The sequence below is a fragment of the Methylotenera sp. genome (assembly GCF_029945705.1).
Classification (GTDB): Bacteria; Pseudomonadota; Gammaproteobacteria; order Burkholderiales; family Methylophilaceae; genus Methylotenera.
On sequence record NZ_JAQSDC010000009.1, the window covers coordinates 1 to 47,236 of the forward strand.

The 47,236-nt window shown below is 43.2% G+C and carries 32 protein-coding genes and 2 tRNA genes; 11 read left to right on the forward strand and 23 right to left on the reverse strand.

Annotated elements, in window-relative coordinates:
- Positions 1-160: 160 nt before the first annotated feature.
- The 5 genes from PSU78_RS03185 to apbC all read left to right on the forward strand — a co-directional run bounded on the left by PSU78_RS03185 (position 161) and on the right by apbC (position 4,538).
- A tRNA-Pro gene (locus PSU78_RS03185) sits at positions 161-237 on the forward strand.
- A 22-nt stretch (positions 238-259) separates the two neighbouring features.
- The gene (locus PSU78_RS03190) at positions 260-1,501 is read left to right on the forward strand and encodes an RtcB family protein (protein WP_300384153.1); all 1,242 of its coding nucleotides are present in this window, start codon (positions 260-262) and stop codon (positions 1,499-1,501) included.
- A 132-nt stretch (positions 1,502-1,633) separates the two neighbouring features.
- Positions 1,634-1,712, forward strand: a tRNA-Val gene (locus PSU78_RS03195).
- Between the two features lie 406 nt (positions 1,713-2,118).
- Complete coding sequence (locus PSU78_RS03200) at positions 2,119-3,279, forward strand: slipin family protein (protein ID WP_300384156.1); 1,161 nt, start codon at positions 2,119-2,121, stop codon at positions 3,277-3,279.
- A 170-nt stretch (positions 3,280-3,449) separates the two neighbouring features.
- Positions 3,450-4,538 (forward strand): iron-sulfur cluster carrier protein ApbC, encoded by a 1,089-nt coding sequence (apbC, locus tag PSU78_RS03205; RefSeq protein WP_300384159.1) that lies wholly within the window; start codon positions 3,450-3,452, stop codon positions 4,536-4,538.
- 51 nt (positions 4,539-4,589) lie between these two features.
- Here the strand turns inward: apbC and PSU78_RS03210 are convergent, their stop codons facing one another.
- From PSU78_RS03210 to PSU78_RS03235, 6 genes are all read right to left on the reverse strand, one after another.
- On the reverse strand, positions 4,590-5,012 hold the full coding sequence (locus PSU78_RS03210; RefSeq protein ID WP_300384162.1) for a group II truncated hemoglobin: 423 nt from the start codon (positions 5,010-5,012) through the stop codon (positions 4,590-4,592).
- A gap of 15 nt (positions 5,013-5,027) precedes the next feature.
- Positions 5,028-6,227 carry a formate-dependent phosphoribosylglycinamide formyltransferase gene (purT, locus tag PSU78_RS03215; RefSeq protein ID WP_300384165.1) on the reverse strand — a complete coding sequence of 400 codons (1,200 nt, stop codon included), beginning with the start codon at positions 6,225-6,227 and terminating at the stop codon, positions 5,028-5,030.
- 147 nt (positions 6,228-6,374) lie between these two features.
- Entirely contained in the window at positions 6,375-7,823 is a 1,449-nt protein-coding gene (locus PSU78_RS03220) for a sigma-54 dependent transcriptional regulator (protein ID WP_300384168.1), read from the reverse strand.
- A gap of 14 nt (positions 7,824-7,837) precedes the next feature.
- Entirely contained in the window at positions 7,838-10,183 is a 2,346-nt protein-coding gene (locus PSU78_RS03225; RefSeq protein WP_300384170.1) for a TonB-dependent receptor, read from the reverse strand.
- Between the two features lie 203 nt (positions 10,184-10,386).
- A complete protein-coding gene (locus tag PSU78_RS03230; protein WP_300384173.1) occupies positions 10,387-12,894 on the reverse strand; it encodes an FtsX-like permease family protein in 2,508 nt (835 codons plus the stop codon).
- Positions 12,891-13,616, reverse strand: a complete 726-nt coding sequence (locus PSU78_RS03235) for an ABC transporter ATP-binding protein (RefSeq protein WP_300384176.1) — start codon at positions 13,614-13,616, stop codon at positions 12,891-12,893. The genes PSU78_RS03230 and PSU78_RS03235 overlap by 4 nt, the downstream gene beginning before the upstream one ends.
- 65 nt (positions 13,617-13,681) lie before the next feature.
- Between PSU78_RS03235 and PSU78_RS03240 the strand changes: the two genes are divergently transcribed.
- Positions 13,682-14,323 (forward strand): arylesterase, encoded by a 642-nt coding sequence (locus PSU78_RS03240; protein WP_300384179.1) that lies wholly within the window; start codon positions 13,682-13,684, stop codon positions 14,321-14,323.
- A 15-nt stretch (positions 14,324-14,338) separates the two neighbouring features.
- On the opposite strand, the gene tilS is transcribed toward PSU78_RS03240, so the two are convergent.
- The 8 genes from tilS to PSU78_RS03280 form a co-directional block, all read right to left on the reverse strand.
- Entirely contained in the window at positions 14,339-15,709 is a 1,371-nt protein-coding gene (gene tilS / locus PSU78_RS03245; protein ID WP_300384182.1) for a tRNA lysidine(34) synthetase TilS, read from the reverse strand.
- On the reverse strand, positions 15,678-16,649 hold the full coding sequence (locus PSU78_RS03250) for an acetyl-CoA carboxylase carboxyltransferase subunit alpha (protein ID WP_300384185.1): 972 nt from the start codon (positions 16,647-16,649) through the stop codon (positions 15,678-15,680). Before PSU78_RS03250 ends, tilS begins: the two co-directional genes overlap by 32 nt.
- A 30-nt stretch (positions 16,650-16,679) precedes the next feature.
- On the reverse strand, positions 16,680-20,189 hold the full coding sequence (gene dnaE, locus PSU78_RS03255; RefSeq protein WP_300384187.1) for a DNA polymerase III subunit alpha: 3,510 nt from the start codon (positions 20,187-20,189) through the stop codon (positions 16,680-16,682).
- A gap of 112 nt (positions 20,190-20,301) precedes the next feature.
- Positions 20,302-25,422 carry an Hpt domain-containing protein gene (locus PSU78_RS03260; protein WP_300384190.1) on the reverse strand — a complete coding sequence of 1,707 codons (5,121 nt, stop codon included), beginning with the start codon at positions 25,420-25,422 and terminating at the stop codon, positions 20,302-20,304.
- A gap of 107 nt (positions 25,423-25,529) precedes the next feature.
- Positions 25,530-27,290: a methyl-accepting chemotaxis protein gene (locus PSU78_RS03265; protein ID WP_300384193.1), complete on the reverse strand. Its 1,761-nt coding sequence runs from the start codon at positions 27,288-27,290 to the stop codon at positions 25,530-25,532.
- Positions 27,291-27,365: 75 nt separating this feature from the next.
- Complete coding sequence (locus tag PSU78_RS03270; RefSeq protein WP_300384196.1) at positions 27,366-27,899, reverse strand: chemotaxis protein CheW; 534 nt, start codon at positions 27,897-27,899, stop codon at positions 27,366-27,368.
- A 33-nt stretch (positions 27,900-27,932) separates the two neighbouring features.
- Entirely contained in the window at positions 27,933-28,298 is a 366-nt protein-coding gene (locus tag PSU78_RS03275; RefSeq protein WP_300384199.1) for a response regulator, read from the reverse strand.
- A gap of 2 nt (positions 28,299-28,300) precedes the next feature.
- Positions 28,301-28,681, reverse strand: coding sequence for a response regulator (locus PSU78_RS03280; protein WP_300384241.1), 381 nt, complete (start codon positions 28,679-28,681; stop codon positions 28,301-28,303).
- Between the two features lie 395 nt (positions 28,682-29,076).
- Between PSU78_RS03280 and PSU78_RS03285 the strand changes: the two genes are divergently transcribed.
- Both PSU78_RS03285 and tpx read left to right on the forward strand, forming a co-directional pair.
- Positions 29,077-30,228: an FIST N-terminal domain-containing protein gene (locus tag PSU78_RS03285; RefSeq protein WP_300384202.1), complete on the forward strand. Its 1,152-nt coding sequence runs from the start codon at positions 29,077-29,079 to the stop codon at positions 30,226-30,228.
- Between the two features lie 151 nt (positions 30,229-30,379).
- Positions 30,380-30,883 carry a thiol peroxidase gene (gene tpx, locus PSU78_RS03290; protein ID WP_300384205.1) on the forward strand — a complete coding sequence of 168 codons (504 nt, stop codon included), beginning with the start codon at positions 30,380-30,382 and terminating at the stop codon, positions 30,881-30,883.
- 92 nt (positions 30,884-30,975) lie between these two features.
- Here the strand turns inward: tpx and PSU78_RS03295 are convergent, their stop codons facing one another.
- From PSU78_RS03295 to PSU78_RS03310, 4 genes are all read right to left on the reverse strand, one after another.
- Complete coding sequence (locus tag PSU78_RS03295; RefSeq protein ID WP_300384208.1) at positions 30,976-31,329, reverse strand: nucleotide pyrophosphohydrolase; 354 nt, start codon at positions 31,327-31,329, stop codon at positions 30,976-30,978.
- Positions 31,330-31,452: 123 nt separating this feature from the next.
- On the reverse strand, positions 31,453-32,598 hold the full coding sequence (locus PSU78_RS03300) for a class I SAM-dependent RNA methyltransferase (RefSeq protein ID WP_300384210.1): 1,146 nt from the start codon (positions 32,596-32,598) through the stop codon (positions 31,453-31,455).
- Between the two features lie 71 nt (positions 32,599-32,669).
- Positions 32,670-33,488 (reverse strand): polyamine aminopropyltransferase, encoded by an 819-nt coding sequence (locus PSU78_RS03305; RefSeq protein ID WP_300384213.1) that lies wholly within the window; start codon positions 33,486-33,488, stop codon positions 32,670-32,672.
- Positions 33,488-35,491 carry an RNB domain-containing ribonuclease gene (locus tag PSU78_RS03310; RefSeq protein ID WP_300384216.1) on the reverse strand — a complete coding sequence of 668 codons (2,004 nt, stop codon included), beginning with the start codon at positions 35,489-35,491 and terminating at the stop codon, positions 33,488-33,490. Before PSU78_RS03310 ends, PSU78_RS03305 begins: the two co-directional genes overlap by 1 nt.
- Positions 35,492-35,593: 102 nt before the next feature.
- Here PSU78_RS03310 and PSU78_RS03315 point away from each other — a divergent pair, with 102 nt between their 5' ends.
- On the forward strand, positions 35,594-36,637 hold the full coding sequence (locus tag PSU78_RS03315; RefSeq protein WP_300384219.1) for a GTP-binding protein: 1,044 nt from the start codon (positions 35,594-35,596) through the stop codon (positions 36,635-36,637).
- 89 nt (positions 36,638-36,726) lie between these two features.
- A complete protein-coding gene (locus PSU78_RS03320; protein WP_300384221.1) occupies positions 36,727-37,173 on the forward strand; it encodes a hypothetical protein in 447 nt (148 codons plus the stop codon).
- Positions 37,174-37,271: 98 nt separating this feature from the next.
- On the opposite strand, the gene PSU78_RS03325 is transcribed toward PSU78_RS03320, so the two are convergent.
- The 5 genes from PSU78_RS03325 to hrpA form a co-directional block, all read right to left on the reverse strand.
- A complete protein-coding gene (locus PSU78_RS03325; RefSeq protein WP_300384226.1) occupies positions 37,272-37,505 on the reverse strand; it encodes a hypothetical protein in 234 nt (77 codons plus the stop codon).
- A gap of 60 nt (positions 37,506-37,565) precedes the next feature.
- Positions 37,566-38,489 (reverse strand): histone deacetylase family protein, encoded by a 924-nt coding sequence (locus PSU78_RS03330; protein ID WP_300384229.1) that lies wholly within the window; start codon positions 38,487-38,489, stop codon positions 37,566-37,568.
- 12 nt (positions 38,490-38,501) lie between these two features.
- Positions 38,502-41,180, reverse strand: coding sequence for a bifunctional acetate--CoA ligase family protein/GNAT family N-acetyltransferase (locus tag PSU78_RS03335; RefSeq protein ID WP_300384232.1), 2,679 nt, complete (start codon positions 41,178-41,180; stop codon positions 38,502-38,504).
- A gap of 265 nt (positions 41,181-41,445) precedes the next feature.
- Positions 41,446-42,363, reverse strand: coding sequence for a hypothetical protein (locus PSU78_RS03340; protein ID WP_300384235.1), 918 nt, complete (start codon positions 42,361-42,363; stop codon positions 41,446-41,448).
- Positions 42,364-42,386: 23 nt separating this feature from the next.
- Positions 42,387-46,370 carry an ATP-dependent RNA helicase HrpA gene (gene hrpA / locus PSU78_RS03345; protein ID WP_300384244.1) on the reverse strand — a complete coding sequence of 1,328 codons (3,984 nt, stop codon included), beginning with the start codon at positions 46,368-46,370 and terminating at the stop codon, positions 42,387-42,389.
- 348 nt (positions 46,371-46,718) lie between these two features.
- Between hrpA and PSU78_RS03350 the strand changes: the two genes are divergently transcribed.
- A partial coding sequence (locus PSU78_RS03350) for a hypothetical protein (protein ID WP_300384238.1) occupies positions 46,719-47,236 on the forward strand: 518 nt, incomplete at its 3' end.

Sequence of the window (47,236 nt, forward strand, 5' to 3'; positions counted from 1 at the left end):
GCTCTTTCTCATGCCATCCTTATAACATTTTATGTGTTATCTAGGACAGCCCCAAATATTTTAATAAAAATAAATTTTATTATTAATTATCAAATAGTTAAATAAATTTATAGTCAATTATAAAAAAGTTGGCATTGTAGTTGCTAATTACTATGCAATACCGAATGTAGCGTAGCTTGGTAACGCCCTTGTTTTGGGAGCAAGAGATCGTGGGTTCAAATCCTTCCATTCGGACCAGATTAACTTGAACAAGGTGAATATGATGCAAACAACTTATGAAGTGCTAACAGGAAAAACTACAACGAACAAAAACAGTTTAGTGAAGTCTTGGACACGCGGCGTCACTTTTGATGAAAATGCCAAACAACAAGTGCTGAATATGGCTGGCTTGCCTTTTATTCATTCACACATCGCCATTATGCCTGATGTGCATTTGGGTAAAGGCGCAACGATTGGTAGCGTGATTCCAACCAAAGGCGCAATTGTTCCTGCTGCGGTAGGCGTGGATTTAGGTTGCGGAATGATGGCTGTAAAAACCAGTTTAACTGCAAACGATTTACCTGAATCACTCATTAACTTACGCCATGAAATTGAAAAAAATGTGCCGCATGGTCGTTCTGCAAACTTTCAGCACGGCCGCGATAAAGGTAGCTGGAACAACTTGCCTGAAGACGTGATGCAGGCTTGGTTGCCATTAGATGCGCAATTCAACTACTTATGTGAAAAGCATCCGTTTTTGAAAAACACTAACAACAAGCAGCATTTAGGTACCCTAGGGTCAGGTAACCACTTTATTGAAATGTGTTTGGATGAAAACCAAGATGTATGGGTAATGTTGCATAGTGGCTCACGTGGTGTAGGTAACAAAATTGGCTCTGAATTTATAGAGCGCGCAAAAAAAGATATGGAACGTTGGTTTATTCACTTGCCCGATAAAGATTTGGCTTATATACCTGAAGGTAGCCAAAACTTTAAAGATTACGTAGAAGCTGTTGGGTGGGCACAAAACTTTGCCAAAGTGAATCGACAAGTAATGATGCAACGCACATTAGCTGCTATGCAAAAAATGATTGATAAACCATTTACGGCGCATTTAGAAGCAGTGAATTGCCACCACAACTACATTAGCCAAGAGCATCACTTTGGTAGCGATGTATGGGTGACACGTAAAGGTGCAGTGAGTGCGCAAAAAGGCGAAATGGGGATTATTCCAGGCAGCATGGGTGCAAAATCATTCATCGTGCGTGGTTTAGGTAATGCAGATAGCTTTTGTAGCTGCAGCCACGGTGCTGGGCGTTTGATGAGCCGAGAAGAAGCGAAGCGTCGTGTGTCATTAGCCGAGCATAATCTAGCCACAGAAGGCGTGGAGTGTCGTAAAGATAAAAGCGTGATTGATGAAACACCAAGTGCTTATAAAGACATTGAGAAAGTGATGGTAGCACAAAGTGACTTAGTGGAAATTGTACATACATTAAAACAAGTAGTGTGTGTAAAAGGTTAGTAAAAATTAGAGCGTAAGCTCAAAAAAGAATTTAGTGAATATTGTTGTTTAGCGGTGCTGGTTCAAAAAGCCAGCCTGACACAGCTTAAGTTTTTAAGCCTGTGTATCAATCAACAAGATAACTAAATAATGGTGGCTATAGCTCAGTCTGGTAGAGCAACGGATATACAACATCCGTGCGTCGTTGGTTCGAATCCAGCTAGCCGCACCAACTCACTGTAGCTCAGTTTGGTAGAGCCTCGGGGAAACCCGATTGTCGGTGGTTCGAATCCACCCGTGAAATCACCCTTACACGGTGCTTTAAATGGTAAGCCGCAAGGCCTCGGTTCAAATCCGATTCAGTGTTAAAAATGTAGTAAACGGTACGCCCCATTGGCGTTGCGTGGCTAAAAGTGACGAGGATATTGCTAGCTGTTTTAGCAATTCATCGAAGTGATTGGTCTCACAACACCACCTTGATGTTAAACAGTATTGTGGTGAAAATAGTCTTACAAATCTATTCAAACCTATGCTTTGCGCGCGCGTTTGTCAGTTAAATGCAACCCCAAGACATAAAAATAATATTGCTTAACGGCAAGTGGGGCAAACCACTTTTATTGATAAGAATGGATAATAATATGTTTAGAAAAAAAGTAGTGATTGAAGAAAATCAACGAGGTTTATTGTTTAAAGAACAACAATTTGAACGCGTTTTGGATAAAGGCGTATATCACTTTTGGGACTTTAGAAAGCAATACACTGTAAAAATCGTATCTGCAAATGGCGCGGCTAGAGAAATTGTGGCTGAAGATTTGCTCATGCTAGCTGAAGCCAATTCGAGCAAATTTACCCCTTACTTAGACACTTGGGAAACAGAGGTAGAAGAGATTGGTTTGGTGTATGAAGCCAATAAATTGATGGATATTAAGCTGCCAAACCAACGAGGTGCGTTTTGGAAAGGTGTACGTGCAACGCATGTTAAAAAGGTAAACATTAGCACATCATTTAAAATTGATGAGCGTACAGCAGCCTTAATGCTAGGGGCAGAAAGCGAAAAGCTTCGTAAAGCCGCAGGAAACGCAATTTATACGGTGACCGTACCCGAAGGCTATGTGAGCTTTTTAGATGTGAATGGTCAAGTAACTGAAACATTACACACAGGTACTTATGCATGGTGGAAATTTAGCCGTGTGTTAAAAACCAAGCTGTACGACATGCGTTTGCAAAATATGGAAATCAATGGTCAAGAAATTTTGACCAAAGATAAAGTCAGTTTACGCATTAACTTATCTGCAACTTGGCAGATTGCCGATGCAGAGAAAGTGCGCTTAAACTTAGCTGACCACACAGATTTTTTATATCGTGAAATGCAATTAGCCTTGCGCACAGTGGTTTCTACCCAAACGTTAGACCAATTATTGCAAGATAAAAACTTGCTTAATTTACAAGTGCAGCAAATTGTAGCAGGCAAAGCTTTAGAGTACGGCATTACGGTTAAATCTGTAGGCGCTCGCGATATTGTGTTGCCAGGTGAAATGAAAACCATTTTGGCACAAGTGGTTGAGGCTGAAAAATTAGCCGAAGCCAATGTCATTCGTCGCCGTGAAGAAACACAAGCTACCCGTAGCTTGCACAACACAGCTAAAGTGATGGAAGGCAACCCAATTTTGTTACGATTAAAAGAATTGGAAAGTTTAGAGAAAATCACGGGGCAGATTAAATCGCTCAATGTGTATGGCGGCTTACAAGGAGTAATGAATGATATGGTTAAACTGACTGACCGTACTAAAATTAACTAAATTAAAACTAATCAATAGCCTGACTGAGATTTTCAGTTAGGCTATTTTTTTATAATCCACAAAGCTACTTAATACATTCCACCACACAATCAGTTAAAATACCTTATCTATTTACTCAAGTAAAACTCTCTCAATTTAAGAATTTAACTTTTCAATCAGGAAATTAAGCAATGGCAATTTCAGAATTACTTATCCAAAGCACTTTAAAAGTTTGCATAGACCCGAATACTGGCAAAGACTTTATCAGTAGCAAGTCTGCTAAAAATATCCAAATCAATGGTAACGATGTCAGCGTTGATATTGTGCTTGGATACCCTGCTAAATCTGTGATGGATGATGTGCAAGCATTGGTGAGCAATGCGCTTAAAGGTTTGCCAGACATTGGCAACGTAACCGTTAACATTGGTAGCCGCATCGTTGCGCATAAAGCCCAGCAAGGCGTGACTTTATTGCCGAACGTGAAGAACATTATTGCGGTAGCATCAGGCAAAGGTGGCGTGGGTAAATCAACCACATCAGTCAATTTGGCTTTAGCGCTAGCTGCAGAAGGTGCGACTGTTGGTTTGCTTGATGCAGATATCTACGGCCCAAGTCAGCCACAAATGTTAGGCATTAGTGGCCGCCCAGAGAGTAAAGATGGCAAAACAATGGATCCGATGGAAGCACATGGCATACAAGCGATGTCGATTGGATTTTTAATTGATGCTGATACGCCGATGGTTTGGCGTGGGCCAATGGTGACAGGTGCTTTAGAACAGTTATTGCGTGAAACAAAATGGCGCGATTTAGATTATTTAATCGTAGACTTACCACCTGGCACTGGCGATATTCAATTGACGCTCGCACAAAAGATTCCTGTAACTGGCGCAATTATTGTTACCACGCCACAAGATATCGCGCTTTTAGATGCTCGTAAAGGTTTGAAGATGTTTGAAAAAGTCGGCATCCCAATTTTAGGCATCGTCGAAAACATGAGTACGCATATTTGCTCCAACTGTGGGCATGAAGAACATATTTTTGGTGCAGGCGGCGGTGAGTTAATGAGCAAAGATTACAACGTAGATCTACTTGGTAGCTTACCTTTAGATATCACGATTCGCGAACAGGCAGACAGTGGAAAACCTACAGTTATTGCCACACCAGATTCTAAAATCGCTAATATTTACAAAGAAATCGCACGTAAAGCTGCAATTAAAATTGCTAATACCAGTTTAGATCACAGCGGAAAATTCCCGAATATTGTGATTCAAAATACTTAGGTTTAAAACTACACAAAGACTTACAAAAATGCGTAATCGGGAATAGTGTGACTACTCACGATTACGCATAAAGTCAGCCACACCGTACAACTGCTCAGCTAATCTTTTCATGAGCAAGTCCTCATAATCTAACTGATGCATGGCCTTAATCATGCAATACATCCATTGGTCACGAGCAGATTCATCCACTGGGAATGGCATATGTCGAGCGCGTAGCATCGGGTGTCCATAGCGCTCAATATAGAGCTGTGGGCCGCCAGTCCATCCAGTCAGAAACATAAAAAGTTTCTCGCGCGCGGAGGTTAAGTCAGCCGGATGCATCGCTCGAAGCGGTGCAGCTTTAGGGTCGCTTTCCATAATGTCGTAAAAGGTTTCTACTAAAAGACGAATATTTTCAGTGCCGCTCGCCTCTCCGCCTAGCAGTTCAAAGAACGTACTTTTATTGCTACCTGCTTCTTCAATTTTATCTAACATTTGAGTTTGACCGATTTATACTACTTTAGGTTTAACTAAACTAGCAGCCAATTTTGCACGGCCTCTAGCCTCATCAGTATCTTTACCTGTGGCGAGCGCCACACCCATACGTCTTTTAACAAAAGACTCAGGCTTGCCGAATAGGCGAATATCGCTATTCGGTACAGCTAAGGCGGCTTCAACGCCATCAAACACTAAGTTAGTAGTTTCATGTTGCCCATAAATAACAGCGCTGGCTGCGGCATCACGCAAGCTAACATCAACTGGCAAACCTAAAATGGCTCGCGCATGCAGGTCAAACTCGCTGAAGCGTTGGCTTGCCATAGTGACCATACCAGTGTCATGCGGACGCGGACTTACTTCGCTGAACCAGACTTTATCACCTTTGATGAATAGCTCTACGCCAAACAAGCCAAGACCACCTAGGTTATCCGTCACCGCTTTTGCAATACGTTTAGATTCTTGCAACGCACCTGCAGTCATTGCCTGAGGCTGCCAGCTTTCTACGTAGTCACCTTTTTCTTGCACATGACCGATTGGCTCGCAAAAATAGGTTTGAGTTTCGCGCGTTGCATTTTTAGCACGTACGGTTAGCAAAGTGATTTCATAATCAAAATCAATCTGCCCCTCAACAATCACCACACCCTGATTTACGCGACCGCCTGAAGCGGCATAATCCCATGCGCTTTTTACTTCACCAGCATTGGTAATACGTGACTGACCTTTGCCAGAAGATGACATCGTAGGCTTAATAAAACATGGGTAACCAATACCTGCGTCAATCGCAGCTTGCAACTCAGCTTCACTTCTGGCGAACGCATAAGGTGAGGTAGGTAAGCTTAACTCTTCCGCGGCTAATCTACGTATACCTTCGCGGTTCATTGTGAGCTGTACGGCCTTAACAGTTGGAATTACTGTTGCAATGCCAGAAGACTCAATATCTACAAGCGTATTGGTATTTAAGGCTTCAATTTCTGGCACAATTAAATGCGGCTTTTCTTGGGCGATTAAATCACGCAAAGCTTTATCATCAGTCATATCGATAGTGTAAGCGCGATGTGCCACTTGATGACCAGGCGCATTTTTGTAGCGATCTACCGCAATCACTTCTACACCTAATCGTTGCAATGCAATAATCACTTCTTTACCCAATTCACCGCTACCGAGCAACATAACGCGAGTAGCATTAGGGCTTAATGGTGTCCCAATTTGCATGATATTTTTCCAGTTTTAATTTGCCCAAATCATACCACGCAGGGGCTTTGCCGTCATTTGAGAATGTGGCGTCAGTGTGAAATCTTATCGGGAGTTAACTGATAAATCTTCTGAAGGTTTATCTAAAGAACAAATTACTATTAAAAGTTATTCTTCAGTTTTAATGTTGAATTGATGTTTTTCTAAGCGGTAACGCATTGTCATACGGGTAATACCGAGCTTACGCGCCGCTCTGGATACATTATTATCTGATTCAGCCATTACCTTTAATAGAACAGCTCTCTCAACCTCATCCAGTGTGGCCTGTGAGTTAAGCATAGTATTTGCTGCGTGCTGATTAGCCTCTATCAGCGTCCTGTTCATGGGAAGCGCTAAATCAACTTCAGTGATATTGCCTTGATGAGACAACAACATGGCACGGCTCACTTGATGGCGCAACTCACGTACATTACCAGGCCAGTCGTAACTTTTAATCATAGCAACTGCATCTGCAGAAAAAACTGGCGATGCTAAACCATAACGCCTCGAAGTCTGCGTGGCAAAATGCTTGGCCAACATCAAACTATCACTAGCCCTTTCACGCAGTGGTGGCATGGCAATACTCATGACGTTTAAGCGGTAATATAAATCTTGTCTAAAACCACCAGTCAGCGACATTTCATGCAAATCGCGATTGGTAGCGGCAATAAACCGTGCAGGCACGGCACGTTCTTTGGTTGAACCGATTCTGCGCACCATTCTGCGCTCAAGCACATTGAGCAACTTAGCTTGTAAGGCTAAAGGCAACTCACCAATTTCATCTAAAAAAAGCGTACCATCTTCTGCCGCTTCTATTAAACCCGGGCGCGTGGCTGTGGCGCCTGTAAAAGCGCCCTTCTCGTGTCCAAATAGTTCACTTTCCATTAAGTCTGGCGGTAATGATGCACAATCAATATGCACAAACGGCTTATCGTTATTTTGACCTTTGACCTGACAAGATAAGTGTAACAGGCGCGCAGCAACATCTTTACCTGTACCCGTTTCACCGCTAATTAATACGGTAGGCGGCACGGTATCGGCAGCAACTAATTGAGCGATACGCTGAATTTGCATGTTCACACTTTGCATAGCAGGGCTATCACCCAACAACTCAACACCATCGATTGCATGCGCATTGCGTTGACGGGAATAATCTAAGCTATTGCTTTGAATCGCTGAAGCCTCAGCCTTTTGAACAGATAACAACAACTCTTCTAAATCAATCGGCTTTTTTAGGTAGTCGATTGCGCCTTGTTTGATAGCATTGACTGCATCGCTAATCTCACCATGCGCTGTCATCACAATCACAGCCACATTTTTAGCGACTAAATCAGCCAGCAAATCTAAACCATTACCATCAGGCAAACGCATATCTAGCAATACAACGTCTGGTGAAAACTGTTTAAATATGGTGCGCGCATCTTGCAAACTCTCAACATGCGCACACTCATAACCAGCTTTCTGCAATCGACGCATCACCGCTCTAGCAAACAACACCTCATCTTCAACAATCAATAATTTAGATTGCTGCTTTAACATTGCAGAGGCTTGCCCAGAGATAAGATGCGCTAATTGCAATTAAACCGCCTCAATTAATCTACATCTACAGCAGTTGATGCGCTTGATTTTGGTTTACCAAATTCATAACGCACACCCACCCAACCAGCGCGAGGTGCGCCAGGTGCTAGAAAGGTCTCATTCGCACCACTACCGTTGGCAAAAGCACCATTAGCATCAAAGCCACTCTGACCAAGCAAAGCACTTGTATAGTAATCGCGGTCGAACACGTTGTTTACCTTAGCAAACACTTGCCAACCTGTATTCGGAAGTGTGTAACGTGTATCTAAATTCAATACTCCGTAACCACCGATTTTACCTGAGCCAAAAAAGTTTACGCCATCAGCTTGATGTTGGTTATTCTCATTTCCTCGTGCATATTGGTCTGAGAAGAACACAGCACTTGCACCAATTGTCCAAGTCGGTAAGGCACTCCATTCGCCACGTAATTTCAACTGATGTTTTGGAATACCAGGAATGTTGTCACCTGGATTCACGGTAATTACACCACCTACATTTGATGAGTTAACATCACTAGCAATATCAAAGCTGCTTTCGTAGGTCGCTTTAATATAACTATAGCCAGCTGACCAACGGAAATCTCCAGCCTCGCCACTCAAACCTAAGTCAATACCTTGACGACGCGTTTTGCCAACATTATTAAAGTACCCAGCACCTGTTGTAGAGGTAGATGCAATAAATATTAAATCGTCATAATTGGTTGCTCGATATGCAGACAAACTCCATTTAGCGATATCACTAAACTTACCACGGACACCACCCTCAAATGTTTTAGCAACCACCTGTTTGAGTGGTGGATCACCAGCTAAAGCATTAGGCAAAAGACATGGCGAGTTTGGATCAGAACATCCTAACTCAATCACTGAGGGTGCGCGATTACCTTCATTGTAACCAGCATACATATTTAGCTCAGGCATCATGCTATACGTTAAACCCACAGCAGGATTGAAGCGACTATAAGTATCAGAACCAGTTAAGGAGCCAGCACCTGTCACTGGGTTATATGTACCTGCAACAGGATTTATATCGTCGCTATTATTGATACGAGTGTTGTTGTAACGAGCCGAAGCTGTTAATGCTAACTTAGATGTAGCATTGTAGGTATCCGTAGCGAATACACTCCATGTACGACTGCGACCTTTTAGCAAAACATCTTGCTCTACATCATCAAGCGTACCACCCACGCCGCGAGCAGCATCGAATGTACTGAATAGTTGACTAGTTTGTTCAAAGTTAATGCGAGATAAATCTGCGCTCACACCACCTGTTAACTGATTTTTATCTGTCACCCAAGTTAACTGACTGCCGAGACCATAGCCTTTTTGATTAACATGTCCACGGTTAATGACACCTTCATCATCACCAAGCGCAGCCCAATCATCACTCAAGTCACCATTGTAAGAGCTAGTGCGGTTTTTTCTATAATATGCATTAGTAGTTAACAAAAACTCATCGCTCAACCATGTGCTAACTTTTGCGTTCACAAAAAGCAACTTGTTTTTAGTAATATCGGGTTTAGTGTAAATTGACTCACGTCCAAAAGTATTCAATAGGCTTTGAGCCTGGTAACCGTTACCTGTCAGCTCATTGTCTGCGCCAGTAAAACTAATATCGACGTCTGTTTTTTCGTTGCTCCAACCTAGTTTACCAAAACCTTGCAATACATCAGATGGGGAGCTATCACGCCAGCCGCTTTCTTCAAACTTATTACCTGCAAAGAAATAACTTACGCCGTTATCCAACTTACCACCGTACTCACCTTCAACCGCCCAACGACCCCATGAGCCGCCAGACACTTGCACGCCGCCGCCTGGATTATGTTCGCCACTTTTGGTTTGTACTGAAACTGCACCACCTAAGGTATTTAAACCAAATAGCGGATTAGAGCCAGGCATCAACGCAATGCTGGAAATTGCATTTTGTGGGATTAAATCCCAGTTCACCGTATCACCAAATGGCTCATTCACGCGAACGCCATCTTGGTAAACTGACAAGCCTTGAGGGGTTCCAACTAAAGGTGAAGCAGTAAAGCCACGGAAGTTGACATCAGGTTGATATGGGTTATTTTGGGCTTCATTAATATTTACGCCCACCATATTTTGGTTCATATAATCAGCAATACTCAAACCTTGCTGATTTTGAATGTCTTTGCCTTTAGCGACTTGAACATTTGAAGGCACTTGATCGATAGGCACACCAAGGCTGGATAGCGGAGTAACACCCACCACTTCAACTTTGCCAAGCTCAATCGTTTCGGCTTTATTTTCAGCCATCACCATTTGAGGCATTGCATAAGCAGCTAGAATTGCGACCAATATTAGTTTTGGCTTCATGTTTTTTTGTTGTAACGAAATTTGCATGTTATCCCCTAGGTTAGATATATTTCACCGCATTAAATAAGCAAAATGCATTCCTAGAATTTAATTTTATAAAATACTCAATATAATCAAATAGTAAAGATTAATACCGAGATAGATTAAAAATTGTACACGCAATAATTGGTTACATACAGCCAATTATTGGTTATATACAACCAATTTATGGTTGTATATAACCATTTTAATTAAATACTGTTGAGTAACTGCCTTGCTGGAACATTCAAATATCCGCGCAAACCTAGCCAAGCGGCTAGCGGAATAACAATTGCAGCAATCAGCGTAATTCCTAGTGCAAGCGTTGCATTAAACTGAAACGGAATATTTAATATCTGAGCGCTGATATAGTAAGCCAACAGGTTAGCGGCAACAGTCGCAATCAACGCGGACACCAAGCCAATACAAGCAAACTCTGCAATGTAAGCAATACTCACTTGACGACGAGATGCGCCAAAAACTCGCATCAGTGTAGCCTCGGCAATGCGTTCCTCACGCGTGGCGATTAAAGCAGCATAAAGCACCGCTAAACCAGCAAGCAAGCTAAAGGCAAACACATACTCTATGGTACTGCTCATTTTTTGCATAATGCCGCGTACTTGCTGCATAAGTGCGGCAACGTCAATCACGGTCAGATTAGGGTAGCTTCGTATCAGTTGATTCATCGCCGCATCTGTACCAATGGGCAAGTGAAAACTGCTAATGTAGTTTGCAGAATAATTATCTAATACGCCGGGCGGTGTGACCGCAAAGAAGTTCGCACGCATCGTATCCCAATCTACCTTTCTAAGACTAGTGACAGTTAGCGTAAGAGGATCACCAGCTACATCAAATATAAGCTTATCGCCTAACTGAATTCCTAGTGTTTTTGCCAAATCTTGTTCTATAGATAAATATGGCTTGCCGTACTCTTTGGGCGTCCACCAGCGACCTGACAACAATTGATTGTCACTTTGCATTTGAGCAGCCCAAGACAAATTAAACTCACGCTCAGCAAGGCGTTTAGCGCGCTCATCTTGCCATTGTGTTGCGTTAATCTCTTTACCGTTTTTACTAATCAAACGACCGCGCACCATAGGAAAAATGCTTCCGCCTGTGATTTCCTGTTTCTGAAAAAACTGTTTAACGCCATCGATTTGGCTAGGCTGAATATTAATAATAAAGCGATTAGGCGCATCTATGGGTAATGATGCCTGCCAGTTGCGGATTAAATCGCCACGAATCAATGCTAATAACATCAGCACCATCAAGCCCATGCTGAAACCTATCATCTGCACGGTAGATAAGCCAAATCGGCGCTTAAGCCCCAGCACGCCAAGCTTCATATCGTTTAGCACCTGACTTTTTGGCGACAACATGAATAAACGGTTTGCCAAAGTGACTAATACATAAGAAAGACCTACAATCGCCACGCAAAGTAATACTAAAGCGACAATCGTCGAAGCCGCTAATTTACCGTCACGCGCTTGCCAAAAAATCATCGCACACATCACTAATGCTGCGGGAAGAAACTTAGCTTGTGCTGAAATTGGTTGAGCCAGCGTTTCACGCCGTAAAATATTCATGGCAGTTAAGTTACGCATTTGCCATGCATGCGGCAGCACCACTGCAAACATCATAGCAATACTAGCCGCCAAACCTATCAATACAGGTGTGCTAGACGCTGGTGGAAGTGACTCTAAAAACAAACTGCCCGCTAATGTTGCCAAACCAAACTGCGCTATGAACCCAAGTAACACACCCAACAAAGCACTAAAAAATGCAATTAAAATGGTTTGTATGGCTAACACTTGCAACACCGTACTTTTTGATGCGCCAAAACAACGCATTAAGGCAAAGGTATCAAGACTTTGTTTGATATAGGGTAAGCTGGAAAGCAACATGGCGACCATGGCTAAAATCACGCTGACCATAGCGGATAAGCCTAAAAATTGTTGCGCCTTATCTAAGGCTGATTTAATTTCCGGGCGCGCATTTCGCACATCTTGTATCTTCTCGCCTCGGCTTAATGACGACTTGTTTTGTGCGTTGTATTGATTGATTTTTTCTGGGCTAGCTGCAAGTAACAACTGATACTTAACCCGGCTACCATACTGAATCAACTTGGTGGAAGGCAAATCAGCGGCATTCATCATTAGGCGCGGCGCAAAGCCAAACATGTCGCCCCCACGGGATGGCTCGCGGACCAATATTGCACTTACATGCAACTTGCGCTCACCTACCTCAACATCATCCCCCACCTTAATATTCAGTAAGTTTGCCAATCTGGGTTCTATCCAAACTTCACCCTGCTTCGGTGAGGTTTTGACTACCAATCCAACATCAGCGACATCTTTACCTAAAGTTAAATCACCCCTTAGCGGAAAGGCTTGTTCAACCGCCTTGATTTCAGCTAGTTGACTGCCTTCACCAAATACCACCATGCTAGAAAACTCATAAGTTTTAGCTGTAGCTATGCCTTGTTTTTCTGCGTTATCTAGCAAAGCATCGGGAATAGCATGGTCTGCAATCACAGCAATATCGCCACCGAGCAGCAAGCCGCCTTGCTGATTTAAGGCAGTCTCTACGCGTTGCGTAAAAAAACCAATCGCAGAAATGGCAGTAACCGCTAAAACTAAGGAAAAAATCAGCACTCGCAACGCGCCAGAACGCCACAAACTGAGGGTTTGTGTCCAAGCCAATCTAGCACTTAAATTCATACTGCAACCAAATCTGTTTGCTCAGTCAACACGCCATTTTCAAGCTTTATCTGACGCTGGCATCGGTTTGCCAAATGCACATCATGTGTCACTAAAACCAAAGTCGTGCCCGCCTCCATATTCATTTTAAATAGCAGCTCAATGATGATTTGTCCTGTTGAGTTATCCAAATTCCCGGTAGGCTCATCTGCAAACAAAATGGCTGGTTGAGTGGCAAAGGCACGCGCAATAGCCACGCGCTGTTGCTCGCCACCTGAAAGCTGCTTCGGGTAGTGTTGCACGCGCGCGCTCAAACCTACTTTAGCCAATGCCTCAAGGCTCAGCTCTTTTGCATTAGCTTGGCCTTTCAATTGCAAAGGCAGCATGACATTTTCTAAAGCTGTGAGTGATGGTAGCAACTGGAATGACTGGAATATAAATCCCATGCTTTTGGCACGTACTGCTGCCCTGCCGTCTTCATCTAAACCACTAAATGGCTTGTTTTGAATTTGAACGCTGCCACTACTTGGAATGTCCAAGCCTGCGAGCAAGCTCAGTAGCGTGGATTTTCCAGAACCTGAGCTACCGATAATGGCAATTTGCTCGCCATTAAAAATAGATAAATTTAAATCCCGTAAAACCTGAATATGGTTATCATGACTAACGAATTCATAGGTTAAATTTTGTGCTTGGATTATTGTCGCTTGGCTTATTTTTGTTTGCATAGCAGGAGGTTGTTGCATCAATGTTTTTCCACTTATTATTAATTTTAAAAAAGCTAAATTCTAAACTTAAACAATCAAAACCAGTGCAATCTAAATTATGGTTACGAAAGTTACTTTGCATTAGTCTACTGAGTTTAAGTTTCGTTGCATGCATTTCACAGGCAAACGCAGCAAACCCGAAAATTTTAGTTTTTGGCGATAGCTTATCTGCCGCATACGGAATTCCGAAATCACAAGGTTGGGTAGCACTCTTACAAAAAAAGTTGGCAGATCAGCATTATCAATACGATGTGATTAATGCCAGTATTAGCGGAGAAACCACCAGCGGTGGTTTAACTAGATTAGAAACAGCGCTTTCAAAAGTACAACCCAATATCATTATTATTGAGCTCGGTGCTAACGACGGTTTACGCGGTTTACCCGTAAAAGAGATGACTGAGAACCTTAATACCATGATTACACAAAGCAAGAAAGCCAACGCAAAAATACTGTTAATCGGCATGAAAATACCGCCTAACTATGGCCCTAAATATACAGAGGCATTCCGCAACACGTACCCTGATTTAAGCCTACAGCATAAAGTTTCGTTAGTGCCATTTTTGCTTGAAAATGTTGCCGCCCAACCGAAACTAATTCAAGACGATGGTTTGCATCCAAATGTGTCAGGGCAACCTATTCTTCTTGATAACATTTGGCCAAAGCTTAAGCCATTACTTAAACGATGATTACGTGGTTCAGAACTAAATATCTTGCCAAATAATATCTAATCCAAGTTCACCTTCGTCAGCTCGCAGCTCATGCGTTATGCCAATGTTTGGCACTAAAGCTAGGGTATCATGCCAATAAATAAGTGGTAAATGCTCACGCTGCCAAGGTGGAATATTGGCTTCTTGCAGTAGATGTTTAAGCGTTCGAGTTGGCCTTAGTACATCTGGCTTAAAGCGCTCACCGCCATCTCGATTTGTGATTCTCAGCTTAGTCATGCCATGCTTTAGCGCTAAGCCTGCGCCTATCACTTGCTTAAAATGTAACTGACCGCCATTAGGCAAGTCTAAGTGCGACTCACCATTCCAAGTCATATCAAACGCCTCGGCTACACGTTCAGCACATAAATAAGCGCGTTGCTGATAGCGCTTTAAACTTAAGTGTTGTAACTGGATATTGATATTGGCATCAGCTTTAGCATTAAATACCTGCTGAATAATTTCATTCAAATGATCAGAGCTTGGCATGGAGAGTTGGTTTTGTGCAAACCACCAGCGTAGTAGATTTTTGGCGCGCGGAAGGTCTAAGCTGGTTAAACCTTGCAAACAAAGGCTGTTGTTTTGCAATAAATCATTGGCATCAATTTTTGCTAAACTATCGAGTAATTCATTCGCTTCAGCCAAGTGCGAGGCCGTTCGTGCAAGCACTGATTTAACTGATGGATAACGAGTCGCTAACACTGGCAAGAGATCATGCCGCACGAAATTGCGCTCGTAATGGGTATTGTCATTGCTTTCATCGTTACACCACGAAATATTATGCTGCTCTGCATACGCCTGCAATGTTTGGCGCGACACCTCAAGCAAAGGACGCATTAACCGTCTAGGCTCATCTATTGCAGCCATAGAGGCCAGACCCTTCACGCCAGCGCCTCTAAACAACTGTAAAAGCAATGTTTCGGCTTGGTCATCTTGGTGATGCGCGGTGGCGATAAAATCTGGTTCAATCTCATTCAGCTTAAAGTCAAACAAAGCTTCATAACGTAATTGCCTAGCAGCTGCCTCTATGCCCAGCTTAGAATTTGGATCAAGCTGAACATATACAACTTCAACTGGCACATTCAAAAGCTCACATTGTTGCGTGCAGAAGTCTGCCCAAGCATCGGCATTTTGGCTTAAACCATGATGCACATGCATGGCATACAATTCGAAAGAGTTAGATTGTTTAGCTGCAGCAAGCAGATGCAACAGCACTGTAGAATCTAAGCCCCCACTTAATGCCAACAGCACGCGCTGATTGGGCTTTAGGTGGTGGCTTAGAAGTTGATTGAGTTGTGAAAGTAAAGGATGAGTTACAAGACTTGTAACTTTCTTGCTATTTTTCAGCGACTTCTTTGTATTTGCCATAGCCCATTAAGCGCTCATAACGGCTAACCAGTAAAGTTTTAATAGATTTTGGCTTTAATTTGGCAAGCTCTTCTTTTAGTGCAACACGCAAAGTTTCCATTACCACTTCTGGCGCACGATGTGAGCCGCCCAATGGTTCAGGTACAATTCTGTCGATTAAACCTAGTGCTTTAAGACGCGTTGCGGTAATTCCCAAAGATTCTGCAGCAATGGAAGCTTTATCCGCACTTTTATACAAAATAGAAGCACAACCTTCAGGTGAAATAACCGAGTAAGTGCCGTATTGCAACATTAACAATTGGTCAACCACACCTAAGGCCAACGCACCTCCAGAACCACCTTCGCCAATAATCACGCCGATAATAGGTGTTTCTAGTTCAGCCATCACATAGAGATTACGTGCAATCGCTTCTGATTGGCCGCGCTCCTCTGCGCCAATGCCAGGATAGGCGCCAGGCGTATCAATCAAAGTAATAATAGGAATATGGAATTTCTCAGCCAAGCGGAATAAACGTAAGGCTTTACGATAACCTTCTGGACGTGGCATACCGAAGTTACGGTACTGGCGCTCTTTTACATCACGGCCTTTTTGGTGGCCAATGACCATCACTGGCTGACCTTCAAACCTTGCCAAACCGCCTACAATCGCAGGATCGTCCGCATAAGCTCTATCGCCATGCAACTCTTCAAAGTCAGTAAATATAGCCTTGATATAGTCCAAAGTGTAAGGGCGTTGTGGATGTCGCGCCAACTGCGAAATTTGCCAAGCAGTTAAATTGCCATAAATATCTTCAGATAATTTTTTATTTTTCTTTTCTAATGCAATGAGCTCTTTAGAAATATCTAAAGCATCATTGTCATCATGCGCTGATTGTAAGCCTTCAATTCTGGCTTCAAGCTCTGCGATAGGTTGTTCAAAATCTAAATAACTTATTTTCATGCGATTAGTTTTTTCTCAGAAATCATTAGTTTAATTATATAGGATTTTTACGTTTTCTCGACTTAACCACGCAGTTAAACCTGCAATCAACTCATCATGCAAATCCACGCGCCAGTCATTGCCTAGCATTAACTCCACTTTACTGGTTTTATTATGATATTCAACTTTTACCGCACAGCCACGCACTTCATCAGAAGCACTTTTACAATAAGGCTTCAGCAACGCCTTTAGTTTCACGGCATCGGCTTGACCATTACAAGATATTTTCAAAAAGCTGGCTTTGCTATTTCTCAGCGTAGGTAAGTCGAAAATCTTTCTGGCGTTAACTCTTACGCCGCCAGAGAATTCATCATTGCTAACACGGCCTTCAATGATGATGAGTTGATCATCTTTTAATAAAGCTTGTTGCTGATTGAGTAACTCACTACCCACCACTACTTCTAGTCGCGTAGTACCGTCATCTAAGCCAACAATCGCCATTTTCCCACGCCCGGTCATGCGGATACGCACACCTGAAACAATCCCTGCCAATAATTGGGGATGCTCTTTAGGAGCTAAATTTGCCAGCGTGGTCGAAATAAATTGATTTAAATCTTTTTGGTACGCCCAATAAGGATGGCCACTGAAATAAAAACCTAAAGCTGCTTTTTCTTCTTGCAAGCGCTGTTGTTCAGTCCAATCTGGCACCATAGGTAAAATGTTAGCTGCTTTATCTGCAACTTCGCCAAATAAACTATTCTGGTTACTATTGGCGCTATTCTGTTCAGCTGCCGCCATTGCCATGGCAACGCCTGCTAATAGTGCATTACGGCTTGGCGAAAGTTTATCAAATGCGCCAGCGCGAATTAATGATTCCACCACTCGGCGATTTACTTTGCGCAAATCTAGGCGATTACAGAAATCGAATAAGTCTTTAAATGGCCCATCTTTGCGTCGCGCTTGTAAAATGACTTCAATCGCGGCTTGCCCGGTGCCTTTAACTGCGCCCAAACCATAAAGCACTTGGTTTTTGCTAATAGGTGTAAATTTAAACTCACTTTGATTCACATCTGGCGACAATATTTCCACCTGATTCGGCGCGCAATCTTCATAGAAAATACGCACACTGTCCGTATTATTCATATCAGCGGACATGGTTGAAGCTAAAAATGCGGCTGGATAATGCGCCTTCAAATAGGCGGTTTGATAGGCAACCAGCGCATAAGCGGCGGCATGAGATTTATTAAATCCGTAACCCGCAAACTTTTCGAGCAAGTCAAACAACTCGGTTGCTTGACGCTCCGTCATATTGTTTTTAACCGCGCCCTCCGTAAAGGTTTTGCGCTGCGCATCCATTTCCTCTTGCTTTTTCTTACCCATCGCACGGCGAAGCAGATCTGCGCCGCCCAAGCTGTAGCCCGCAACTACTTGCGCAATCTGCATCACTTGTTCTTGATAAACAGCGATACCATAAGTCTCTTTTAAGATAGGCTCAGTGAGTGGATGTGGGTATTCCACACGTTGCTTACCGTGCTTGCGTCGACAGAAGTCTGGAATCAAATCCATAGGGCCAGGTCGATACAATGCCACCAGCGCGATAATGTCTTCAAAGCAATCAGGCATCGCCTGTTTAAGCATGTCCTTCATGCCCTTGGACTCTAGCTGGAACACCGCAGTGGTATTGGCAGTTTTTAATAGCTGGAATGTAGGCTTATCATTAAGCGGTAAGGTTTCAAATGATAAAGGCGCCAAACCCTCGATTGCACGCTGTTTATTGGCGTTGACTAAAGCCAGTTCCAAAATGGTTAATGTACGCAAGCCCAAAAAGTCGAACTTAACTAGCCCTACTGCTTCAACATCATCTTTGTCATATTGGCTGACCAAGCTTGCGCCATCTGCTTGACAATAAACGGGTGAGAAATCAGAAATTTTACCCGGTGATATCAATACACCACCTGCGTGCATACCAATGTTACGCACTAAGCCTTCAAGGCGCAGAGCAAGCTCTAACAACTCTTTCAGCTCTTCTTCATTTTCACGACGCTCCGCCAATTGCGGCTCTTTTACCAAGGCGTCGGATAGGGTAATACCTAATTCAAGTGGAATGAGTTTGCTGATACCATCCACAAAATAGAATGGCAAATCCAGCACACGGCCCACATCGCGAATCACGGCCTTTGCGGCCATGGTACCGAAGGTAGCGATTTGTGAAACTGCGTCTAAACCATATTTTTGTTTCACGTAATCAATGACGCGATCTCGCCCCTCTTGGCAGAAGTCAATATCAAAGTCGGGCATCGAAACGCGGTCTGGATTTAGAAAACGTTCGAAAAGTAAGTTGTACTCTAAGGGATCTAAGTCCGTAATTTTTAAGCTGTAGGCAACCACAGAACCAGCACCAGAACCACGCCCTGGGCCAACTGGAACACCGTTACCTTTAGCCCACTGAATAAAGTCGGCCACAATTAAGAAGTAGCCCGCAAAGCCCATTTGGTTAATCACTTGAGTTTCAAAGTCTAAACGTGCGTCATAGTCAGGCTTTTTTGCGGCACGTACTTCTTCATTTGGATAAAGTACCTCTAATCTCTGCGCCAAGCCTCTACGCGCTTCTTCTATAAGAAAATCATTCAGACTTTCATTATTTGGCGTTGGAAAGTTAGGTAAATAATTTTTACCTAAGGTGAGCATTAAGTTACAGCGTTTGGCAATTTCTACAGTATTAGCCAGTGCTTCAGGCATATCGTCAAACAACGTAGCCATATCTGCTTGAGGTTTAAAATATTGCTCGGTAGTAAAGTTTTTAGGGCGACGAGTATCCGCTAATACATAGCCCTCAGAAATACAGGTACGCGCTTCGTGTGCTCTAAAATCGTCTGGCGTGATAAATTGTATGGGATGCGTAGCAACGATGGGCAGGTTCAGACTATGGGCAATGGAACGCACTTGCTGAATATAATGCTCTTGCTGATGTTGCAGAGCATTATTCTCTGGGGTACTGTTTTCTGAAATACTGGCGGTGCGCTGTACTTCTAAATAAAAGCGGTCTGGAAATAAGTTTTCCCAAGCTTGAGCAAGCTTAGTAGCTAAGGCTAAATTATCTTGCGTGCAAGCTTGACCGACATCACCAGCCATTGCGCCAGAGAGCATAATGAGCCCTTCTGTACCGCATTCGATAAACCATTCTCGCTTAAACTCAGCACGTCCTCGATATTGATTACTCAAATATGCGCGACTGAGCAGTTGACATAACAACAAATATCCAGCGTGTGACTGACATAACAAAAGTAAACGCGTTGGCTGCTCACGATTAACCGGGTTTTCTAACCATATATCGCAGCCTAGAATAGGCTTAATCCCTCTGCCTCTGGCGGTTTTATAAAACTTAATTGCGCCAAACAAATTGCTTAAGTCAGTGAGTGCCAGCGCTGGCATTTTATCGCTCAACGCCTGCTTTACATAGTCGTCAATACGAACGATGCCATCGATAATGGAGTACTCACTATGGCAACGCAAATGGACGAATGTAGGCTTTTTTATTTCGGTTTGACTGGTTTGCAGCATAAGGTAAATTTTACCTTATTGAGGGAGTTTTAGAGAGTAAAACTTAGTGAGATTAGTGACAAAAAGTTACGACTATCTACATTATTATCCTTGACAATAATGTAGATAGTTTTTAATTGTTCAGTAAAGCGTTTACCTGCTCAATGAGTTCATCATCTTGCACTGGTTTACCCAAGAACGCATTCACGCCCAATTCTTTAGCGACGTTACGGTGCTTCTCAGCAGTACGTGAACTGATGACGATTAATGGAATATTGGCAGTTTTATCGTTATCTCGCACATGGCGTGAGAACTCGAAACCATCCATACGAGGCATCTCAATATCTGTCAAAATAATATCAGGTGTGATGAGTTGAAGTTTTTGAATCGCATCCATACCATCATTGGCGGTAATCACCTCAAAGCCTTCACGCTCAAGTACGCGAGAAAGCACTTTACGCATCGTAAGTGAATCATCTACTACCAATGCTACTTTCTTTACAGTTTCAGCCACTGGCGCAAACGTTGTCACTTTAATAGCACCAATCGAAAGCGCTTCACGGTTAGCTAGTTGTACTGGGTTAATCACCAATACAATCACACCATCGCCCAATACTGTAGCGCCAATCATGCCTGGCACACGGGCTAGTTGTGTACCAATCTGCTTCATCACAACCTCTTGGTTGCCGATAATTTCATCTACGTGCAGCGCTGTGCGATACGTACCACTGCGTAATAAAACCACTGGCGTATAAGCATGTTGTTGCGCAACATGCTCAACATCACCAATTAACTTGGATAAATAATGTAAGGGATAATCACGACCCGCCCAATTTACATTACGCGCTTGGTAAGCACTCAGCAAGTCACCCTGCTTGAGCTTTTGCACTTGCTCCACCATCACAGATGGAATTGCAAACATTTTACTACCTACACGCGCCATAATCACTTGTGCAACTGACAATGTGACTGGCAAGTAGACATTAAACATAGCGCCCATACCAGTGACATTACTCACATCAATACGACCACTCAGCGCAGCAATATCACTACGTACCGCATCTAAACCAACACCACGCCCTGCAATTTGTGAGACGCTGTCAGCCGTTGAGAAGCCTGGCTCAAAAATGACTGCCATTAACGCTTGATCTGATACTTCTTGATCTGCGCTTATCAATCCTCTTTCAATGGCTTTTTGTTTCACTTTGGCAAGATTAATACCCGCGCCATCATCGGTCACAACCAATGTGATTTCATCATTCTCTAAACTGACTTTTAACTTGATTTGACCAGCTTCTGGTTTACCGAGCTTCTTACGCTCATCGGAAGACTCAAGACCGTGCGCAACGGCATTCCGTAACAAATGTTCTAAAGGTGCGCCCATCTTATCCAATACACCACGATCTAGCTCGATACTCTCGCCTTCAATGACCATTTCAACGCGTTTATTCAACTCTCTTGCGGTTTGTCTAACAATACGTTGTAAACGCTCCGATATAGTTGCGAATGGCAACATACGAACACCCATTAAACCCTGTTGCAGCTCACGATTCATACGGTTTTGCTGTTGCAAAGCTGCATCAGTCTGGTCAAGATTTAATACTAATCCGTGTTGAATTGTTGCAACGTCGTTAACGCTCTCGGCCATCATACGTGTGAGTTCTTGCAGACGCGTAAATCGGTCAAACTCAAGCGGATCGAATGTCTCATTCGCCTCTTGCAACAAGCTCATACGAGACTGCATCTGCGTTTCAGCTTCAATTTCCAGCTCACGCAAATAAGCACGCATTCTGCTGATACTATCGGTTAGATCTGATGAAGACTGTTTGAAGCTTTGCATCTCTCGATCCATTCGAGAACGCATAATTGAAACTTCACCAGCCTCGTTAATCAATCTATCCAGCACGTCTGCCCGCATACGTAAGAATTGTGACTTACGTTCCACTGAGCGCGTCGGCGCAGTGACTGTTGCAGCCACGTCTTCATCTTGAGCAGAAACCTTCACGCCGCCAGTAATATCTTCCAGCATGTAGCCAATATGGTCGAACTCGACAAACATTTCATCAAAGTCATCGGCAGTGGCTTTATGGCGCAGAGCATGAATCACGCGATCTTCCATTTTATGCACGCTGTCGCCAATATTACTTTGCCCGGCCATACGCGCACTACCTTTTAAGGTGTGTAAAGCGCGCTGTAGAGAATCTGGATACTCCGCCTCATGTGGATTTGCTCGCCAGCCACGTAAATCTCTGCCGACCTGCGGCACTAATTCACGCGCCTCTTCAACAAACAAACCAAGCAACTCTTGATCTACAGCCAATTCTTTAAGCTGGTTATCTGGAATATCAGCTAACACAGCATCATTCTCTAACAATGGAATAGCTTCAGATTGCTCCTGTAGCGCTTGTATAGCTTCAGCAATTTCGTTTTCATTCACCACTGGTGCAATATCAGCCTCAATCACTTCTTCATCGAGCTGAACCGCGTCTTTAGGTAAACTTTCTTTAGTTTTGCGTTTTTTAACTGACCTACCCTTAGCTTCCGTTTGCTGAGTTTCAGCTTGGTGTTCAAGCACAGCAGCTTCAGCTTGTTGAGTGGCAATTGCTTGCATTGCCGCAGTTGATTCACTTAATGCAAGAATTAACGCACGCGCCGATTTTGGATTTTTAAGCGCTTTCGCCTTTTCCAAACCATCCGCCAAGGCTTTAACTACATTTCCATACAAGGCAATATGTTGCTCAGTCCACACTCCAGCATGCTCATCTAACCAATGCTCTAAACCTCTGGCTAAATCACCTGTTGGATTAAAACCTGCCGTAAGCGCATTGCTGCCCAAGGTATGCGCCGCGCGACAACTATCATCAGTAGGTAACTCTGTTGAATTAGCGACTAAAGCCTTTTGTGCTTCAATCAATGTTTCCAAATGCTGCTGGGCTTCAGCTAAGAATATATTAAAGAACGCCTTGCTTAATGTTCTTGTACCGCCGATGACTACTTCTTCTTTTTGCGGTTTTGGCTTATGTATAGCTAAATCATGCTCAAACTCGGACTCAAGTTCGGTTGCACGCTGTTGGAACGGGGTGGGGTCTAATGTAACAATTTTATTTTTCTGTAGTTCTGCTACCCAACCAGCAAATTCCGCACTGACATTTTCAACAAACGCCAACTGCTTAACCGTAGGAAAAGCTTTGCGCTCCATGACTAAATTGAGTAATTTTTCAACAGACCAAGCCACATCACTCATACCGACCAAGCCTACAGTGCGACCGCTACCTTTAAGGGTGTGGTAAGCACGACGCACTTCCACCAATGCTTCGCTTTCTGTAGGGTTGATTCGTAAGGCTTGCAGATGTTGAGCAAGACTGACTAAGACCTCTTCCGCTTCAGTGAGGAATATATCTTGAAGTTCTTCATCAACGGCTTTATCTGTGACGACTGCATGTGCTGAAGCCTCTGAGTCCGCAACGGCAACTTCATTCGCGGTGTTAGTAATTTCTGAAGCCTCAACGACATGAGCATTAGGTGCTTCATTCTCGACTTGAGCGTTGTGATCAAGCAAAGTATTAAACACTTTTGCAGCTTGTTCTAGCCGTATTAATGCCCCAGATAATGCAGATTCAGATTCGGCTCTAACATTAGGTAGCTCTTCCGCGTATAGCCCTAACATACTTAAGCTTTCAGCCACCAGCTCGAATTTTGAGTGGCGGCTTTCATCGTCAGAGTGAACTTTAAAATGCTCAACATAGACCGATGCTAGCTGCGTGATTGCTTTTGGTACTGGCATTTCCAGCATATCGAACGCTGCTGCAACTTGCTGTAAAGGTTTTGTGGTTTCGTCTAAAACAGCTACATTTTCAGGGTTTCTAAAGTAGGTATCAAAAGCTTTTTCAGCACGTTGCAATTCACTAATAATTTGTTTAGCGACAGCTTCGGTCACATTCGCATCTAAATGTTCACTTGCAAAAGCATCCACGGCAGGCGCAAGCGCTTTACCTTTGATAATGGATTGTAAGCGCGATGTTTGCGTGGTGATTTTTTGATCAGCCTCAGCATCCAACTGTTGATAATATTCACCAATGTATTCAAGCAAGTTAAGCGATGCGGCCACTTCAATAAAAGCGCTTTCGTTGATTTTAGCTTTATCTGCTTGCAGTGCTTTTACCGTTGCTTGAATCGCGTTGATGAGCTTAAGTACTCTTTGATTGTTCAAACTGAGCAACACCATAGACAGATGATTAAGCTTATCGGCAAAACCATCAAAATCTACCACTGAGTTACTTGTACTAACACCTGCCCATAAATCTTTTAACGCAGGTAAATCCGCATTGAGTTGAGCCAGCGCGGCACGTTCCGCAGCGGTTGCAGCTGTCGCACCATGTCGATCACTTGCGGGTAAGAAGTCATCTAACTCAAACAGTTCTTTTACACGACCAATTTCATCAGTGCTGCTATCGCTGACTGCCACGTAATAAAGTAGGTTTCGCAATAATTGAGATGGTGCTTTTAAATCACCTAAAGACATATTGCGCAGCTGTTGGTCTAGTCTGCTACATAGTTTTCTTGCGCCAGCTTGTTCAGCCACAGGCGCTTGAGCTAAAGCGTCCGTAAATGCTGTTGCTGTCCACCACAGTGTTTTTAAGGCATTTTTCTGTTGAACTTGCTGCACATTCGACATCGCCAAGCGCATCTGATTAAGCGAGTCAGCATCTTTAGTCCGCAGCCAATCTAGTAGTGCTTTTTGGAAAACTGGACGCTGCTCTGACACGAAAATTGGTATTGCCGACTCTTCAATCGGGTTACTAGGCAAATCTTTAGGTGCGCTATAGCTGGTATCTGGGTAAAACAAATCGCTAATATCTAAGGATTCACCTTGCAGCTCAACCAGTGGATTTAAACTTTCGTAAAGCCTTGTTGGCGTATCCTGCATACCGTTTAGCAAGTCTTGCAAATATCTGGAAAGGGCATCTACCGCCTGCATTAAAGCGGTCATCACTGGCTGGCTAACAGCTATCTGTAGCTTTTCTAGTTTACTGGTGAGCTTTTCAATTTCAGAACAATAACGCTTACAACCTTCAAGGCCAACCATATCTAAAGCGCCGCTCACTTGGTATAAGTGAGCAGTAGTAAAACGCAAAGTTGCCACTTCACCAGGCTTATCCATCACTACGATGAAACTGTCTTGCACTTTTTTAAGTGACTGATCAATCTCATCTTTTACCCAAGACAATGGGCCAATATCAAATGCTTCAGCCATTATTTGCCCCGATTTTATTTTGCGTTATTCTCATGGAGTTTATTTATATTCCATTGCTTTATAGTTCACAGCCAAGTAGATACGTACTTTTATAAAGGTCGTAACGCTTAAAGTTTAAAACCCGCTACAGAAGAACGTAACTCTTCAGCAAGTGATGTCAGCTGACCGACAGAATCTGCGGTTAATTGCGTACCTTCTGTTGTTTGTGTCGTAATTTCTTGAATCAACTGCATATTGTTAGCTACCGTTGTTGCTGATTCAGTTTGCGCATTCGTTGCAGCAGAAATTGACTGAATTAATCGCGCCAAGTTATTAGTAACTGTTTCAATTTCCGTCAGCGCCTGACCCGCAGCATCAGCAACTCGCGCACCCTCAACCACACCCTCGGTACTCTTCTCCATCGCAACCACTGCGCCGTGCGTATCCGTTTGAATGGTTTTCACAATGGCACTAATTTGTTTAGTCGCTTCAGATGAGCGTTCCGCCAAGCGCTGAATCTCTTCCGCAACCACCGTAAAGCCTCGTCCCGCTTCACCAGCAGATGCCGCTTGAATCGCGGCGTTCAACGCTAGAATGTTGGTTTGTTCAGTAATATCAGAAATCAATTCTACAATTTCACTAATCTCTTGTGAGCTTTCACCCAAACGTTTAATACGTTTTGAAGTTTCCTGAATTTGTGTACGAATTTCGTTCATTCCAGAAATGGTATTTTGTACCGCTTGTGAACCTTGCGAAGCCGCTTCTAATGAGCGCTGCGCTACCTGTGAAGCCTGTGCCGCGTTGCTAGAAACTTGTAGAATAGAGCGCGTCATATCAGTCACCGCGTCAGTTGTTTGCATAATTTGATCAGACTGCGTTTCTGCAGCACTCAACAATTGTGATGATGTACCTTGCGCAACCGAAGTCGCAGAAGTTACCTGCTCCGTCGCACGGTTAATCTCCGTCACCAAATCTCGCAAGCTATCAATCGTATAGTTAATAGAGTCAGCAATCGCACCCGTAATACTGTCTCGCACTTGCGCTTTTACGGTTAAATCCCCATCCGCCAAGTCACCCATCTCATCAAGCAGTTGCAGAACGGCTGCTTGATTATCCTGACCTTCTTTAGCGAGCTGGTTCGTCAAACCAGATGATTGTTCTACTTGTTTTTTACCAAAGAAGTACATCAAAAGTACGATAACCAAACCGATTAATAACAACAAGAATAATACCAGTTTAATAAAGCTACTTTGCGATTCAATTAAGGCATTGTTTTCACTTTGCACTTCATTAATAAACGAATTACCTGTTTGCTGTGCCACCTCAAAAGCAGAAGTTAAATCAGACAAAGGAGCTGATGCCGCCACTGTACCCAATGGTAGAGCGGGAATAAAGCGTGTGTGCGCCACTTGGAAGAAATTTTCACCAGCTTTAATCGTTGCTGATAAGGAACCTTGCAGCTTTTGATTGGTAATGTTTTTTTGCCAGTAAGCAGCACGCTCTTTAAATAAAGTTTCAAATTTAGCAGCATTAGCAATCGCTTTGTCACGCTTATCGTTATTAAAATTTGTTGAAGCTACATAGGCTTGGTTATAGAACGCAAAAGCATCCACGGGGTAAAGTGGTGGAGGTAAAGCATCCGCCGTCAAATCTTGATACTGTTTCAAGCTGTTGTAAACTGGACCATTCACTCGCACTTGGTTAACCACCCAAAAACTCAAAGCAGCAAACAATATAAACGCAACGATTTGAAGGTATAACTGTCTAAAACTACCACTCATACCAGTAGCACTAGACGAACCCACACCTGTAGTTTTGTTTTTCAGGTTATTGAAGAAGCTGCCTATTTGTAAAGGCAGATTTTTTACTACCGCAAGATTTAATGCCATTTTGAACCCCAGTTCACAGAATTATTCTGCTTTATAAAAATAATCATCATGCTTTAAATATTCACTAGCTTACTGCTAACTTATGGTTGGCTGAATAAATGCCTTATCCTGTACCAAGGCTTCAACATTTAGCTCAAACCATTCGTTTTTATCAGCGTCTTCATAGGAGTTTTCACTCAAGAATGTTTCTTTATTTTTATTTTTTTTAGCTGCTGGCTTATGTTTCATCGATTCCACACTACGAAGCCCCACCAAGCTATCTATCACAACTGCGACTTGTGTTGTCACTTCGGAGTTGATAAGCACAATACGGTTATTAATTGATTTCGCAGTCGGAGGCAAGCCCATAAACTGGGCCAAATCTGTAATGTTATATAAATTACCCCGTACGTTAGCTACGCCTAAAAACCACGGTAACGTTAGGGGGACATGCTGCATAGGTGGCAAAGGTAAAACCTCGCTAACTTCATGCAAATTGATGAGCACTCTCTTTGAACCTACGATAACACCTAAACGAGAGGTGGAGACCGCGCTACCTTTTGCGGTTGCTTCTTTAAGACGCAACAGAATTGCTTCTTGAAATTCTCGTAGATTAGAGGTTTTAGCCATATTTGTGATGTCAACTTATCAATTAAGCTGTTTTTATTCTAAGGTTTTAATTAACGATAACAAATCAGCACTCACTACAGGCTTAGTCACACAAGCTTTTGCACCCATCTTTAAAGCCCAAGCTAAATCTGTCGCCTGTGACTTGCCTGTACAAAGAATCACTGGAATATGCGAAGTTGCAGCCTCTTTAGTCAAAGTTCGCGTTACTTGAAAGCCCGTTAAACCCGGCATCACCACATCACACAAAATTAAATCTGGGTGTTTTGCAGCCACTTTAGCTAAGCACTCTTCACCACTTTCTGCACCAATCACGGTGTAGCCCGCAGTTTCTAATAATTCCGTTAAAAAGAATCGATCAGTTGCTGAGTCGTCTACAACTAAAATTGTTTGAATTGCCATATTTATTCTGCCTCTTGTGGGTTAGCTTTACTAATTGCAGCGTAAGTTTGCACTGCGTCTAACAATGTTTCTTGTGTAAAAGGTTTGGTCAGGTATTGATCAGAACCTACCATGCGACCACGCGCGCGATCGAACAAGCCATCTTTGCTTGAAAGCATGATGACAGGCGTGCTTTTGTAACGTGCATTTCTTTTGATTAGTGAACAGGTTTGATAACCATCGAGCCTAGGCATCATGATGTCAACAAAAATAATATCTGGATGTTCGTTTGAAATTTTGGCTAAAGCATCAAATCCATCTTCCGCCAAAATGACTGAGCATCCTGAGTTTTTAAGGAATATTTCAGCACTACGACGTATGGTATTACTGTCATCAATGACCATCACTTTAATTGCAGATAACTGCTCTAAAGTCAGCTTTTGTTGCAGTTCCTTACCCAGCTCTTCTTGACTTGGCTTTTTTTGGCTCACCAGCAAGCTCCCTTATTTATGCGCAGTACTAAAGTTGTTTCTGCTCAATTGAACTCATTATTTCACATTGTATCTACAGAATCATCGAATAAGCAATAGGTTTAACAAACATATGCAATATATTAACTTATATAGGTATTATCGAATTTGCGTAAATATGAATATATATAATAAAATTATTACAATTACCCATATGGGTAGCATATAATAATTTGTTAACATTTGTTACAAATTATAACAACTGTATTAAAAGTACAATAATGGGTACAAAAAGCTTGATGTTTAAGGCTAAAACTTAAGGGATGAGCATGATAGTAAAACAAGAATCTTTGACAGCTAAAATGACATTAAAAGATCTGCCTGCAGCCTCACCTCTGCCTATGGCAAACTTAGTATTGGTATTTGGCTCAGTAAAGCGCTTTGGGGACTCAAAGTTGGATAGCATATTAAAAACCCGTTATCCTGCGGCACAAATTATTGGTTGCTCCACTTCGGGCGAAATATCAGCAGACGGCGTTTTTGATGACAGCTTGCAAATTACTGCTGTATTGTGGGAAAAAACCATACAGCGTGTGACTCATACCAAAATGACTAGCATGCAAAACTCTTATGAAACTGCCGTCGAGCTTGCACGCCAACTGAAATCTGACGATTTAAAAGCAGTGTTAGTTTATTCCGATGGGCTAAGCGTGAACGGCTCTGAGCTTTTAGAGGGCTTTAAAAGTGTATTGGGCGACATTCCACTCATGGGCGGCATGGCTGGCGATGGATTTAATTTTAGCCAAACTGTGCAAATTTTCAACGAAACCATTTCAAATGGCCTTGTTATTGCCGTTGGTTTGTATGGCAAAAACTTGGTAGCAGCCGCTGGTGTAGGTCGAGGCTGGAAACCGTATGGCCCACCACGCAAAGTCACTCGTTCAGAAAAGAACGTGGTTCTAGAACTTGATGGCAAACCCGCCCTACCTCTCTATAATATGTACATAGGCGCACAAACAGCAAAAGGCTTACCAGGCAGCGGATTAAAATTCCCCTTTGCCATTATTGAAGAAGGCAAACGTGACATTGAGAAAATTCGCACACTACTAGCCATCGATAGCGCTAAAAACAGCCTTACTTTTGCAGGTAACGTAGATGAAGGTGAAACGGTGCGCTTCTGCCAAGCTACTCATGACAGGCTAGTTGAAGGTGCGGGTGATGCGGCACATTTAGTCACTAACCAAACCAGTACCAATCAAACAGGATTAGCTATTTGTGTGAGCTGTGTTGGTCGTAAAGGCGTAATGGCAGAATTAGTTGTGGACGAAGTCAAGCTGGTTAAACAAATTCTAGGCTCACAAACTGCGATTACAGGCTTTTATTCTTATGGTGAGTTTGCACCGCGTCCTGATACTAGCGATAGCGTACTGCATAACCAAACGATGACCATTGGTTACTTAAGTGAAGATTTATTTGCTTAATTTCACCACTGACAAATAGCAAAAGACCTTATTAAAACAAGGGATTATGCTTGTAAAAATTATCAAACGCTCAGTGCAAACTGGGCGTTTTTGTTTTATGATAGCGGGTCTAGCATTTCTATTCAAAACCCATAAAAAGAGGAAAATCATCATGACAAATACAGTCACTTTAAAAGGCGGCCCCGTTGCAATCGGCGGCAACTTTCCACAAAAAGGCCAAACAGCCCCAGATTTTCAACTTGCTGATGCAAAACGCAACTTGGTAGGACTAGATGCATTCACTGGTAAACGTAAAGTGCTCAACATATTCCCAAGTATTGATACTCCAACTTGCGCAACATCAGTACGTACATTTAACCAAAAAGCGAGCAGTATGAACAACACCGTTGTGTTGTGCATTTCTGCTGATTTGCCATTCGCGCAAAGCCGTTTCTGCGGCGCTGAAGGCATTGAAAACGTAGTTAACTTGTCTACATTCCGTGACACTGCAAAATTTTCAAAAGACTACGGTGTGCAAATTTTAGATAGCAGCCTAGCTGGTTTAACAACACGCGCAGTTGTAGTGTTGGATGAAAATAACAATGTTTTGCATAGTGAATTGGTTTCAGAGATTGCTGATGAGCCTAACTATGACGCTGCATTAGCTAGCTTGTAATTCATATCCATTAAATACTAAAAAGTATTTAATCAACTGCCCTGCAAGCCTTTAGTTGATAAGGTTTGTAGGGCAGAATAGTTTTAAAAGCGCTACAAATATTCCGTGTATCTAGCGTTACTCCCACGCGCTTTTTCTACTGGATACTTTTTTGCGTTCAGTTCAATTTTAGCATTCGCAGCTTCAATTAAGTCTATCTTCAACACTTCAGCAATTCTTAGCAAATAGACAAAAGTATCAGCCAGCTCATGACTAACAGCCTCCCGCTTTTCGGGCGTTAACTGTTGACTTTCTTGAGGCGTATCCCATTGAAACTGCTCAACTAATTCCGCGGCTTCAACAATCATCGCCATTGCTAGATTTTTTGGCGTATGAAACTGCGCCCAATCACGCTCGGTGACAAATTGATCAATCTTGTCGCGTAAATTATCCAGCGAATCAGTCATGAACACTCCTATTAATCAATTGATGCCAAATGTAGGAGCGACTTTTAGTCGCGATTGCAATATCCCTATCGCGACTAAAAGTCGCTCCTACAACAAACATTTCTATTGGTGGCAAAGTTAATTCTACTTACGGTTACTGCCCGCCACCATTTTAATTTCGAACAAGCGGCACTCTAAAGAGCCGTTGAATAATGGCGTACGCTTACTCGGTGTTAATCGCATCACTTTAGGCATGGTTAAATCATTGGTTAAGAAATATGTATTCCAGCCTGCAAATTTACGTTTTAACACTTCGCCCATTTTAGGATAAAGCAGCGCCAAATCGTCGCCTTCACCAATGCGCACGCCATATGGAGGATTTGCCACAAGCACGCCACTATCTGCAGGTGGAACAACCGCAATCATATCAACATGTGATAACTGCACCGCCTCTAACAATCCTGCATCTTCCAAGTTTTGCTTACTAATTCGCACTGCGCGCAAATCGATATCTGAGCCATAAATTTTTTGAAAACTTACTTTTTTTACTTTACTCAAAGCTTGGTTTTTAATCTTACTCCAAACCTCTGGCACGAAAGTATTCAGTTTTTCAAAACCGAAACTCCTTTTGTAACCTGGCGCCATGTCTAACGCAATCATCGCGGCCTCTAGTAAAAATGTACCGCTACCACACATTGGGTCTAACAAAGGCTGCCCCACTTGCCAACCAGAGAGCTTTAAAATTCCAGCCGCCAAGTTCTCACGCAAAGGCGCTTCAATGCTTGCACCGCGATTACCACGTTGATACAAAGCGGCGCCAGAAGTATCCAAATAGAACTGATATTCGTCAGCTGCCAAGTAGGCGTGAATACGTACAGCTGGTGTTTTGGTATCAATGTATGGGCGGCTGCCTACAGCCATTCTAAACTTGTCACACACCGCATCTTTGATTTTTAAGGTGGCGAATTCTAAGCTCTTAAGCGGACATTTCACGCCAGTCACTTTAACCATAAAGTCATTTTTTACATCAAACCATTGTGGCCAATTAAGTTTGTATGCACCTTCAAACAAATCCTCTTCGTTCAAATACTTACCACGTGCTACTTGCCACAAAATACGTGTAGCAATACGCGAATGTAGATTTGCCGCATAGCATACTGCCCAGTCGCCATCAAAACTCACGCCGCCATCGGTTAGCTTGATTGATTTGGCATTCACTGCTTGTAGTTCATCTGCAAGTAATTGCTCTAAACCACGTGGGCAAGTTGCGAAATAACGATTGGGTATCATAATAAATATTCTTAATTAAAGTGTTTAAATACTGCTGGTTTGTTTGCTACTTATTGGGTCTCAGGTAGAACTTAAATATTGCTCGCGTCGCCTCTAAGCATCAGTCTTTTTTGATACACCTGATTATCATTGCATAGTTTATCGATGAAATCAGAAAACTCTATCTGATGTTTTGCTTCAAGCGTTTTTGCACGCTCTTGCAAATGCGCTACACTCAAGTTGCTAGGGGCTTTATTAAAGCCAAAAACAACGATATTCCCAGGCTTACCAGTGCGCATCATCAGCACTTTTTGCTCAAAACTTTGCTCGATACGCTGCAAATAAACATCAAAATTCTTATCGCTGCCCCATAGATTAATCACGAATATGCCATCGCATTTTAAAGTCGCCGAGCATTGATCAAAAAAATCTTGGCTGCAAAAATCTGGCGGAATACCGTTGCTATCAAATGCATCAATTAATAATATATCCGTCGCATTGATATGCTCAGCTAAATACTGCAAGCCATCGCCCTCAATCACGTCAAAACGCTCATCATTTTCTGGCACCGCAAATTGATTACGCGCCATTTGAATCACTTTTGAATTAATCTCAACGATAGTGCTGGTAATTTCAGGGCAGTTCTTATAAGTATATTTTGCGACAGAGCCACCACCCAAGCCTATGGTGAGCATCTCTTTAACATTATTCTTAAAAAGCAAAAAGCACATAATGCCACGTGTGTAGGTTAGCTCCAACGCAAACGGATCGCGTATGCGCATAGCGCTTTGTACGGTGACTGAACCTAAATGCAATGAGCGCACGCCATCGGTTTCGCTCACATAAACCGTTTCATCTGCCGCGCTAGTATGGGTGAAATTGCGCATTAAATGTTTAGCTACACGAAACATTAAGCCGCCTCAACTTCAACTGCATCGTCAGGGGTGGCTAAATCAGCATCACTTACACCTTCGGAATTCAATTCAACAGTCTCTGGCTCTAAATTATCCAAACCTTCGATATCCGCATCATCAAAATCCACAGGCGCAGCGGCCTCTTCTAGCACCTGTACAAATTTAGTACGCAAATCCAACATCAGCGTGTCTACTTCTTGTACTTGCAAGCTCACACGCGTGCCTGATTTAAGCTCTGGCAAGCCGTAAACTTTAGTCATATAAGGCATATTATCTAAACGCACTAAGTTCTCGCGCCAAACGGTTGCGTGAAGCTCTTGCACATTCTCTTGAATTAAATATTGTAAACACCAATAGCGCTCCATACGCGTTTGAAACTCGCTATAGGCCTTGTAAGTTAACTCAAAGTTGCGCATGTGTGTGGTCAGCGCATCGCTATTTTGAGGATAAACTGGCAGATTATTTTGCACTACGCTGATGATTTGGCGCTGATTAATTAAATCTACTGCGCGGCGCAAAGGTGACGTGCTCCATGCATATTGCGCCACACCCAAGCCTTGATGCGGCTCGGCCTTGGTGGTCATATAGACTCTGCCGCCCATTTGTGCGCGATACAAACCTGGCACTTCATGTGAAGCCAATAATGCGCCCCATTGATTGTTGGCTTCTATCATCAACTCAGCCACGAGTTTATCCATAGGTGAACCACGATGGCGACCCACGATACTTACTTTATCGTCTGTGACATAAAAGTTATAGTCAACTTGTGGTGGTTTTGTCGGGTCGTATTTACCACGAGACTTTTCTAAAGAAACCGCCAAGTTAAACAAATACAGCAATTTAGCCCAATATGGATGGCCGCTATCAGCTTCCAGTGTAGTTTCGTTAAAGAATGGTTCTAATGTATCGTGGCGTAAATTATCGGCCACTTTAATCAACTCAACTTTGCTATCACGTTGAATAATTTCTAGCGCCTCATTCACATGCAAATACAGAGATAACACAGGTTTAATCTGCCCTGCATCCAAACTAAATGGGCGAATAGCAGTTTCTGGCAGCATGGTAATTTTGTTACCTGGCATGTAGACGGTAGATAAGCGCTGCATCACCTCTTTATCGAGCGTGCCATCAACGGTAATGCCTAAGGCTGGCGCAGCGATATGAATACCAACGCGAGTGATGCCATCGGCTAGCTGTTTAATTGAAAATGCATCGTCAATTTCTGTGGTTGTGCTGTCATCGATACTAAAGGCTTCCGCATCGGCCATAGGTAAATCAACATTTAAATCAAAACTTAAATCAGCAGAAATCTCTGCAATTTGCTCAGAGGTAAAATCTGTACCCTTAGAAAAGTATTCACGTAAAAAAGCACCTAAGTGATAATCATGAACTGACGGAATCGCACCACAGATATGCATTAGCTTGAGATGACTTAAATGCAACGCACTCGCCGCCGCGTCTAATGTTTTATATTCAAAAGCATTTTTATCTGGCTCATAAAGCAACATATCGCGCTTTTGCATGAGCTCTTCTGGCATTTTGTGTGACTTTAAATCTTCGACAAAGGCGGCCATTTTCTCGGCTAATAGGCGTTTTTTCTCTAGGCCTGCCAGTGCAGCTTTTAATATTTCAGCAGGTGCCGCTTTATACCGCCCTTTACCTTTACGATTAAAATATACTGGCGCACTATGCAGCTTAATGGCAATCGCCGCAGCCTCAATTGAGGTTGGTTTACGGCCATAATAATCAGCAGAAAACTCTTCAAAACCAAACTCAGTTTCACCACAGCATTCCCACAGAAAATCTAACTCTAGCGTTTCCGCTACGATATTAGCCGCTTCCATAAAGCCAGCCAATGGCGTTTCAAAGCGCATTAACACATTGCTGGCTTTCACCTTGGTGCGCTTGCCACTCACAGACTCCACCTGCAAAGCGCCCTGCGTTTCGGTCATGATGGAGGCAATTTTAAAACTGCCGTCTTCTTCAAAAAATACGTTCATAAATGCTTATATGCGTTGTTCTAACTAAATTAGTGACATTTTACCTTGTATTAGCTAATTCGCTTTATTGCATTTAAAATATAGCCATGGACAACTATTACTATGGATAAACGCATCCCCGTCACTTTACTCACTGGCTTTTTAGGCAGTGGCAAAACTACATTACTGAATAAACTCCTGCATCATCCTGATATGCGCGATACCGCGATTATCATTAATGAGCTAGGCGATGCGGGCTTAGACCAAATTTTCGCTAATAGCAACTTAGCGCAAAATATTGAAAACGAACATATTGCCGACAATACCGTGCTGCTTAGCTCTGGCTGTTTATGCTGCACACTCAAAAATGAGTTGGCTGATACCATGCGTGACTTGTTTTTTAAACGCGCTCTGCAAGCTATTCCGCAATTTAATCGACTGATTATTGAAACCACAGGCATGGCCGACCCAGGCCCGATACTTGCCAACTTAATGAACGAACCTGTGATTGAGTCTGTTTACCGTTTGGATGCAGTCGTCGTGACTATAGACAGCGTTTATGGCTTGCAGCAAATTGAAGACAATACCGAAGCATTAAAACAAGTGGCTGTGGCAGATGTATTGGTGCTCACTAAAACAGACTTAGCTAGCGCCGAGCAAGTTAACGCGCTTAAAGAAAAGCTCATCAGCATCAACCCTGGGGCAACGCAACATAAAATAGTGCATGGCGAGCTGGACCCAGCTTTTGTAGTCGATGTAGGTTTATTTGACTTAACAACTAAACAAGCTGAGCCACAACGCTGGTTGCGGGCACCAATTAAGCCAGTGCAGCCCAAAGGTACTTTGCCCTCAAGCCAGCCTCAAAAATCACACGATGACGAAATCACCAGCTTCACCGTTGCCATGCCCAACCCGCTTAACTGGTCACAATTAAAACCACACTTATTAAAATTTTGCCAAAAATATGGCAAAAACCTATTACGATTAAAAGGCATTATCCATGCGGCAGACCAGACTGCGCCACTTGCCATTCATGCCGTACACTTCACGCCCTACCCACCCACATTACTAGAAGGTTGGAGCGAAGAGGAACCATTATCGCGTATTGTGATTATTGGCAAAGGCTTAGATGAAATGGAAATTAGGAAAGCATTAACGCAGTTTTAACACCAAACTGCTGTGTTGCAATTTAGTTAAAATACTCTAATTACCTGAGTTTTTATTTAATGTTTATTTTAAGTTGAGGCTTTTCATATATGTGTGCCATTCTTGATATACTCTCTTCCGTTGACTTCTGGAAATTTGCACTTCCACTTCTGGGTGCTGTAGTAGCATGGTTCGCCAACGAATGGCGAAAGCGAATCGCCGATCAGTATCAAAGGAAGGAAGCTAACTACAAGGAGCTTTTGCATGCTTTGCGAGGCTTCTATGTTGGTGCAAGCAATGCCGACGAATTAAAGAGTGATTTTCTAAATCAGTTAAACATTGCGTGGCTCTACTGCCCAGATGATGTAATCAAAAATGGTTACGCCTTTTTAGATACTGTGCACACACATAGGGTATCTCTTGACGCCGAAAAAGAACGTGCCTTGGGAGTATTTGTAGCAGCTATTCGCTGCGACCTTCTCTCTCGTAAATTGGTGCGAAAAACAAAGCTATCTCCAACCGACTTTAGACATATTGGCGTAAATAAGTCCGCATAGGATGTAGCTGATAGTGCGCCAATAAGCGAAGCGCGCATGCCCCAAGTTAGTAGTTCCTCAGCGCAATGTGATTGGCTGTTGATACTTACCAAAGCTAATTAAATATCTTTATTAATACAGTGCGCTTTTGTCGCATCATTGTAGATTTTGCTAATCTCAACATTGCTTACCGAAGCTGAATGTAAGTCATTTTTAAAATGGCTACATTGCTTATTATCGAGGATTTCTTCTGAGACTAGTGCTGATTTCTCGCTTGCAATCATGGCTTGTGTTTGATGAGAACACGCGGTAAAAAATAGCAATAAAGATAAGGCGGTCATTAATTTAGGCATAGTGTTTATTATAGTCCAAGGCTGCTTAATTGACCTATTCGTTAAGTAATTTAAGCATTATTAAAGGTCACTCAAACATTTTACATGCGTCATCACGCATCGCCCTAATGCGTGCAAAGCATAGCCACCTTCAAGTGCCGAGACTATGCGGTTATTCGCGTGGCGTTTGGCAACTGCTTTTAGCTCCTCTGTTATCCATAAGTAATCTTTCTCATGTAAACGTAGGTCGCTCATCTCGTCTTCCCAATGCGCATCGAAACCCGCTGAAATAAAAATCATCTGCGGCTGAAAACGCTCTAGCGCGGGTAACCAATGCTCTGTGACGGCTTCACGAAACTGTTCACCTGTGCTACCTGCTGCGAGTGGTACGTTGATAATATGCTCGTTGCCGCTATCGGCTCCACTATGTGGGTAATATGGGTGTTGAAAAGTCGAACATATCATTACGCGGGGATCATCGTGAAAAATATCTTCTGTACCGTCGCCGTGATGCACATCAAAATCGGCAATGGCGATACGTTCTAAACCATGGTATTCAAGCGCATAAGCAGCTGCGACCGCCACATTGTTGAAAATACAGAATCCAGATGCACTACCACGTTTGGCGTGGTGACCTGGTGGGCGAATATTGCAAAATGCATTATTGACTTTGCCTGTCATGACTAAATCAACACCTTCAACCACCGCGCCAGTGGCGTACAAAGCAGCATCCAAGGTATATGGATTCATCATGGTGTCGCCATCAAGGTCTACTAGGCCAGAATCTGGTGACTGACTAAACACCCAATCGATATATTCTTGAGTATGCGCCAAAGCCAATATCGCTTTGCTGACTTTTGGAGCTTCATAGTGGTCAAGGTAATCAAACAAGCCTGATGCAATGAGCTGATCTTGAATCGCATGAATGCGCGCAGGACATTCAGGATGGTCTGGCCCCATGTCATGTTTAAGAAAGTCTGGATGTGAGATGTAAGCCGTGGTCATGATTTATTAATACTATAAATCGATAGTCACATTTTTAATGCTGCTATCGTCAGGATTAACCGTGGCAGTAAAACCCAAACGTTTCATGAGTTTTAACATGCTGGCATTATTTTTTAGCACTTCACCTTCAATACGTTTTAGGCCTTTAGTACGTGCAATATCCATGAGTGCCGTCATCAATTTATGACCTAAGCCTGTGCCGCGCATACTATCCGCGACAACTAAAGCAAATTCACAGCTTTCACCATCTGGGTTAATAGCATAGCGCGTCACGCCTAGCTCAATTTCTTTGTCATTTTCATTTCTAACCGCTATTAATGCCATCTCGCGGCTGTAATCGATTTGAGTAAATCTTACTAACAATGTCTCGCTGAGCTGCTCTACACTTTTCATAAAACGGAAGTAGCGCGCCTCTTCAGATAGGTTTTTTACAAAATCTTGCACCAGCCACACATCTTCTGGGCGTATTGGTCGAATCACCACATCGGTGCCATCGGCAAGTTGCCAGTGAGTGACTAAGTGCGTTGGATAAGGATATATCGCCATGTGCGCATAGCGGTCGGCACTTGGCGGGCGCACTTCCACCATAATTCGAGCATCAGCAGCCAGCACGCCATTTTCATCTAATATCAATGGGTTGATGTCCATTTCCATTAACATTGGCAGTTCGCACACCATTTCAGAAACCCGCAACATCACGCTTTCAAGCGCTTGCATATTCACTGGCGGCATATTTCTGAATGTGCCTAGCATTTTTGCTACATGCGTATTGTTAATCAGATCTTTTACCAAGAAGTTATTCAATGGCGGCAGCGCTACAGAGCGATCAGCCATAATCTCAACTGTGGTACCACCCGCGCCAAAGGTGATAATTGGGCCAAATACCGGGTCGTTAGTCACGCCTACCATCAGCTCACGACCATTTGGTTTGATTATCATAGGCTGAATAGAAATGCCGTTAATATGTGCATTGGGGCGTTTGCTTTTAACATTTTCAATAATGGAATGATAGGCAGAGCGGATTTCTTGTGCATTTGCTAAATTAAGTACCACGCCACCTACATCAGATTTATGCGTAATATCTGGCGAGTTGATTTTCATCGCAACAGGAAAGCCAAGTTGCTGGGCGATTAACAATGCTTCATTGGGCGAGCGTGCCACCATGGTGTGCGCCACGGGAATATGAAATGCTGATAGCAAGGCTTTAGACTCCATTTCGCCTAAAATCTTACGCTTTTCTTGCAATGCGCCTTCAATAATCATGCGCGCACTTTCAACATCTGGTGCTAAATGGTGGGAGATTGGCCCGGGCATCTGCATTAAAAGCTTTTGGTTTTTATGGTACGCAGAAAGAAAAGAAAATACATCTACTGCAGACTCAGGGTTGCGGAAGCTGGGCATCTTGGTGCGATTAAACGCAGCTCGTGACTCACTTACCTGCGCTTCGCCCATCCATGACGTTAGCAAAGGTTTTTTATATTGATGGCTCAATGCAATCATGGCATTCGCTACTTCTAGCGGTTTAGTCATGGCTTGCGGTGTCAAAATGGTGAGTACGCCATCCACATTTGGATCTTCCAAACAGGCTTTAACCGCAGATTCATATCTATCTACTTGTGCATCACCAATAATATCAATCGGATTACCGTGCGACCATGTGTTCGGCAGCGCTTGATTAAGCGTATTAAGTGTAGCCTCTGACAATACGGCGATTTCTAAGCCTAAATCAATCGCATAGTCGGTTGCCATGACGCCAGGGCCACCGCCATTGGTGACAATCGCCAAGCGGCTGCCAGTCGGGTCAAACCCACATGAAAGCGCCTTAGCAGCGGCGAATAGCTGTGTGATGGTTTGCACGCGCACAACTCCCGCGCGCCTCACAGCCGCATCAAACGCATCATCAGACCCAACGATGGCAGCAGTATGTGAAATAGCCGCTTTAGAAGCCGCAGGATGGCGCCCTACTTTGACCAAAATGACTGGTTTAATACGCGCAGCAGCGCGAATTGAACTCATAAACCCGCGTGCATCATGGATACCTTCGATATACAACAAAATGCTACGCGTTTTTGTATCGGAGATTAAATAATCAAGGATTTCGCCAAAATCTACATCGACCGAAGCGCCCATAGACACCACGTTAGAAAATCCAACATCATTCGCATTTGCCCAATCTAAAATGGCAGTGCACAAAGCACCAGACTGAGAAATAAAGGCAATATTGCCTGAAATGGCGTTACCCTTATTAAAGGTCGCATTCAAGCCAATATCTGGACACATGACACCGAGGCAATTAGGGCCAATCAGGCGAATGCCATAATGACGGGCTTTCTCTAGCACTGACGCTTCCAGTTGTTTTCCTGCCGCACCCGCTTCGCCAAACCCTGCGCTAATAATAATGGCGACTTTTACCTTATTAAGACCACAAGCCTCGATAATATCTGGCACAGACTCAGCTGGTGTGGCAATTACGACCAACTCTACAGGCTCGGCAATTTCAGTAATTGATGCATAAGCCTTCTGACCTTGCACATTGCTATGTTTGGGATTGATGGCATAGAGCTTACCTTGGTAACCACTTTGCAACATGTTTTGAAATACTACCTGCCCAACGGAATCGACACGGTCACTCGCCCCAAACACGGCTACAGATTTAGGTGAAAACAAAGGCTTGAGGTGATGCTGACTCATGGTTTTACATTACCGTTAATAGCGGAATTGTTATGTTAGCGCATTGCCAGCACTTTTATATGATATAGCTCAATCAATACTAGATTTAAGATTTGTAGCACGCATTTTAAGAAAATTACTTTAATCAAAATTTAAACTCTAGTCATCCTCGCGAAAGCGGGGATCCATCTGCTCGTGTTATTAAAGTGGATTCCCGCTTTCGCGGGAATGACGGTAAGCAGATGGTGCTATCTTGAATTTCTATAAAATAAATCCGTCAAAAACTCTAATAAGGCGTGTTCTTATAGTTTGTTCCAAAAAACTCCATCATCATAAATTCTTCTAGTTCCGCACTATCTTGTGGTCGTGCTGACTTCACCACCTCACGGCCTAAGCGTTGAGATTCCCAGTTAAAGTCACCATCATAATGTCGGCGTATCAAAGTGATCATTTTCTTAATCATCACCAATCTAACGTCTTGCCCAGTACTTGCTTCAACCTCAAATGACTCGCGTTTTGCGCTGCTGTAATCATTAGTCCAACCCTTGAATGCAAAGGCCGCATGCCGTCCACTTAAACTGGTAATTTCAAAAATACCATTGGTGCCGACTTTTAAGTTACTTTTAATTCTGTCGTCTCTGACTTTTTCTTGGCTAGGACCCACTTCACGCGCTACGGCATCTGCATTCTGTTTTGCAGCATCTGCCTCCATAGCATTACGCTTGGCTTGTTGTTGCTTAACGTAAGAGGCCATATCAGTTGGCGCTTCATCTGGTTTTGTTTCTTTAGGCGTTAACGGTTCTGGCGTAGGTTGCTTTGTCGAAAGCACATCAGGTACTGAGAAAGTAGATGGCTTAGTACTTTTACTAGGTTTTCGTGTGATGACTTTTGGTGGCGACTTAGTGACTTTAGGTTCGGGCTTAACTGGAGTCGGCTCTGGTATTACTGGGGTTTCAACTTTTGGCGGAGTGGGTGGTGCCAAGCTAACTTCCAACGCCTTTGGTTGCGGTGATGCAGGACTATTAAAGTCAATTTTCGGTAAGAAAACAACTAAAAGCAGGCCATGCACTAACAGCGAAAAGATAATCGCAATCAGCGTATTACGACTAATATTGATGCGAATAAACTTATCGCCACGCGGCTTAAGCAAAAACTCGTCAAATTGGTCGACTGATGTTATTAGCGGAGTCAGGTTATTTTCCATGGGTAGTGACTGGCAACTCACTATTAAGTGATGTCAGCCCATGTTTTTTCTAAACGTTTAAGCGACACTGGAAATGGCGTTTTAAGTTCTTGCGCGAATAATGAGACTCGTAGCTCTTCAATCAACCAGCGGAACTCCTGTAAATCTTGCGAAACATCTAAATGCGCTTGATTCAATGCGTTAACTTTATTTTGCCATTTTTCCCATAACACACCCACGCTACCTGCATTTTTACCATCACGGTCAGGGTTCGCAGGGTGCTTTTCAATACGCAATCTTAAAGCTTTTAAATAGCGCGGCACATGCTGCAAATGCTCCCACGGCGTTTGGCTAAAACAACCTTTATAAACCAGCTGCCCCACTTGCTGATCTAAATCGCGCTTTAGGCGATTGGCTGTCGTCGCCATTTGACTTTGCTTGGTAGTGAGCAGCTGATATTCAGTGGCAATCGCTTGAGCTTGTCTTGCAATGGCTTCACTCACGGCTGGCAAGCGGGTTCTAGCACGTTGTTTCAACTTCATAAACTCGGCATTGGTGCGAGGCAAATCATCTTCACCAATAAAGGCGCGATCGGCAATCGCCGTAATCATATCTTCACGTAAATCTTCTGGCGACATTATGTTTCTAAGCGTTAAAGCGTATTGATTAAAATTTGGCAGACTTTTTTCCAGCTGCTTCATTTGTTCTTTTAACTCAAAACGAATCAATCGGCAAATACCTTTACGTAGATTTACAGCCGCCTCGCGCTCTGTGTCAAAAAGCTTCACTGAAACGCTGTCAATATCATCTTCAAGCGCTGGATAACCAATCACTTTTAAGCCATCGCGCTCAAAACTCAAGGTTTGCGGTAAATCACCAAAATCCCATTGTTTTAGGCCAGTTTTCTCAATATCTGGCGAGGTGTTTCTAAAGGTAAGTTGCGCGGCAGAACCTAATTGTTTTTTAAGCGCATTCCAATCGCGGCCCATGGCAAGCTCGCGGCCTGCATCATCGATGACGCTAAAGTTCATCAGTAAGTGCGCTGGCGTTTCTTCTGTCCAATCATCTACCGAAATTTTTAGTGTCGTCACGCGCTGAATATGGGCTGCCAGCACTTGCTTAATTGCACTTTTTTCAATGTCGCCTTGGCCTACTTTATTTTGGTCTAAAAATACCGTCACAAACTCAGGCACTGGTACGCACACGCGGCGGAAAGTTTTAGGCAAGGCTTTAATCAAGTAAGTCAGCTTTTCACGCAGCATGCCTGGCACTAACCATTCCGTTTGCGTCGGATTCAGTTGATTCAACAGTGCCAACGGAATAGTCGCAGTTACCCCATCCAGCACGTGACCTGGTTCAAAGCGGTATTTCAGATGTGTTTCTACGCCATCCAACTTAATCATTTCAGGAAACTGCACGGCTGTAATCGCATCGGCACCATGGCGCATCAAATCATCGCGAGTGAGATACAACAACTTTGGATTGTCTTTTTCAGCGGTTTCACGCCATTTTTCAAAAGTCGCGGCTTGGAAAATATCAGCTGGTATTTTTGCATCGTAAAAAGCAAATAACTGATGCTCATCAACTAGCACATCTTGGCGACGTGCTTTATGCTCCAACTCTTCAACTTCGGCGATTAAGCGCTCATTTGCAGTGAAAAATGCTGCTCTGGTATCAAACTCGCCACTCGCTAAAGCTTCGCGAATAAATATTTCGCGCGCTTCTTTTGGATTAATTGGCCCGTAATGCACACGGCGCTTAGGAATAATAGTTAAGCCATACAGAGAAACACGCTCCCATGCATTGACCATGCCCATTTTTCTATCCCAGCGCGGGTCAGAATACTGGCTCTCGGTCAAACCTCTTGCCAGCGGCTCAATCCAATCAGGCTCTATCTTTGCGACACAGCGCGCGTAAAGTTTTGAGGTATCTACCAACTCAGCGGCAATCACCCATTTTGGGCGCGTTTTCTTTAGGCAAGAACCTGGCGCCACATAAAAGCGAATACTGCGTGCGCCTGAATAAGCGTCATTGTCGCCATCTTTAAAACCAATATTGCCGAGCAAACCTGCTAATAAGGCTTTATGAATTTGCTCAAAGTTAGCTTCTTTCTCATTAAGCTTAAATTCCATCTCATCGGTAATTTGCTTGATTTGGCTATGTAATTCACGCCATTCTTTTAAGCGTAAAAATGATAAGAAATTGCTATGGCACTGGTTTAGCAAATCTTTGTTCGATTTTTTTGTTTTCAGCGCGCTATCAAAAAAGTCCCAAAGCTTGAGGTAGCTCATAAAATCAGAGCCTTCACCTGCAAATTTCGCATGTGCATTATCTGCCGCTTCGCGCTTATCCATTGGTCGTTCGCGTGGGTCTTGTATGCTCAGCACACTAGCGATAATCAATATCTCGTTGAGACAGCCTTCACGCTTAGCCGCTAAAATCATCCGGCCGACGCGTGGATCTAAAGGCAATCGCGCAAGTTGCAAGCCGATTTCGGTAATCTGGCGCTTACTATCTACCGCACCTAATTCTTGTAATAACAGATAGCCGTCGCTGACCAATCGAGATGATGGCGCTTCGATGAATGGAAACTCCGTTACGTCGCCAAGCTTTAATGCCGCCATGCGTAAAATCACACTCGCTAATGAGCTACGCAGAATTTCAGGCTCGGTAAATTCTGGACGACCATTGAAGTCTTGCTCTGAATACAATCGCACACAAATACCACTTGAAACCCGCCCACAACGGCCTGCACGCTGCTTTGCAGCGGCTTGACTAATTTTCTCAATCTGCAATTGCTCAACTTTTGCGCGCGTGCTGTAGCGGTTCATCCGCGCCAATCCTGCATCAATCACGTACTTAATGCCTGGCACAGTGAGCGAAGTTTCAGCGACGTTAGTCGCCAACACAATACGGCGCGAACTGTGGCTTTTAAATATCTTTTGCTGATCCTCAATGCTCAAACGTGCAAACAAAGGCAACACTTCAATATGCTTTAACTTCGCCGAACGTCCTTGATATTTACGTAAATGGTCAGCAACATCGCGTATTTCACGCTCACCTGGCAGAAACACCAAAATATCACCATCCCCTTGGCGCAATAAGTCATCCGCCGCATCTAGAATTGCTTCTTCGATGGCTTCTTCTTCGTCATCCTCTTCCAGCCAACGTGCCTCTGTTTTAGCTTTTCTAGCAATGCCAAAGATCGTTTCTTCTTCTAAATCAAACTGAGCATTTTCTGCTTCAGCGACTTCTCTGGCGCGAAAGCCCGCTTTACCTAAAGGACGATAGCGAATCTCTACAGGATAAGTGCGACCTGACACCTCAATAATAGGGGCGCCAACAAAATGGTTCGAAAAACGTTCAGCATCAATAGTTGCAGAAGTTACGATAATTTTTAAATCAGGACGCTTAGGTAGTAACTGTTTGAGGTAACCCAACAAAAAGTCAATATTCAGGCTACGTTCATGTGCCTCATCGATAATGATGGTGTCATAAGCATTCAGAAATTTATCGCCCTGCGTTTCTGCCAACAAAATACCATCTGTCATCAGCTTGATATAACTAGATTCTGACAGCTTATCGTTAAAGCGCACCTTATAACCAACCACTTCACCCAACGGGCTTTGCAGCTCTTGCGCGATACGCGATGCCACTGAGCGCGCCGCAATTCGACGTGGCTGCGTATGCCCAATTAAACCAGCAACACCTCGACCAAGCTCAAGGCAAATTTTAGGGATTTGTGTCGTTTTACCAGAACCCGTTTCACCACAGATAATCACCACTTGGTTGTTTGAGATAGCCGCCGCAATTTCATCTTTTTTGCCGCTCACTGGCAATTCAAGTGGATATTCTGGCTTAGGTAAACCTGCTAATCTAGCCGCGAACTTCTGCTGAGAACTACGCACCTTTTGCGCCACCTCACCCAACAACCGTTGAGCTCTCGCAACAGATTTTTCATCCTTTAACTTTTGCAATTCCGCTGCATCACGCATTTTCCGCCGTAAGATATGGCGGTCAGCAAGCATACAAGTTTGCAAAGCAGTAGCTAAACTGGTTGAATTTGACGCACTAGGAATTGGATTTGCAGGTTTATTCACATTCATAGGTCGGCATTTTAACATGAGACCACACCTCACAGCCTTAACATCCCCTGCTTTTACGCCGAGCAGCAAAGCTTGATGGACCTTTATGCAAGCGGCTTTTTGAGCTTGTTTCTCCTGCCCCGAAATAATTACGAGTAGCTAGGAGTCTTAACGAATAAGAGTACCTTCGTATTGCATACAGACTACACTGACTTATTATTTATATATACCTACTGTAAGCTATACTTAAATAACCAATTTCAAATAAACTAAAATAAACAAGAGGAACCAATGCTAAAACCATTAAACCTGATCACATTTTTATTTCTAGCATTCATACTCAATATTTCAACTGTCAATGCAGCCAACATTACTTTAAATGACCTTGGCTCCAATGCAGCAAACATAATTTACGAAGGGAAAATTGTAAAGGGTGACTCTAAAAAAATATCTAGCATTATTAATAAGTATAAAGGTTACATTGTTAGCATAGAACTAGACAGTCTTGGCGGGGATGTTGAAGAAGCCATAAGGGTTGCAGACATAATAGAAAGGTTTCAAATTTCATCAACTGTACCAAAAAGTAAAATTTGTGGAAGTGCCTGTTTTTTTATATTTATTGCAGGAACAAACAGAATGGCATCAGGAATTGAAGAAAAGGGTAATTCTGATGCGCCTCTTGGCTTTGTAGGTATTCATCGTCCATTCTTAGCAGAACCGTCGTCAGGATATGTAGCTAAGCAACAAGCGGTAATTGCGTATTACGGCTATCGTGACCGATCAAAACGGACTATCGTGACCAGTTGCGC

Bases quoted from the DNA above. Each gene is read 5' to 3' on its own strand.
- PSU78_RS03190 (WP_300384153.1), top strand. From the start codon at position 260: ATGATGCAAACAACTTATGAAGTGCTAACAGGAAAAACTACAACGAAC.
- PSU78_RS03200 (WP_300384156.1), top strand. From the start codon at position 2,119: ATGTTTAGAAAAAAAGTAGTGATTGAAGAAAATCAACGAGGTTTATTG.
- apbC (WP_300384159.1), top strand. From the start codon at position 3,450: ATGGCAATTTCAGAATTACTTATCCAAAGCACTTTAAAAGTTTGCATA.
- PSU78_RS03210 (WP_300384162.1), bottom strand. From the start codon at position 5,012: ATGTTAGATAAAATTGAAGAAGCAGGTAGCAATAAAAGTACGTTCTTT.
- purT (WP_300384165.1), bottom strand. From the start codon at position 6,227: ATGCAAATTGGGACACCATTAAGCCCTAATGCTACTCGCGTTATGTTG.
- PSU78_RS03225 (WP_300384170.1), bottom strand. From the start codon at position 10,183: ATGCAAATTTCGTTACAACAAAAAAACATGAAGCCAAAACTAATATTG.
- PSU78_RS03230 (WP_300384173.1), bottom strand. From the start codon at position 12,894: ATGAATTTAAGTGCTAGATTGGCTTGGACACAAACCCTCAGTTTGTGG.
- PSU78_RS03235 (WP_300384176.1), bottom strand. From the start codon at position 13,616: ATGCAACAACCTCCTGCTATGCAAACAAAAATAAGCCAAGCGACAATA.
- tilS (WP_300384182.1), bottom strand. From the start codon at position 15,709: ATGGCAAATACAAAGAAGTCGCTGAAAAATAGCAAGAAAGTTACAAGT.
- PSU78_RS03250 (WP_300384185.1), bottom strand. From the start codon at position 16,649: ATGAAAATAAGTTATTTAGATTTTGAACAACCTATCGCAGAGCTTGAA.
- dnaE (WP_300384187.1), bottom strand. From the start codon at position 20,189: ATGCTGCAAACCAGTCAAACCGAAATAAAAAAGCCTACATTCGTCCAT.
- PSU78_RS03260 (WP_300384190.1), bottom strand. From the start codon at position 25,422: ATGGCTGAAGCATTTGATATTGGCCCATTGTCTTGGGTAAAAGATGAG.
- PSU78_RS03265 (WP_300384193.1), bottom strand. From the start codon at position 27,290: ATGGCATTAAATCTTGCGGTAGTAAAAAATCTGCCTTTACAAATAGGC.
- PSU78_RS03270 (WP_300384196.1), bottom strand. From the start codon at position 27,899: ATGGCTAAAACCTCTAATCTACGAGAATTTCAAGAAGCAATTCTGTTG.
- PSU78_RS03275 (WP_300384199.1), bottom strand. From the start codon at position 28,298: ATGGCAATTCAAACAATTTTAGTTGTAGACGACTCAGCAACTGATCGA.
- PSU78_RS03280 (WP_300384241.1), bottom strand. From the start codon at position 28,681: ATGGTCATTGATGACAGTAATACCATACGTCGTAGTGCTGAAATATTC.
- PSU78_RS03285 (WP_300384202.1), top strand. From the start codon at position 29,077: ATGATAGTAAAACAAGAATCTTTGACAGCTAAAATGACATTAAAAGAT.
- tpx (WP_300384205.1), top strand. From the start codon at position 30,380: ATGACAAATACAGTCACTTTAAAAGGCGGCCCCGTTGCAATCGGCGGC.
- PSU78_RS03295 (WP_300384208.1), bottom strand. From the start codon at position 31,329: ATGACTGATTCGCTGGATAATTTACGCGACAAGATTGATCAATTTGTC.
- PSU78_RS03300 (WP_300384210.1), bottom strand. From the start codon at position 32,598: ATGATACCCAATCGTTATTTCGCAACTTGCCCACGTGGTTTAGAGCAA.
- PSU78_RS03305 (WP_300384213.1), bottom strand. From the start codon at position 33,488: ATGTTTCGTGTAGCTAAACATTTAATGCGCAATTTCACCCATACTAGC.
- PSU78_RS03310 (WP_300384216.1), bottom strand. From the start codon at position 35,491: ATGAACGTATTTTTTGAAGAAGACGGCAGTTTTAAAATTGCCTCCATC.
- PSU78_RS03315 (WP_300384219.1), top strand. From the start codon at position 35,594: ATGGATAAACGCATCCCCGTCACTTTACTCACTGGCTTTTTAGGCAGT.
- PSU78_RS03320 (WP_300384221.1), top strand. From the start codon at position 36,727: ATGTGTGCCATTCTTGATATACTCTCTTCCGTTGACTTCTGGAAATTT.
- PSU78_RS03325 (WP_300384226.1), bottom strand. From the start codon at position 37,505: ATGCCTAAATTAATGACCGCCTTATCTTTATTGCTATTTTTTACCGCG.
- PSU78_RS03330 (WP_300384229.1), bottom strand. From the start codon at position 38,489: ATGACCACGGCTTACATCTCACATCCAGACTTTCTTAAACATGACATG.
- PSU78_RS03335 (WP_300384232.1), bottom strand. From the start codon at position 41,180: ATGAGTCAGCATCACCTCAAGCCTTTGTTTTCACCTAAATCTGTAGCC.
- PSU78_RS03340 (WP_300384235.1), bottom strand. From the start codon at position 42,363: ATGGAAAATAACCTGACTCCGCTAATAACATCAGTCGACCAATTTGAC.
- hrpA (WP_300384244.1), bottom strand. From the start codon at position 46,370: ATGCTTGCTGACCGCCATATCTTACGGCGGAAAATGCGTGATGCAGCG.